General features: G+C 67.0%; 54 protein-coding genes. 30 read left to right on the plus strand and 24 right to left on the minus strand.

Annotated elements, in window-relative coordinates; all coding sequences use genetic code 11:
* From AC1DKN_RS16155 to AC1DKN_RS16175, 5 genes are all read right to left on the minus strand, one after another.
* A partial coding sequence (locus tag AC1DKN_RS16155; protein ID WP_476871863.1) for a DUF222 domain-containing protein occupies window positions 1–1,595 on the minus strand: 1,595 nt, incomplete at its 3' end.
* 108 nt (window positions 1,596–1,703) lie between these two features.
* Window positions 1,704–2,393: a YqjF family protein gene (locus AC1DKN_RS16160; protein WP_476871931.1), complete on the minus strand. Its 690-nt coding sequence runs from the start codon at window positions 2,391–2,393 to the stop codon at window positions 1,704–1,706.
* A 172-nt stretch (window positions 2,394–2,565) separates the two neighbouring features.
* Window positions 2,566–3,354 carry an isocitrate lyase/PEP mutase family protein gene (locus tag AC1DKN_RS16165; RefSeq protein ID WP_476871864.1) on the minus strand — a complete coding sequence of 263 codons (789 nt, stop codon included), beginning with the start codon at window positions 3,352–3,354 and terminating at the stop codon, window positions 2,566–2,568.
* Window positions 3,355–3,394: 40 nt separating this feature from the next.
* Window positions 3,395–3,784 (minus strand): DUF1622 domain-containing protein, encoded by a 390-nt coding sequence (locus tag AC1DKN_RS16170; RefSeq protein ID WP_476851652.1) that lies wholly within the window; start codon window positions 3,782–3,784, stop codon window positions 3,395–3,397.
* Between the two features lie 37 nt (window positions 3,785–3,821).
* On the minus strand, window positions 3,822–4,793 hold the full coding sequence (locus AC1DKN_RS16175) for an SDR family oxidoreductase (protein ID WP_476871865.1): 972 nt from the start codon (window positions 4,791–4,793) through the stop codon (window positions 3,822–3,824).
* 189 nt (window positions 4,794–4,982) lie between these two features.
* On the opposite strand from AC1DKN_RS16175, the gene AC1DKN_RS16180 reads away from it, so the two are divergent.
* The 3 genes from AC1DKN_RS16180 to AC1DKN_RS16190 all read left to right on the plus strand — a co-directional run bounded on the left by AC1DKN_RS16180 (window position 4,983) and on the right by AC1DKN_RS16190 (window position 6,809).
* Entirely contained in the window at window positions 4,983–5,609 is a 627-nt protein-coding gene (locus AC1DKN_RS16180; protein ID WP_476859725.1) for a TasA family protein, read from the plus strand.
* A 91-nt stretch (window positions 5,610–5,700) separates the two neighbouring features.
* The gene (locus AC1DKN_RS16185; protein ID WP_476871866.1) at window positions 5,701–6,456 is read left to right on the plus strand and encodes a signal peptidase I; all 756 of its coding nucleotides are present in this window, start codon (window positions 5,701–5,703) and stop codon (window positions 6,454–6,456) included.
* Window positions 6,453–6,809, plus strand: a complete 357-nt coding sequence (locus tag AC1DKN_RS16190) for a hypothetical protein (RefSeq protein ID WP_476871867.1) — start codon at window positions 6,453–6,455, stop codon at window positions 6,807–6,809. Before AC1DKN_RS16185 ends, AC1DKN_RS16190 begins: the two co-directional genes overlap by 4 nt.
* Window positions 6,810–6,877: 68 nt before the next feature.
* Here AC1DKN_RS16190 and AC1DKN_RS16195 read toward each other — a convergent pair whose 3' ends face one another.
* Window positions 6,878–8,089 carry a sensor histidine kinase gene (locus tag AC1DKN_RS16195; protein ID WP_476871868.1) on the minus strand — a complete coding sequence of 404 codons (1,212 nt, stop codon included), beginning with the start codon at window positions 8,087–8,089 and terminating at the stop codon, window positions 6,878–6,880.
* A 42-nt stretch (window positions 8,090–8,131) separates the two neighbouring features.
* Window positions 8,132–9,052 carry a response regulator transcription factor gene (locus AC1DKN_RS16200; RefSeq protein WP_476871869.1) on the minus strand — a complete coding sequence of 307 codons (921 nt, stop codon included), beginning with the start codon at window positions 9,050–9,052 and terminating at the stop codon, window positions 8,132–8,134.
* Between the two features lie 214 nt (window positions 9,053–9,266).
* On the opposite strand from AC1DKN_RS16200, the gene AC1DKN_RS16205 reads away from it, so the two are divergent.
* On the plus strand, window positions 9,267–9,719 hold the full coding sequence (locus AC1DKN_RS16205; protein ID WP_476871870.1) for a hypothetical protein: 453 nt from the start codon (window positions 9,267–9,269) through the stop codon (window positions 9,717–9,719).
* Window positions 9,720–9,730: 11 nt separating this feature from the next.
* On the opposite strand, the gene AC1DKN_RS16210 is transcribed toward AC1DKN_RS16205, so the two are convergent.
* Window positions 9,731–10,627, minus strand: coding sequence for an MSMEG_6728 family protein (locus AC1DKN_RS16210; protein ID WP_476871871.1), 897 nt, complete (start codon window positions 10,625–10,627; stop codon window positions 9,731–9,733).
* Between the two features lie 305 nt (window positions 10,628–10,932).
* Here AC1DKN_RS16210 and AC1DKN_RS16215 point away from each other — a divergent pair, with 305 nt between their 5' ends.
* Window positions 10,933–11,460, plus strand: coding sequence for a hypothetical protein (locus AC1DKN_RS16215; protein WP_084476203.1), 528 nt, complete (start codon window positions 10,933–10,935; stop codon window positions 11,458–11,460).
* A gap of 119 nt (window positions 11,461–11,579) precedes the next feature.
* Here the strand turns inward: AC1DKN_RS16215 and AC1DKN_RS16220 are convergent, their stop codons facing one another.
* On the minus strand, window positions 11,580–12,230 hold the full coding sequence (locus AC1DKN_RS16220; RefSeq protein WP_476857479.1) for a transglycosylase family protein: 651 nt from the start codon (window positions 12,228–12,230) through the stop codon (window positions 11,580–11,582).
* Between the two features lie 301 nt (window positions 12,231–12,531).
* Window positions 12,532–15,147 (minus strand): excinuclease ABC subunit UvrA, encoded by a 2,616-nt coding sequence (locus AC1DKN_RS16225; protein WP_476871872.1) that lies wholly within the window; start codon window positions 15,145–15,147, stop codon window positions 12,532–12,534.
* 48 nt (window positions 15,148–15,195) lie between these two features.
* On the opposite strand from AC1DKN_RS16225, the gene AC1DKN_RS16230 reads away from it, so the two are divergent.
* Window positions 15,196–16,257, plus strand: coding sequence for an adenosine deaminase (locus tag AC1DKN_RS16230; protein WP_476871873.1), 1,062 nt, complete (start codon window positions 15,196–15,198; stop codon window positions 16,255–16,257).
* An 89-nt stretch (window positions 16,258–16,346) separates the two neighbouring features.
* Here the strand turns inward: AC1DKN_RS16230 and AC1DKN_RS16235 are convergent, their stop codons facing one another.
* Complete coding sequence (locus AC1DKN_RS16235; RefSeq protein WP_476871874.1) at window positions 16,347–17,321, minus strand: aldo/keto reductase; 975 nt, start codon at window positions 17,319–17,321, stop codon at window positions 16,347–16,349.
* Between the two features lie 303 nt (window positions 17,322–17,624).
* Window positions 17,625–17,990, minus strand: coding sequence for a thioredoxin (trxA, locus tag AC1DKN_RS16240; RefSeq protein ID WP_230007315.1), 366 nt, complete (start codon window positions 17,988–17,990; stop codon window positions 17,625–17,627).
* Between the two features lie 235 nt (window positions 17,991–18,225).
* On the opposite strand from trxA, the gene AC1DKN_RS16245 reads away from it, so the two are divergent.
* The 4 genes from AC1DKN_RS16245 to AC1DKN_RS16260 all read left to right on the plus strand — a co-directional run bounded on the left by AC1DKN_RS16245 (window position 18,226) and on the right by AC1DKN_RS16260 (window position 21,037).
* A complete protein-coding gene (locus tag AC1DKN_RS16245; RefSeq protein WP_476851646.1) occupies window positions 18,226–18,528 on the plus strand; it encodes a rhodanese-like domain-containing protein in 303 nt (100 codons plus the stop codon).
* Window positions 18,529–18,684: 156 nt separating this feature from the next.
* Window positions 18,685–19,293, plus strand: a complete 609-nt coding sequence (locus AC1DKN_RS16250) for a rhodanese-like domain-containing protein (protein ID WP_476851645.1) — start codon at window positions 18,685–18,687, stop codon at window positions 19,291–19,293.
* Complete coding sequence (locus AC1DKN_RS16255; RefSeq protein ID WP_476871875.1) at window positions 19,290–20,054, plus strand: sulfite exporter TauE/SafE family protein; 765 nt, start codon at window positions 19,290–19,292, stop codon at window positions 20,052–20,054. Before AC1DKN_RS16250 ends, AC1DKN_RS16255 begins: the two co-directional genes overlap by 4 nt.
* A gap of 539 nt (window positions 20,055–20,593) precedes the next feature.
* Window positions 20,594–21,037, plus strand: coding sequence for a universal stress protein (locus AC1DKN_RS16260; protein WP_476871876.1), 444 nt, complete (start codon window positions 20,594–20,596; stop codon window positions 21,035–21,037).
* Here AC1DKN_RS16260 and AC1DKN_RS16265 read toward each other — a convergent pair.
* A complete protein-coding gene (locus AC1DKN_RS16265) occupies window positions 21,034–22,338 on the minus strand; it encodes an MFS transporter (protein WP_476871877.1) in 1,305 nt (434 codons plus the stop codon). The genes AC1DKN_RS16260 and AC1DKN_RS16265 overlap by 4 nt on opposite strands.
* Window positions 22,339–22,434: 96 nt before the next feature.
* Entirely contained in the window at window positions 22,435–23,844 is a 1,410-nt protein-coding gene (locus AC1DKN_RS16270; protein ID WP_476871878.1) for an MBL fold metallo-hydrolase, read from the minus strand.
* Between the two features lie 189 nt (window positions 23,845–24,033).
* Between AC1DKN_RS16270 and AC1DKN_RS16275 the strand changes: the two genes are divergently transcribed.
* The 3 genes from AC1DKN_RS16275 to AC1DKN_RS16285 all read left to right on the plus strand — a co-directional run bounded on the left by AC1DKN_RS16275 (window position 24,034) and on the right by AC1DKN_RS16285 (window position 26,703).
* Complete coding sequence (locus AC1DKN_RS16275; protein ID WP_476851641.1) at window positions 24,034–24,291, plus strand: metal-sensitive transcriptional regulator; 258 nt, start codon at window positions 24,034–24,036, stop codon at window positions 24,289–24,291.
* Between the two features lie 28 nt (window positions 24,292–24,319).
* A complete protein-coding gene (locus AC1DKN_RS16280; RefSeq protein ID WP_476871879.1) occupies window positions 24,320–24,745 on the plus strand; it encodes a DUF302 domain-containing protein in 426 nt (141 codons plus the stop codon).
* A 227-nt stretch (window positions 24,746–24,972) separates the two neighbouring features.
* Entirely contained in the window at window positions 24,973–26,703 is a 1,731-nt protein-coding gene (locus tag AC1DKN_RS16285; RefSeq protein WP_476871880.1) for a SulP family inorganic anion transporter, read from the plus strand.
* Window positions 26,704–26,730: 27 nt separating this feature from the next.
* Here AC1DKN_RS16285 and AC1DKN_RS16290 read toward each other — a convergent pair whose 3' ends face one another.
* Window positions 26,731–27,558: a CPBP family glutamic-type intramembrane protease gene (locus tag AC1DKN_RS16290; RefSeq protein WP_476871881.1), complete on the minus strand. Its 828-nt coding sequence runs from the start codon at window positions 27,556–27,558 to the stop codon at window positions 26,731–26,733.
* Window positions 27,559–27,903: 345 nt separating this feature from the next.
* On the opposite strand from AC1DKN_RS16290, the gene AC1DKN_RS16295 reads away from it, so the two are divergent.
* Window positions 27,904–28,821, plus strand: coding sequence for a pullulanase X25 domain-containing protein (locus AC1DKN_RS16295; protein WP_476871882.1), 918 nt, complete (start codon window positions 27,904–27,906; stop codon window positions 28,819–28,821).
* A 200-nt stretch (window positions 28,822–29,021) separates the two neighbouring features.
* Entirely contained in the window at window positions 29,022–29,819 is a 798-nt protein-coding gene (locus tag AC1DKN_RS16300; protein WP_476871883.1) for an alpha/beta fold hydrolase, read from the plus strand.
* A gap of 304 nt (window positions 29,820–30,123) precedes the next feature.
* On the opposite strand, the gene AC1DKN_RS16305 is transcribed toward AC1DKN_RS16300, so the two are convergent.
* Window positions 30,124–31,998 (minus strand): alpha-glucosidase, encoded by a 1,875-nt coding sequence (locus tag AC1DKN_RS16305; protein WP_476871884.1) that lies wholly within the window; start codon window positions 31,996–31,998, stop codon window positions 30,124–30,126.
* A gap of 147 nt (window positions 31,999–32,145) precedes the next feature.
* On the minus strand, window positions 32,146–33,393 hold the full coding sequence (locus tag AC1DKN_RS16310) for a mechanosensitive ion channel family protein (RefSeq protein ID WP_476871885.1): 1,248 nt from the start codon (window positions 33,391–33,393) through the stop codon (window positions 32,146–32,148).
* A gap of 218 nt (window positions 33,394–33,611) precedes the next feature.
* On the opposite strand from AC1DKN_RS16310, the gene AC1DKN_RS16315 reads away from it, so the two are divergent.
* Both AC1DKN_RS16315 and AC1DKN_RS16320 read left to right on the plus strand, forming a co-directional pair.
* Window positions 33,612–34,403, plus strand: coding sequence for a hypothetical protein (locus tag AC1DKN_RS16315; RefSeq protein WP_476871886.1), 792 nt, complete (start codon window positions 33,612–33,614; stop codon window positions 34,401–34,403).
* A gap of 15 nt (window positions 34,404–34,418) precedes the next feature.
* Window positions 34,419–35,357 carry a hypothetical protein gene (locus AC1DKN_RS16320; RefSeq protein WP_476871887.1) on the plus strand — a complete coding sequence of 313 codons (939 nt, stop codon included), beginning with the start codon at window positions 34,419–34,421 and terminating at the stop codon, window positions 35,355–35,357.
* Window positions 35,358–35,377: 20 nt separating this feature from the next.
* On the opposite strand, the gene AC1DKN_RS16325 is transcribed toward AC1DKN_RS16320, so the two are convergent.
* Window positions 35,378–35,653 carry a YegP family protein gene (locus AC1DKN_RS16325; protein ID WP_476851631.1) on the minus strand — a complete coding sequence of 92 codons (276 nt, stop codon included), beginning with the start codon at window positions 35,651–35,653 and terminating at the stop codon, window positions 35,378–35,380.
* A gap of 230 nt (window positions 35,654–35,883) precedes the next feature.
* On the opposite strand from AC1DKN_RS16325, the gene AC1DKN_RS16330 reads away from it, so the two are divergent.
* From AC1DKN_RS16330 to AC1DKN_RS16340, 3 genes are all read left to right on the plus strand, one after another.
* On the plus strand, window positions 35,884–36,201 hold the full coding sequence (locus AC1DKN_RS16330) for an acylphosphatase (RefSeq protein ID WP_043436330.1): 318 nt from the start codon (window positions 35,884–35,886) through the stop codon (window positions 36,199–36,201).
* Window positions 36,202–36,299: 98 nt separating this feature from the next.
* Entirely contained in the window at window positions 36,300–36,635 is a 336-nt protein-coding gene (locus AC1DKN_RS16335) for a cupin domain-containing protein (RefSeq protein ID WP_026538519.1), read from the plus strand.
* A gap of 69 nt (window positions 36,636–36,704) precedes the next feature.
* Window positions 36,705–38,081 (plus strand): diacylglycerol/lipid kinase family protein, encoded by a 1,377-nt coding sequence (locus AC1DKN_RS16340; protein ID WP_230009345.1) that lies wholly within the window; start codon window positions 36,705–36,707, stop codon window positions 38,079–38,081.
* A gap of 37 nt (window positions 38,082–38,118) precedes the next feature.
* On the opposite strand, the gene AC1DKN_RS16345 is transcribed toward AC1DKN_RS16340, so the two are convergent.
* Window positions 38,119–39,747, minus strand: a complete 1,629-nt coding sequence (locus AC1DKN_RS16345) for a PucR family transcriptional regulator (RefSeq protein WP_476871888.1) — start codon at window positions 39,745–39,747, stop codon at window positions 38,119–38,121.
* 134 nt (window positions 39,748–39,881) lie between these two features.
* On the opposite strand from AC1DKN_RS16345, the gene AC1DKN_RS16350 reads away from it, so the two are divergent.
* The 7 genes from AC1DKN_RS16350 (at window position 39,882) to AC1DKN_RS16380 (ending at window position 46,956) form a co-directional block, all read left to right on the plus strand.
* Window positions 39,882–41,156, plus strand: a complete 1,275-nt coding sequence (locus AC1DKN_RS16350; protein WP_476851628.1) for an alpha-hydroxy acid oxidase — start codon at window positions 39,882–39,884, stop codon at window positions 41,154–41,156.
* 78 nt (window positions 41,157–41,234) lie between these two features.
* Window positions 41,235–42,137 carry an ABC transporter substrate-binding protein gene (locus tag AC1DKN_RS16355; protein WP_028277463.1) on the plus strand — a complete coding sequence of 301 codons (903 nt, stop codon included), beginning with the start codon at window positions 41,235–41,237 and terminating at the stop codon, window positions 42,135–42,137.
* A gap of 6 nt (window positions 42,138–42,143) precedes the next feature.
* Entirely contained in the window at window positions 42,144–43,169 is a 1,026-nt protein-coding gene (locus AC1DKN_RS16360) for an amino acid ABC transporter permease (protein ID WP_476871889.1), read from the plus strand.
* Window positions 43,166–43,933, plus strand: a complete 768-nt coding sequence (locus AC1DKN_RS16365) for an amino acid ABC transporter ATP-binding protein (RefSeq protein ID WP_275959779.1) — start codon at window positions 43,166–43,168, stop codon at window positions 43,931–43,933. The genes AC1DKN_RS16360 and AC1DKN_RS16365 overlap by 4 nt, the downstream gene beginning before the upstream one ends.
* A gap of 83 nt (window positions 43,934–44,016) precedes the next feature.
* Window positions 44,017–44,619: a class I SAM-dependent methyltransferase gene (locus tag AC1DKN_RS16370; protein ID WP_476871890.1), complete on the plus strand. Its 603-nt coding sequence runs from the start codon at window positions 44,017–44,019 to the stop codon at window positions 44,617–44,619.
* Window positions 44,620–44,698: 79 nt separating this feature from the next.
* Window positions 44,699–45,508, plus strand: a complete 810-nt coding sequence (locus AC1DKN_RS16375; protein WP_476871891.1) for an alpha/beta fold hydrolase — start codon at window positions 44,699–44,701, stop codon at window positions 45,506–45,508.
* Window positions 45,509–45,594: 86 nt separating this feature from the next.
* On the plus strand, window positions 45,595–46,956 hold the full coding sequence (locus tag AC1DKN_RS16380) for an MFS transporter (RefSeq protein WP_476871892.1): 1,362 nt from the start codon (window positions 45,595–45,597) through the stop codon (window positions 46,954–46,956).
* A gap of 25 nt (window positions 46,957–46,981) precedes the next feature.
* On the opposite strand, the gene AC1DKN_RS16385 is transcribed toward AC1DKN_RS16380, so the two are convergent.
* Window positions 46,982–48,046, minus strand: a complete 1,065-nt coding sequence (locus AC1DKN_RS16385; protein WP_476871893.1) for a sigma-70 family RNA polymerase sigma factor — start codon at window positions 48,044–48,046, stop codon at window positions 46,982–46,984.
* A 266-nt stretch (window positions 48,047–48,312) separates the two neighbouring features.
* Between AC1DKN_RS16385 and AC1DKN_RS16390 the strand changes: the two genes are divergently transcribed.
* Entirely contained in the window at window positions 48,313–48,723 is a 411-nt protein-coding gene (locus tag AC1DKN_RS16390; RefSeq protein ID WP_476851623.1) for an ester cyclase, read from the plus strand.
* 479 nt (window positions 48,724–49,202) lie between these two features.
* Window positions 49,203–49,622, plus strand: coding sequence for an ester cyclase (locus AC1DKN_RS16395; RefSeq protein ID WP_476871894.1), 420 nt, complete (start codon window positions 49,203–49,205; stop codon window positions 49,620–49,622).
* Between the two features lie 113 nt (window positions 49,623–49,735).
* On the opposite strand, the gene AC1DKN_RS16400 is transcribed toward AC1DKN_RS16395, so the two are convergent.
* The 3 genes from AC1DKN_RS16400 to AC1DKN_RS16410 all read right to left on the minus strand — a co-directional run bounded on the left by AC1DKN_RS16400 (window position 49,736) and on the right by AC1DKN_RS16410 (window position 52,921).
* Entirely contained in the window at window positions 49,736–50,980 is a 1,245-nt protein-coding gene (locus AC1DKN_RS16400) for a flavin-containing monooxygenase (protein WP_476871895.1), read from the minus strand.
* A gap of 170 nt (window positions 50,981–51,150) precedes the next feature.
* Window positions 51,151–52,230: a glycerophosphodiester phosphodiesterase family protein gene (locus tag AC1DKN_RS16405; RefSeq protein WP_476871896.1), complete on the minus strand. Its 1,080-nt coding sequence runs from the start codon at window positions 52,228–52,230 to the stop codon at window positions 51,151–51,153.
* A 208-nt stretch (window positions 52,231–52,438) separates the two neighbouring features.
* Window positions 52,439–52,921 (minus strand): SRPBCC family protein, encoded by a 483-nt coding sequence (locus AC1DKN_RS16410; protein WP_476871897.1) that lies wholly within the window; start codon window positions 52,919–52,921, stop codon window positions 52,439–52,441.
* Window positions 52,922–53,225: 304 nt separating this feature from the next.
* On the opposite strand from AC1DKN_RS16410, the gene AC1DKN_RS16415 reads away from it, so the two are divergent.
* On the plus strand, window positions 53,226–53,606 hold the full coding sequence (locus tag AC1DKN_RS16415; protein ID WP_476871898.1) for a VOC family protein: 381 nt from the start codon (window positions 53,226–53,228) through the stop codon (window positions 53,604–53,606).
* A 194-nt stretch (window positions 53,607–53,800) separates the two neighbouring features.
* Here the strand turns inward: AC1DKN_RS16415 and AC1DKN_RS16420 are convergent, their stop codons facing one another.
* A complete protein-coding gene (locus AC1DKN_RS16420; protein WP_476871899.1) occupies window positions 53,801–54,694 on the minus strand; it encodes a potassium channel family protein in 894 nt (297 codons plus the stop codon).
* Between the last annotated feature and the right edge of the window lie 92 nt (window positions 54,695–54,786).

Below are 54,786 nucleotides of genomic sequence, written 5' to 3' on the forward strand. Positions count from 1 at the left end.
TCGCAGGCGAGCTTGCGGATGGTGCCTGTGGTGACGGGGCCGGTGAACAGCAGCGTCCCGGTGCCGTGCCTGGTTCCGGTGCCGTGCTGTGCGGTGTTGGCAGGGGTGCCTGCTTCGGCGGGAGTCGTCCCGAGCCGGGTGAGCAGGTCCCGGTAGTCGATGGTGGCCATGACCTGGGGCCGGAGCCCGCCCGCGGCGGGTAGCCCTCCGGTGGCGAGGGCTGCTTTGCACGCGCCGACCAGGCCGTCGAGCAGCTTCTGCGGCCGGGAGCGGAGGTCCAGGGACGGCAGCGCGGGGTCCTCTCGCGAGGCGTCCTCTTCGGCCGTGGCGGAATCGTCAGCCGCGCAGGGCGCATCCGCCGGGCCGGTATTGGCCCGGACGGCCCCGGGAGCGCCAACGCCGGCAGCACTCGTGCCGCCGGCGGATTCAATGACGTCAGGGCTGTACCCGGCGGCTTCCCCCTCCGCCGCCGCCCCACCCTCGCCCGCCCCGCCCTCGCCCGGTCGGGCCTGCGCCGTGTTGCCGGTGGGGGTGCCCTGGCCGGTGTCGGGGCCGGTGCGGGGGTTGGTGGCGGTGTTCATCACGGTGATCAGGTGTTCGAACTGGTCCGTGGTGGCGAAGATTTCCAGGTGCTGCAGGCCGTGCCGGGGTTTGCGGAGGAAGGCGCCCTGGAGCTGGCGGAGCAGTTCCTCGGAGGGTTCGGCGCCGTCCTGGTCCAGTGCCTCGGCCCAGCTGCGGCTGACCCGGGCCAGGAAGTCGGCGTCGTTCCCGGCCGCGGTGCGGGTCAGGGCGTGCTCCATCGCCGCGACGGCCTCCGGGAGGCAGCTGTGCCGGACCCGGTCCAGGGCGAGCGTGATGACGGTCGCGGCGCGGGAGGCGACCTCGCCGGCCGCGACGGCGGCTCCGAGCTCCGGGTGCACGGGCGGGATGGGCCGGCCGGCGAGTCCCTGCCGGGGCAGCAGCGAGTCGGCCAGCGCCAGCCGGCGCCTGGCCTCCGCGGCGCTGATCCGCAGCCGCGCCCGCAAAAAATCTGTGGCGTTCCGGTAACCGTCATCCAGCACCGATTCGGGCACCGCCGGCTCGCCCTCCGGCACGTCCGTTCCGGCGGGAGCCGCCGCAACGGACCTGCCGGCGGGCGCCGAGGACAAGGAGGTGCCGGAGGGAACCGCCCCAACAGGCCTGCCGGCGGGAGCCGAGGCCAGGGAGGCGCCGGCGGGTTCCGCGGTTCCGGGTGCGCCGGTCTGCCACCCGGCGGGGCTCTCACGCCAGCCGGTGGTCCACCCGGTGACCGCCCCCGTTACAGCCCCCGTGGCCGTGGCGGCGGACTGCTTCCTGGTCCGGTCCACGGCGGCGGCCGCGACGAGCTGCAGATACTCCACCGCGCGGGAGACTTCCTCCACGCTGCCGGCGAAGTCCGACGCGGCCCTGAAGCCCCACGACCCCGCATCCTCCACCGCCGTCGAACCCACCGCCCGGAGCGCGGCCAGGGCGGCGTCCATACCGGATTGACGGACCGGGGTTGCGCCCCGGTCCGTGCCCTGCGCCTCGTCCCCGCAGGCGGTGAAATCCCTGATGAAATCCCTGACGGCTTCCATGGCTCGAGTCTATTTGAGGGCTCCGATAATTTTAGGAGGGCACCGTGCGTGATCACTCTGAGACCGCGGCGCCACCTGCCCACGGATCGACGGGCGATCAGGCAGGTTTCACATCGTGCTGTGCAGGACCCGTGGGCGGCCAAACTGCGTGTGAACTCCGGGCGAGAAAAGTACGGATTCGGGTGGCCCGGCCACTTCGATTCCCGCGGCGCGCACGAGTTGGTCCTCAAGGCCGAACAGCTGCGCGCGGTACAGCGGCCATGCACTGTGCGTGTTGGGCACATAGATGGTCCTGCCCCTGAACTGTGAATGCAGACCGAACCGCGCCGTGAGGTGGATCGACAGCGCGTCGGTGGCTGCGACGTCGGGCTCTGGGACGACCGAGAAATCGCTCCGGGTGCCGCCTCGAAAGCGTCGCACGGAATACCCAGCCGACGCCGATCCGGTAAATCCATCGGCACCCACGTAGCTCGCCCGCGACCACACATAAGGTATCCCGGCCGCCCGCGCGGCCAGCACCACCGCCAAGCGTGAAGCATCCAGGCTCCGGAAGACGACACCACGGGTGCCGTCCGGCTCGCGGGAGTAGAGGCGCACGTTGATCTCGTTGAAGCTTCCGAAATAGGGGATGCCGGGACCGCGACCAACTCCGGCACCCTGCATACGAAAGCCGATTAGCCCCACCCAGGCGGACCCGTCGAACACATCCGGCGCGACGCCCGGTGGCATGAATCGCGCCGCCACTGCCTCAGGAATGCGCCAGTGCAGGAAGACGGCATCCAACCACCGCTGGTCCATGATGATTGGCGCCGGAAGCTCGGGTGCAGCCGGCCAAGGATCAACGCCCAATCGGAACAGCTCCCTTCGGTCGGCAGGGTCGTAGGTCGGCAGGACACGAGCCGGTCGGCATCATGAGAATCGGACGGCAGCCGGGGTCACTTGGCATCGGCCAAGGTCCGCGGAAGCAGGGTCAGTTCAATGCCCGGGTGCCTTCCGGAAGGGCTCCACCGGCCAATACTGCCGCCGTCGCATCGGCCAACGCTGTCAGCGCCACGCGCTGGGTCCACGGGCCGTAGGAAATGCGCGCCACGCCAAGTTCCTGCAATTTGGCCGGTGCCAGGGATCCGGGCACATTGATGACCGAGATCTTGTTCCACCCAATGCCTTCCACCAACGCGGTGACAGTCGGCTCGTCCAGCAGGCCCGGCACGAACACCGCGGTCGCACCGACGTCGAGGAAGGCCCGGCCGCGCTCAATGGCGTCCGCAAGCACCGCAGAAGGGTCCCGGTCCTTGCCCTTCAAGAAGGCGTCGGTGCGGGCGTTGAGGACGAAGTCGATGCCCTCGGCCTCGGCGGCGCGGATTACAGCGCTCATCTGTTCAACGGCGTCGGCGAGCGGGCGCATCTGGTCCTCGATGTTGGCTCCGACAGCGCCGACGCCAATCGCCTTGCGAACAGTTTCGCCGGGATTGCCGTAGCCCGCTTCGAGATCAGCACTGACGGGCAGCGACGTGGCGGCGGCAATCACCCCGACGGCGGCGATCATTTCGTCCACCGGAATGTTCTCGCCGTCTTCGTACCCGCGCGACGCAGCGATGGAGTGACTGGCCGTGGCCAATGCCTTGGTCCCCGGAACGCCGGCAACCACCTTCGCGGTGATCGCGTCCCAGACGTTGACGAGTTGGAGAATTTCCGGTGCGTGGTGGAGACGGAGCAGCTCGGTGGCTTTGGAGGCACGGGAACGCGCGTGGTCTGTCATGCCGCGAGCCTAGCGGGGCACCGTGCCAGCCGGAAGGGTTTCAGCCTGCCGCGGAAGAGTCAGGTGATCCCTCGCGCTGAGTCTGCCAGGGCCAGCGTCCGGTGATTTCCAGCTCGAGCGAGAAGCTCAGGAAGGTCCGGATGAGCACAATTATGGCCAGCACGCCGACGCCCTCGAAGGTCGGCGCGACGGCGACCGAACGGATGATGTCGGCCGCGACGAGCAGCTCGAGCCCGAGGAGGATGGAGCGGCCCAGCAGTTGCCGGTAGGAGCGGTACACGGAGAGCGGTGCGGAGCCCGCCGGCTGGCGTTCCGGCTGGAATCCGCGCAGCGCCAAGGGGATAGAGACGAGGGCGCCGACCACCATGACGGCCACACCGGCGAAGTCCATGAAGCCCCCGACCGACTCGATAATGTGCTGAAAATCCATGGTTCCCCTCAGAGAAGTGGGCGGTGAGATTCAAACTTTAGGGGTGCCGGGCGCCGATACCGGCGAGAACGGCTCGGTAGCCTTCTCGGAAACTGGGGTATTGAAACTCGAAACCGGTGCTGCGTAGCAGCCCGTTGCTGGCCCGCTTATTTCCGCCCCGGGAGGGTTCGCCGCCCGTCGCTTTGCCGCCCGACGCCGATGTGCCGGTGGTGCCGCCCGCCGCTTTGCCGCCCGACGCCGAAGCGTCGGTGGTGCCGCCCGCCGCCGCACCCGCGGTACCAGTGGACTCTGCCGCCGGCGCAGGGAGTCCCAGTTCCGCGGCCAGGAATTCCAGCACGTCGCCGAGTTCGGCCGGTTGATTATCCACGCCCAGATAGACCGCCGCCGGAACCGTGCCCATGGTGCACAGATGGACGATCGCGGCGGCGGCGTCGTCGCGGTGGATCCGGTTGGTGAAACGCGACGCGGCAGGAATGACCGCGGTTCCGCCGCGCACCTGGTCGATCAATCGCGTCCGGCCGGGGCCGTAGATTCCGCCGAGCCGCAGCACTACGGGGGTGATGCCGGTGCCGCGCAGGCGGCTGTGGAGGAGTTCCTCCGCTTCGCGGATGATGCGGCCCGAGAACCCGCCGGGTTCCGGCGTCGTGCCTTCATCAATCCAGCCGCCGCCGGCATCTCCGTAGACGGCGGTCGAGGACACAAACAGGACCCTGCGGACGTTTGCCCCGGAGGCGAGGACCGCGTCCAGGACGTTCGACAGCCCGTCCACGTAGGCGGCACGGTACGCCTCCTCAGTCGGGGAATCCGCGGCAATCGCGACGACGACGGCGGTGGTGTCCGCCGGGATGGGCGGCAGCTCAGCGGAGCCCAGGTCGGCGGCGACTCCCTCGATGGCGGCCGGGAGTTTCTCCGGCGAGCGACGCCACCCCACCACGCGGTGGCCAGCCGCCGCGAAACGCAGCCCGGCCTCGGTGCCAAGATCGCCGCAACCGGCCAGCAGAACAGTCATGAAGCCAGTCTGCCAGCCTTCGGGAAGCGCCGCGGACAGGCTTGAGGAAAACTTGAACTGATCTTGTCGCCCGCTGAAGCCTTGCCTTGAGCTGGGCCGGGCATTGTTGTAAAGGTCAGCCAGGGGGCTGGCGGATGCTACATACGTCGCCCGGCCCGCCACGGCCGGCTCCACGAAACGGAATCTCCAATGGGTCTCAACCTCAACTCCACGTCCAGCAAGGTCCTGGCTTCCGCCGCCCTCCTCGCCGCAGCTGCCGGCGTGGCCGGGATGGGCACCTACGGTGGCTTCACGACCAGCACCTCGGCCTCCGCCGCTGTCAGTTCAGGCACGGTAAAGTTTGAGGTCGGAACCGCCGGCGCAGCCAACAACCGACTCACCATTCCGGCCTCAGGTGCGATTCCGGGTGACACCATCCAGCGTGCAGTGACATTGACCAACAGCGGTGACCAGGACCTGGCCGCAATTACTCTCACCACCACCGCCACACCGTCCTCTAAGCTGGACTCCGACACCACCAACGGCTTGCAGATCAAGGTTGATGCCTGCAAAGTGCCGTGGGCTGAAACCGGCACTTCGCCCTCGTTCACCTACACTTGCGCCCCCGCCAACACCACGGTTGTCATGTCGTCCCGGGCCGTGGTCGGGGCGAATATGCCGATGCTTGGCCTCGCCTCCCTGACTGCCAAGCAGGCCGACAACCTCCGCGTCACGCTCTCCGTTCCCAATGGTGCTGATAACACGTTCCAGGGACTGACCAGCACCATCAACTTCGTCTTCGACGCCGCACAGCGCGCCGGCGGCGCCAGCAAGTAGCGATTCTCGGGTGCTCAGTCCGGCCAGGTCTCGGCCCGACTGAGCACCCGGCTTTGCCCGCACTATCCACACCGGCAGGAGGAAAGGTCCCGTGAGTACAGCAATCACCGCAAATTCCAGGGATTCCGTCGACCACCTGGTGGCGGACGGCACCGTTCCGGATGCTGCCGTCCAAGACCCTGCGCCTCAGAGCCGCGGACGACGCCGGGCCGAACCGGCCCCCGCCCGCACCCGACGGCCGGCGTCCAAGGCTGGTGCCGTGGCCGGACGAGCTTTCTTTACGATCCTCCTCGTCGTCGCCGCATTGGTTTTCCTCTTTCTCGCCGTCGGGCCGCGCTTCCTGAGCTACCAGACGTCCACCATGCTGACCGGGAGCATGTCGCCGGGGATCAACCCGGGGGACGTCGTTGTCAGCGTGAAGACGCCGGTCTCCGAGTTAAAGGTTGGCGACGTCATCACCTACAGCATCCCCATTGACGATCACCGGATTGAGACCCACCGGGTGGCCAGCATCAAACGCGACGCCGGCGCGACGTCCGTGACCACCAAGGGAGACGCGAACTCCGGAGCCGACCCGTGGGTTGCCGTGCTGTCCGAGGACTACGTCTACACGGAGGCGGGCGTCGTGCCCTACCTTGGTGACGTCATCAGGGCCTTGCGTCAGCCCCTAGTCCAGTCCGTGCTCCTCTACGGCGCGTCTGCCCTGCTCGTTGTCGTCGTGCTGACGGCGATCTGGAAGAAGCCCGCTGCGGTGGCCACCGAAACAGTGGCCACCGAAACACTGGCCGCCGATGCCCAAGCCACAGATGATGCCACCGCCGCCGGTACTGAAGAGAGCAGGGGATGACCGGCTCCGGCGTCATCCTTGATACCCGGCGGATCGACAGGCTGGCTCTTGAACTGAATTCACGTTCCACCGCGGTCGGCTTCGTCGGCCGCTTCGTCCAACGCCTGCCAGACAGCCTGGCATGCATCCACCGCAGCCTTCTCGAGGGCAAGAGCGAGGGTGCCTTAGCGGCGGTCCTTAGTGTGGCGACGTCGGCGGCGATGGCCGGGGCGGTTCAGCTTGAAGGACACAGCAGGACTGTGGAACAGAGCATCCGGGCCGGCGACTTGGGCGCGGCCCGGGCCGCCGCCGGGGTCCTCGACGCCAACGCAGCGGACTTCGCGCAGCATGCCAGCAAACTCCTGAGTTGTTGAAGGCCCAGTTGCGGGAGGACTCGATGCCCCTCACCCGGCATTGTGACCAGACGGAGCGACCCACCCCGTCACCCGGCAGGGTCCTCCGGGGCTGAAGCTCGGAGCAGGACGGACACCGTGGTTCCGCCGTCGGGACCTGAACTGATGGTCAGCCGTCCGCCATGGGCCTTCGCGATCCGGGCGCAGGTTGCCAGCCCCAATCCGGAACCGGGCGGGTCGTCGTCGCGGTGCAAACGGGCCAGTGGCTCTGTCACATGACCCCGCTTTTCCGGGGGAATGCCCTTGCCGTTGTCTGTCACCCGCACGGCTACACCGTCGGCAACAGCCTTGGCGCTGACCAGGATTCTCGGCGGGATGCCCGGGCGGCGGTAGGCCACGGAGTTGTGTATCAGGTTTTGCAGCAGAGCTCGCAACTGCCCGGCGTCGGCTTCCAGGACCGCGTCCGAAACCTCGACGTCCGCCCCGGCTTCCGACAGGTCGGCGGCAAGGTCTTCTTCGACGTCGTGGACTACAGCCAAGAGGGACACCGGGCGCCGTTGGAGCGCTCCACCGAGTCTGGAGAAGGACAGCAGATCGTCCACCATGGCCAGCATCCGGCGTGAGGTCCTGCCGATAATGCGGAACTCGTCTGCGTCTTCAGGCCTCTGCAGTTCGCCAAGTTCCGTGAAGCCGATGACGCTGGTCAGCGGGTTGCGCAGGTCGTGGCTGATGCGGGCAGCAAATGATTCGAGCAGCTCGTTGCTCTTGCGGGCGTCCTCCAGGCTCCGGGCGAGCATCCGCGCATGGTGGTGCAGTTCGAGTACTTCCACCACTTGCGAGGCGATGATTTCCAGCGCCGTCTGCTGACCGGGAGTAAGCTCCGCGGGAGACGGCGAAAAGAGGCACAACGACCCCAGCACGACCCCCCCTGCCGTGACGAGAGGGACTGAAGCATAAAACCGGACTGCGGCTGCCTGGCCCGTGACAAAGGGGTGGTGTTGGAAGCGAGGGTCCCGCGAAGCGTCGGGCACCACGGTGGTCCGGCCGCTGAGGAAGACCCGGCTGCACATCGAATCGTCGCGGGAACACACGCCTGGGTCAATCCCCACCGCGGCGATGTGGTGCTGCTGATCTGCAGTGATGATGTTGACCGCGCCGAACGGTATACCGGTAATTGTGGTCGCCAGGACCAACAGTTTCTGGAGTTGACCCTGCGTATCCGGAGTGCGGGTGCCCGTTGTGGCAGGGAGCGGCTCGAGGCGGGGCAGGCCATACTCCGCGAGTACCGATTGCCGGGCCATCCCGGACTCTGCGGCGATACGGGCTGACGGTGACGGGACCAGTTACGCCACCCCTTCTGCGGGCGCCATCCGGTAGCCCACGCCGCGTACCGTGCGGATGAACCGCGGGTCGCGGCCCTTGTCGCCGAGCTTCTTGCGCAGGTTGCCGATATGCACTTCCACGAGGTGCTCGTCCATGGGCCATTCGGTTCCCCACACTTTGGTCAGGAGGGCCTTCCTGGTCCAGACTCGCCGCGGCGCCCCCGCCAGGGCTTCCAGCAGGTCAAATTCCGTGCGCGTCAATTCCAGTTCGACGCCGTCAACGGAGGCCGCCCGGCTTTCGGCCTCCACAACCAGCGGGCCGTGCCGGACGACGCCGTCGTCGTAACGACGGTCTTGTCCTGCTGCCACGGCTGGATAGTCGAAAGGGCTGCCGGGCGCTGCGTCGCCTGCCCGGCGGCGCGGTGGAGTGTGCGGGGCGGACACGGCATCGGTGACAGGCGCAACGTCGCTCGCCCGGCGGCGGGGTCCGTCGTGGGTCCCGGCCGTCGATGCGTCGGTTGCGCGAGGCATGAAGTCTGTAGCCCGACGCTGCGGGGTGGGGCGTTGCGGGGTTGGCCGGTGCCGGCGCAATACCGCTGTCACCCGGGCCTGGACGGTGCGGGGGCTGAAGGGCTTGCTGATAAAGTCGTCGGCGCCGGTTTCCAGGCCCATCAATTCGTCTATCTCGTCCGCCCGGGCCGTGATCATGACGACGTAGGCCTCGGAGAATTTGCGCATCCGGCGGCAAACTTCGACGCCGTCGAGATCGGGAAGATTGAGGTCAAGAGTCACCAGGTCCGGGCCGTTTTCCTGGATGCTCACCAGCGCGTCGGACCCGCAGGCGGCCTCAAAAACGGCAAACCCCTGCATCTCGAGCGTTCGGCGCAGCAGCAGTCGAACGTCGGCGTCGTCATCAACAACCACAACTCGTAGTTGAGTCACGGAACCACCCAAACCCCAGTTTCTAGGACAATGAGACCTCTGTGCGGCACTGACCTCATGCGTCACAGTGTGTGACACCAACCCCAAGGGTCACAGTGGATTCAGGCTAACAGGTTTTCTTGAGCAAACGTTGAAGTTTTTCGTGGCGTTGGGTTGAAGCTGCACTGCCAGAGTAGGAGCTATTGGATCGCCAGCTCTAAAAGGAAGCGCAACTGTGAACGCCCCTCAGTCCGCACCGGAAGCCTCCCGGGTCAAGGCCGCCTGGCTGGTGCGTCTGCGCAGACTGCTGGCCGTCCCGGTAGCCGCGGCTCTGGTGCTGGGCGCTCCCGGGCTGGCATACGCGACCTTCACGGCCCGAGCCACCGCAGCCTTGAACGTGGGGACCTACAAGATCCCGGCCCCGGCATCCGTCAACGGCACACTGCAGTGTACGAAGGCTGGAAAGGGCGCGACCATCACTTTCACGGGATTTGGTCTGGTGGACCGCGCCACGGGCTACGTGGCAACACTAACGCTGCCCCGCGAAACGCCGACTTTGACGCAGGTTACCGCCGGTCGCGAAGAGTCCCTGACCAACTGGGGCGGCAAAGGGAACTACACCTTTACTCTGTCCGCGCAGGTTGGCTCATGGACCGGAGCACCGCTGGAACGAACCATCACCTGCTGACCAGTGTGCTGCTACCTCGCCGGGATCGGGAAGAAGGCCCGCGGATCCTGCATCAGGGCAGGGTAATCGAAGGCGGAGCGGTCCACGATCTCGTCGACCTGGAAGTTGCGTGCGAATTGGCCATCAACCGTGATCGGGCGGCCCAGGACCTTGCCGACGGCGAAGGCGGCGCCGTCGTTGACCGGGATGGCAACCACGGAGTTGCCGGGCAGGGTGGTGAACGCCTCCTCCTGCTGCTGGCGCTTGCGGGTGGGCTTCTTGACGAGCTGCTTCGGGGGCAGCTTGCGCACCTTGCTGGGACGGCGCGAGCCTGAGTCGGCGTAAACGAACTGGTAGTCGTCGTCCGCGGGGACCTTGCTGCGGCCAACAGGCGGCAGGCTGACAGTCTTCAGCTGTGCGGGCTCGGTATCGCCGAGGGACAGGCGCAGGACCCACATGCGGTCCCCGGCTGGATCCTCGGGCACCAGCTCGTGCTTCGGTTCGGGCCAGATGTACTCCAGGTCCGGGTCCGTGCCGGGGAATACCTCTGTGTAGAACCGCGGATCCTTGGCGATCAACCTGGACCGGTGGCTGAGGTGGAAATCCGCATTGCCAAGCCATGGCGGCATCGGGATCTTGGCGGCGTAGTCGGGGTGGGCCGCCTGCGGGGCGAACTCCATGATTTTCTCGCGCATGGTGTCCTCGCCGCCGCGGGCCGTCCATTCATCCACCATCGCCAGGCCGTACATGGTCAGCGCGGGAACGTACCCCATCCACATCCTGATCGCCGGGTGCGACTGCCAGCCGTACTCCGGGATCACCAGCGCACGCAGGATCTGCAGCGCTTCGACGCGCTGCTTGCCGAGCCGCACACGGTCCAAAACCGCGGCGCTCTGCTGGAAATCAGGGAAGGGGAGGAAAGTCTGCATCTCTCCAGTTTGAGGCCACGGACCAAATGCGCCAATTGCTGGCGCGCGGCGGTGAGGGTGCTCACATGACGGAACAGGGCAGACAGGCGTGCTGGAGAGCGGCTAAAATAACATGAACCACTCCCGCCGCCACGGAAGACACGCCCATGCCTTATCAAGCAGAGCCTTATCAAGCAGAGCCCTATTCAGCAGAACCATTTCTAGCAGAGCCTAAGTCAGCGGTGCCCATTACTGCGTTGCCATTTCAAGCAGAGCCACCAACAGTAAGTGTTGCCCCGGCGCCGTTCGTGCCTAAGTACGGACAAATGCTCAGCCCCGACGCCCACGGGATAGTGGTGCTGGAGGAATTCACGCTGGATCCGGTTGCCGCCCGCGACGAGCAGCGCGGATTCCGCGCGGCTATGGCCGGCGTGGCCCTCACCATGCGGCGCCTGGTGGCCCTCCGCCTCTTCATCGCCGCGGTGGCGATCGCCAACCTGCCCCTGTTCCTGCTCTCGAGTGGCTGGGAGATCTACGTCATCTCACTGACCCTGGTGGTAGCCGTCCACGCCGCGGTGTCCTGGCTGAACCGCCACGAGCCCAGGATCAAGCAGCGCCGGATGCTGGAGTTGCACCTTCACCGGGAGCGGAGCGCCAACTACCGCAAAGTCCGCGACGCCGTGAAGTACGTCATTGACGCCCCGGCCCGGATGAACGAAAGCCTTTACCTTGAGCTCCTCGCCGCGAAACGGGTAGCGCTGCATCTGGCCATGGGCACGGTGGCCCTGCTGGACACGAGCGACGACGCCGCCTGGAAAGTGCGGATTATCCGCGAAATCCCACAGGCCGCCTGAGCCCGCACGGCTGAGCCAGCACGGCTCACTGAAGCACCACGACGCCGGAGCGTCCCCTTTGCGGGATCGCTCCGGCGTCGTGCTGTGTGTCGTGCTGTTCGCCAAGTGCTGTAACCGCCCTATGCGGGCAGCTGCAGCACTTGGCCCGGGAACACCAGATGGGGGTTGCTGATGGTCGCCGTGTTGGCGTCGGCCAGCGCGTGCCAGCCTCCGGCGATGTTGAGCTTCCCGGCGATCGTGCTCAGGGTTTCGCCGCTCCGGATGGTGTAGGTCTGGCCGCTTACGGCTACCGGTGCAACGTGGCGGGGTGCCGGCACGGCTGCCTTGGGGGCGTATCTGGCGGGGGCCTTGGCTGCGACGGGAGTCGCGGCGGGCCGCTGCGCTGTGGCTGCACTCTGCGGAGCCGCGGCGCCGCCGCGCAGTCCCAGCTTGGCCGCGCAGGCTGGCCACGCGCCCCAGCCCTGGCTGGCCTGCACTTTCTCGGCGACGGCGATCTGTTGCGCACGGCTGGCATTGGCCGGAGATCCCGTGCCGCCATGGGCCGCCCACGTGCTGGCGCTGAATTGCAGCCCGCCCGCGTATCCGTTTCCTGTGTTGGTGGCCCAATTCCCGCCACTTTCGCATTGGGCCAGCGAGTCCCACGTGGAGGCAGGGGCTGTGGCCGGTACGGCCGCGTTCGCGGCCGAGGCGGACAGGGCGACGCCTGCAATTGAGACGGCCGCAAAAGTGACGCCGCGGCGCGCGGCAGTGCCATAGATTGATTTCTTCATGGTTTAGATGCTCCTGAGGCCCACCAGCGCTCGGTCCGTCCCCGGACGTTTTTACGCCACTGCCCGCCCCTGACAATAGAGGTCATAGCGGTGTCTACCGGTCGGGCAGTATCTGGTGGTGGTAGCACCGGGCATGCAATACCCGGTTGCCGGGCATGGACACTAGGCTAAGTCAGCCCCGCGCCGTTATCAAGACGTTACTTTCCCTGCTCCTGCCGTTATCATCCGGCCCGCAGTGGCGCCGACGTCCGTGACCCGCGTTGACGCCGGCCCCGCCGCCGACGCCCGCGCCCCGCGTGGATCAGCTTCCGAGCATTGCGGCCAGGTACGGAGCCGTCCGGCTCGCCGTGGAGCCCGCGACGGCGGTCGGGGTCCCGATCGCCACGATCTCGCCGCCCGCGTCGCCACCGGCCGGGCCGAGGTCGATCACCCAGTCCGCTGCGGCCACCACATCCATGTCGTGTTCCACCACGATGACGGTGTTGCCGGCGTCCACGAGCCGGTGCAGTTGGGCCATGAGGAGCTGGACATCGGCCGGGTGCAGGCCGGTGGTGGGCTCGTCCAGCAGGTAGAGGGAGTGGCCGCGCTGGGCACGCTGCAGTTCGGTGGCGAGTTTGATGCGCTGGGCCTCGCCGCCGGAGAGCTCGGTTGCCGGCTGGCCGAGGCGGAGATAGCCCAGGCCCACCTCGCGCAGTGTTTGCAGGCTGCGCGCCGCTGCGGGTACCCCTTCGAGGAACTCTGCGGCGGCATTGACCGTCAGGCCCAGCACCTCCGCCACGTTTTTGCCCTTGTACGTCACTTCAAGGGTTTCCGGGTTATAGCGCGAGCCATGGCACTCGGGGCAGGGGCCGTAGCTGCCGGGCAGGAACAGCAGTTCGACGGCGACGAAGCCCTCGCCCTGGCAGGTCTCGCAGCGGCCGCCTGCAACGTTGAAGGAGAAGCGGCCGGCACCAAAGCCCCGCGCCCTGGCCTCGTCCGTGGCCGCGAACTCCTTGCGGACCGCATCGAAGAGGCCGGTGTAAGTGGCGAGGTTGGAGCGCGGAGTGCGGCCGATCGGTTTCTGGTCCACCTTGACGAGCCGGTCCAGCTGGTCCAGGCCTGAGACCGGTCCGACACTGAGCGGCCCGGTGGACTCACCGGCGTCGGCCTCCAGGTCCTCGGGGGCCTTGGCAGCGTCTGGCTCCGGGTGCAGCCTGGCGCCGACCACCTCGGCCAGGACCTGGCTGACCAGCGTGGACTTGCCGGAGCCGGAGACGCCCGTGACCGCGGTCAGCACGCCGAGCGGGAAGTCGGCGTCGAGTTCGCGCAGGTTGTGGCGGCTGATGTCGCGCAGTTCCAACCAGCCGGCCGCCTCCCGCCGGGTACCGCTGGCGGGGGACCCGCCGCCGTCGTCCGCGCTGTGGCGGACGCCGCCGTCGTCCGAACCAGCCGAACCGTCCGGGAACAGGAACGGCCGGGTCACGGACGCGTCCACCTCGGCGAGGCCGGCCACGGGGCCGCTGTAGAGCACCTCGCCGCCGCCTTCACCGGCGCGGGGACCGACATCCACCAGCCAGTCGGCGCGGCGGACGATGTCCATGTTGTGCTCCACCACGAACACAGAGTTGCCGGAGGACTTGAGCTGGTCCAGGACTGCGAGGAGGGGCTCGGCGTCGGCGGGGTGCAGCCCGGCGGAGGGCTCGTCCAGCACGTAGATCACGCCGAACAGCCCGGAGCGGAGCTGGGTGGCGATCCGGAGCCGTTGCATTTCCCCGGGGGAGAGCGTGGGCGTGGACCGGCCCAGCGCCAGGTAGCCCAGGCCGAGGTCCAGCAGCACGGTGACGCGCTGCAGGAGGTCGCGGGTGATGGCGACGGCCACCTCGTTGCCCTCGCCGGATGACTGCTTCCGGGAGGCGGTGCCGGCCTCAGTGAGTTCGGTGGTGGGGCGGATGATGTCCGCCAGTTCGGTCATGGGGACGGCGTTGAGCTCGGCGATGGTGTGCCCGGCGAAGGTGACGGCGAGCGCGGTCGGGGTCAGGCCGCTGCCGCTGCAGACCGGGCACGGGCCGGTCTCCATGAAGCGCAGCACCTTCTCGCGCATTGTGGTGCTCTTGGAATCGGCGAGCGTATGCAGCACATAGCTCCTGGCGCTCCAGAACCGGCCCTTGTACGGCTTGGCCACGCGGTCGCGCTGGGGCGTCACCTCCACCACGGGTTGTTCCTCGGTGAACAGGATCCAGTCGCGGTCCTTTTTGGGCAGCCCCCGCCAGGGGGTGTCGACGTCGTGGCCCAGGTGGGTGAGGATGTCGCGCAGGTTCTTGCCCTGCCAGGCCCCGGGCCAGGCGGCGATGGCGCCGTCGCGGATGCTCAGCGAAGTGTCCGGGACCAGGGAGGACTCGGTGACGGTGTGCGCGATCCCCAGGCCGTGGCACTCCGGGCACGCGCCGGCGGCCGTGTTCGGCGAAAAAGCGTCCGAGTCCAGCGGGCCGGCGCCGTCCGGATAGCTGCCGGCGCGGGAGAAGAGCATGCGCAAAGAGTTGGACAGCGTGGTGAGGGTGCCCACCGTGGAGCGCGAACTCGGCGTCCCGCGGCGCTGCTGGAGCGCGACGGCGGGCGGCAGCCCGGTGATCATTTCCACCTTGGGGTTGTGGCCCTGCTGGATGAGCCGGCGGGCGTAGGGGGCCACGGATTCGAAGTAGCGGCGCTGCGCCTCGGCATAGATGGTGCCGAACGCGAGGGAGGACTTGCCCGAGCCGGAGACGCCGGTGAAGGCGACAATTGCGTCGCGGGGCACGTCCACGTCCACGTTGCGCAGGTTGTTCTCACGGGCGCCGCGCACCCGGACAAAACCGTCCGTCGGATTGCCTGGAGCGAGATCAGGAATGAGGTCCCGGCCGGCCGGGCGCGGCAAATGGGAAGCATGCTGTTTACTTTGCATTGGTTCGACTCTATCCGCTCCGGGGAGCACCGGGCATATCCTTACCGGATGGAAACACACGACGGCGATGCCCAGTTGACAGCGGAACAGCCGGAAGAACCGGACGAGCCGGAGGCGGGCGAACCCCTCCCGCTCCCGGTCGCCGAGCTGCACCTGCACATCGAGGGAACGCTGGAACCGGAGCTGATCTTCGCGCTGGCGGAACGCAACGGGATCGCGCTGCCCTATGCGGACCTGGACGAGTTGCGCTCGCGCTACGAGTTCACTGACCTGCAATCCTTTTTGGACCTGTACTACGCCAACATGGCCGTGCTGCAGACGGAGCAGGACTTCGCCGACATGACCCGCGCCTACCTGACCCGGGCGGCGCTCGCCGGGGTCCGGCACGCCGAGATCATGCTGGACCCGCAGGCCCACCTGTCCCGCGGGACACCGCTGGAGACGTGCGTCAACGGCGTGGCCTCGGTGCTGGCCGGATCCCGCGAAGAGTTCGGCATCTCCACCCTCCTGATCGCGGCCTTCCTGCGCGACCTCACCGAGGACTCCGCCCTCGAGGTGCTGGAGCAGCTGCTCGCCATGGGCGCCCCGATCGCCGGCATCGGGCTCGATTCCGCCGAGGTGGGCAACCCGCCGGCCAAATTCGAGCGGCTCTTCGCCCGGGCCAAGGACGCCGGGCTGCACCGGATCGCGCACGCCGGCGAGGAGGGCCCGCCGTCGTACATCATCGACGCGCTGGACCTCCTCGACGTGGAGCGGATCGATCACGGCATCCGCTGCATGGAGGACCCGGAGCTCGTGGAACGGCTGGTGGACGAGCTCATGCCGCTGACCGTGTGCCCGCTGTCCAACGTCAGGCTCCGCGCGGTGGACGCCCTGGCCGGGCACCCGCTGCCGGCGATGCTCGCAGCGGGGCTGAACGTCTGCGTGAACTCGGACGACCCGGCGTATTTCGGCGGGTACGTGGACGACAACTTCGCGCAGCTGAAATCGGTGATCGGCCTGTCCGAGTTCGACTGCGTCCGGATGGCCGCGAACTCGATCCGGTCCTCCTTCGCGAGCGAGGAACGCAAGGCCGAGCTGCTGGCCGAGCTCGCCGCGTCCGGACACTAACCACCCAAGCAACGCGGGGTCACTACGCGCCCATCCGGAGGCCCCGGACGGGCCGTAAGTGACCCCGCGTTGGCTGTCGAACGGCCGGTTTAGACGTCGATCGAGTCCATGTGCGGGTAGCGCGCCCCGGCTGCCACCCCGGCGGGAGCCAGTTCGTCCAGGCGGGCCAGGTCCTCGGCGGAGAGTTCGACGTCGGCGGCGCCCAGGTTTTCCCGCAGCCGGTTGACCTTCTTGGTGCCGGGGATGGGAACGATGTGCTCGCCCTGGGCCAGCAGCCAGGCCAGTGCCAGTTGCCCCGGGGTGCAGCCCTTCGCGTCCGCCAACTCCTTGACCCGGTCCACGAGTTGCAGGTTGCGGTCAAAGTTCTCGCCCTGGAAACGCGGGGAGTGCCGGCGGAAATCGTCTGCGGCAAAGTCCTCGGGGCTGCGGAACTGGCCGGTCAGGAATCCACGGCCCAGCGGGCTGTAGGGCACAAAGCCAATGCCGAGCTCGGCGAGGACCGGGAAGACCTTGGTCTCCGGCTCGCGCTCCCACAGCGAGTATTCGGTCTGCAGGGCGGTGATGGGGTGCACCGCGTGGGCCCGGCGCACGGTGTCGGCGCTGGCCTCGGACAGGCCAAGGTGCCGGACCTTGCCGGTCTGGACCAGCTCCGCCATGGCCCCGACGGTTTCCTCGATCGGGACGGTCTTGTCCACCCGGTGCTGGTAGTACAGGTCGAGGTGGTCCACGCCCAGCCGCTGCAGGCTGGCATCGCAAGCGGCGCGCACGTAGTCGGGGGAGCCGTTGATGCCCACCCAGGATCCGTCGGGCCGCCGTTCGTTGCCGAATTTGGTGGCCAGGACGACGTCGTCGCGCCGCCCTGCGATGGCCCGGCCCACCAGCTCCTCATTGGTGAAGGGGCCGTACATGTCAGCGGTGTCGAGCAGGCTTCCGCCGGCGTCGAGAAACGCCTGGATGGTGGCGACGGACTCGTTGTCCTCGCCGTGGCCGTAGAACTCGCTCATGCCCATGCAGCCCAATCCCAGGGCTGAGACGGTGAGTGAACCGAGTGTGCGGGTTTCCATAGATATCTCCTCAACGGGAACGGTGGGACGCCCTGTCCGGCACCTGGTCCGGCGCATGTTCAGCGGCGGGCCGGCGCGCAGTGGGCAGACCGCAACTTTAGGCCCATCGGCCCGGGGACACAACGGGAGGTCTGCTTTGGCTCGGTGCTCCCTGGCTCGCGTAATGCCGGTCCGGCCCGGGAGCGAAAACGGCGTATGCCATCGGACCCAGCCAGAACGGCTGCAGACCTCCAGACCCGCGGAGCGTCAGTATGAGCATGCGACGGCGATCGCCCAGGCAATGGCTGGGGGGCCGCTTGATCCCTACGACGCCGGGGCGGCTGCCATTTTCGCCCGGACCTCGTCCATGTCCAGGTCCTTGATGGCGGTGATGAGCTGTTCCAGCCCGGCCGCGTTCATTGCCCCGGGCTGCGAGAAGACGAGGATCCCGTCCCTAAAGGCCATCAGGGTGGGGATGGAGGTGATGCGGGCGGCGGCGGAGAGGCCGGGCTCGGCCTCCGTGTCCACCTTCGCGAAGACGACGTCCGTGTGGTTGTCGGACGCCTTGCTGAACGTGGGGGCGAACATCCGGCACGGGCCGCACCAGGCTGCCCAAAAGTCCACCAGCACGATGCCGTTGCCGGTGATGGTGTCGTTGAAGGTTTTCTCGGAAATGTCGATGGTTGCCATGGCAAAATACTATACCCCCGGGGGTATATCAGCAAGCGCGGCACCGGGTTTGCATTTATACCCCAGGGGGTATCATGATGGAGAGGGAAAGATGGCCGCCCGGGAGGATATCCGCACACTTTTCCTGCGCCTGACCTACGCCGGCGCTGGTCTTTCCCGGGCAACCCCTGGTCCCGCATTCTGCCGCTCAACATTTTTCCGCTCAACAGGCCAGTCCTACCGAAAGGTCCAGCACATGGAAATCACCCCGCAGCAGCTCGCGGAACAGCTCAAGACCGGCAGCGATGCCCAGATCGTGGATGTGCGCGAACCCGCTGAAATCGCCGAAGGCATGATCCCCGGTGCCACGCACATTGCCCTGGGCGAACTGGCCGGCCGCCTCAGCGACCTGGACAAGTCCCGTCCGGTCATCGCCGTGTGCCGCAGCGGACGCCGCAGTGCGGCAGCGGCTGACCAGCTGGCGGCCGCAGGCTACACGGCTTACACCGTGCCCGGCGGAATGCTTGATTGGACTGCCGCGGGATTCCCGACCGCCTGACCCCACCAGACTGCCCGGGCGGCACGCCCCCAAGCGCCGCCCGGGCTTCCATTTGCCCGGACCGTGTCCCTGACGTGGCGAACCGGGCGGTGGAGGGCGGCTTTGCGTAGTAGCGGGCCGCCACAAGAAATGCTCCAAGAAATACCGAAAGAGATCATGAATTCCTTGAATACGACCACCCCTGTTCTTAGCGCTCCCAAGTCAATCGATGCCTCGACCCTGAAGGCCTGGGAAGATAACCACGACGATCTCATGGTCATTGATGTGCGCAGCGGCGCAGAGTTCGATGCCATGCACATCAATGGCTCGTACCATGTGCCGCTGTCCATGCTCAGCGAACACGCGGAAGAATTCGCGGCAAAAATGGGTACCCGCGTGGTCCTCGTCTGCCAATCCGGTAACCGGGCCGAGCAGGCCCGCAAGCACCTGGACGCCGTAGGCCTGGCCAGTGCCAGCGTTCTGTCTGGCGGGGTCCCCGCCTACGCGGCCGCCGGCGGGAACGTCGTCCGCGGCCGTGGCACCTGGGCCCTGGAACGCCAGGTCCGGATGACCGCCGGCTCCCTTGTCCTTGCCGGCATGCTCGGCAGCAAGTTCATCTCGCCCAAACTAGGCCTAATTGCCGGCGGCATCGGTGCCGGCCTGACGTTCTCCGCGGCCACTAACAGCTGTGCCATGGGTCAGATGCTCTCCAAGATGCCGTGGAACCGCTCCGCGAACGAGCCCACCGCGCACCAGGCCCTGAAGAGCCTGGACGCGAAGGCATGATCATTTCCGCGGCGGCGTTCGGGCTGATCGTCGGTGGCCTGCTGGGCCTGGTCGGAGGCGGCGGATCCATCCTCGCCGTGCCCGCCCTGGTCTATGGCGTGGGGCTGCCGCTTGCGGCGGCGATCCCGACGTCGCTGGTCGTCGTCGGCGCATCCTCCGCCGTCGCGGTGCTGCCCCGGCTGCGGAACGGGGTGAACTGGAGACTGGCGCTGATCATCGGCGCCGCAGGCACCGTGACGGCCTACCTCGGCGCGATGGTCAACAGGTTGCTGGACCCGAAGGTCCTGCTGCTGGCTTTTGCCGCGATCATGGTCTTCGCCGGCATCCGGATGCTGATGCCGTCGACATCCGTCGGCGGCGCCTGCGCGCTGCCCGGCGGCGGCGTCAACTGGCGCAGCTGCCTGCCCAAGGCGATCGCCACCGGCGCCGTCGTCGGGTTCCTGACCGGTCTACTCGGCGTCGGGGGCGGCTTCCTGATCGTCCCGGCACTCACCCTGGCTCTCGGACTCCCGATGGCGCTGACTGTTGGAACTTCCCTCGTGATCATCGTGATCAACTCGGCCGCCGGCTTCGCCGCCCACGTGGGTGATCTGCAGATCGACTGGGCCGTCACGGCGGCCTTCGCCGTCACTGCGATGGCCGCCTCACTCGCGGCAGGGCGGATCGGCACCGGCATCCCGGACAGGGTCCTCAAGCGTGGCTTTGGAATCCTGGTGCTGGTGATCGCCGCCTACGTCGCTGTGCAGGCGCTCCTGTCCTGAGGGGCGCCAGGGAACGTGAAAAAAGGCGCCGGAGGACATGTCCTCCGGCGCTTTCCCTTCCTCAACGCCTGTGCTTGGGCGCCGGCAGGGTCCACCTACCGCCCGAACAGCTTCGCGAAGAAGCCCTTGCCCGTCGACTTTTCCTGCTCGTGCCCGCGGCAACGCTGGGAGCTCGGAACCCCGCGCATGACCTGGTCGACGTGCTGGCCGCAGCCTGCCCATGTGGTCTTCTGGCATTTCTTACATGTCACCGCACGGCACATCTGGTTGCTCCCTTGCATAAGTGGATAGTCTCATCAGTATACCCCCTAGGGTATTTTTGCGGATGAAGACTTCACCGCGAGATAGAGCGGCAGCCCCGCGGGCCGGCGCCAAGGCAGCCTTCGAGGGAGTGTTTTGAGGCCGCCAACGGTCTGGGCGCAGCATCGCCACCGCGTCCGGCTCCAGCCGGGTTATCCCCTTGATTCCACTGCGCAGCGGGAGGATCGTGGGCCGTGCGGCACGACGTTGTGCCAGGCAGACGCGTGGCGGGAGGCTCGATGGCGGCAGAGGCGGTCTTCCGGGTTGTTGTTGGGGTCGACGGGTCGGACTCGTCACTGGCAGCTCTGGAATGGGCCCTTCAGGAAGCCCGGCTGAGAGCCGGGCAGGTTCACGTTGTCACAGCATGGCACTACCCCCTCCTCGGGGATGCCGCTGGCAAGGCTGAGGACCATGAAGCCTTCGGCGACAACGCCCGGAATGTGCACGCTGATGCGCTGCGGCGGGCACCCGGGTCCGGTGTTGCGGTCACCGGTGAAGTGAAGGAGGGGCATACCGCGGAGGTGCTCCTGAAGGCTGCGGCCGGGGCCGATCTCCTGGTGGTCGGATCGCGGGGTCGTGGCGGCTTCGCCGAAATGCGACTGGGGTCGGTATCGAGCCATGCGGTGCACCATGCCCATTGTCCTGTGCTGGTGGTCCGTACCGGTGCCAGGGCGGTTCCTTAGATTGCAGGTTTGTGGTCGGTGCCGCGCATCCGGACGGCCACGAGGATTCCCGACAACGCGGTGAGGGCCGCGACGACGGCGACGGCAGCGGGGATGCCGTAGGCGTCCGCGAGAATGCCGGAGAGCAGGGCGCCGACGGCGAAGCCGCCGTCGCGCCAGAGCCGGTAGATTCCCACCGAGCGTGCGCGCCACTGCGGATGGGCGACGTCGCCGATGGCGGCGAGCAGGGTGGGGTAGACCATGGCTGTTCCGAGACCGAGGAGAGCGGCGGCGGCGAACCAGACCCCGAAGCCGGTGCCGAGGGCAACGATGCCGAGCGCTACGGCCTGGACTAGCATGCCCCCGACGATCAGCCATTTACGGCCGTATTTGTCCGACATGGCTCCGGTGACGAGCTGCGCGGCGCCCCAGACGGCAGGGTAGACCGCGGCCAGGATGCCGATCTTCTCGATGCTCAGCCCGGCGGCGGCAAAAAGGAGCGGAAACAGGCCCCAGGCGAGGCCGTCGTTGAGGTTGTTGACCATGCCGGCCTGGCTGACCGAGGACAGGGACTTGTCCCGGAAACTGGTGAGGGTAAAGATCTCCCGGTTGCTTAGTTCCCCGTGGGCGGCCGCGTGGGCGGCCGTGTGGTTGGCGGCCTCCACTCTGGCGTAGCCCTGGGTTTCCTTCACGGCCAGAACGGACAGGCCCAGTCCCAGGGCGATGTAGGCGGCGCCGAGCAGGAACGGCCCAGGGCGGAGCCCGTAGTTGGTGGCGATGTAGCCGGTGGCCAGGGCGGTCCCGGCGACGCCGAGGTAGCCGGCAGCCTCGTTCAGGCCCATCGCCAGGCCGCGGCGTGACGGGCCGACGAGGTCCATCTTCATGACCACAGTCGTGGACCAGGTGAGGCCCTGGCTGATGCCGAGGATCACGTTGGCGGCAACGATCCAGCCCCAGGAGGTTCCGAAGATCAGCAGTAGCGGCACGGGGATGGCGATGAGCCAGCCGGTCACAAGGACGGGTTTTCGGCCGTAACGGTCCGAGAGCGTGCCGGCGAAGTAATTGGTGCCGGCCTTGGCGAGTCCGAAGGCCACGATATAGGTCAGGGCGGACGTGTAGAGGTCAAGGTGGAAGACCTGGTCCGCCAGCAGCGGCAGCACGGTGCGTTCCTGGCCGAGGGTGCCGCCAACGAGGGCATTGACGGCGACCAGGAGTATGAACTGGGCCAGGTTCTGACGCAGGCCCAGGGTGATGCCGGTGCGCTGTGGGCGTTCCCGCCGGACTGCGCGGCCCTGCGGTGACGGGGTGTTGCCGGGCGTCATCTCTGAACTCCAGTTGTCCGGGACATGCGTCGACGGCGGCCGGGTGTCCCGGCCGCCGCCAACGCTGTCAATTAATTACTTCGGGTCGTGCCGCGATCAGTTGCTGGAAACAGATTCCCGAGCCTGCTGCCAGGCGGCCCATCCGGCGTAGCTGCCGTCGAGCTCGACGACGTCGTAGCCGGCCCGGCGCAGGGCGCTGGCCGCGACGGAGTTCCGGACCCCGCTCTGGCAGTAGGACACGATGGTGCCTTCGGAGGGGAGCTGGTCCAGGTTCCACATCACGCGGCCGCCGCTGAGCTGGTGGGAGCCGGGGATGTGTCCTGCGGCGTGTTCGGTGCGGTTGCGGACGTCCAGGACCATCGCGGCCTCAAAGCCACCCAGTTCTTCAGGCTGGATGAGCTTGGGGGTGCTGGCGGGCAGGCCTTCGAGGCCTGTGACGTAGCCGGCGACGTCGTCGATGCCGACGCGGACCAGGTGGTCCCACATTTCCTGCGCGGCGGCCTGGCTGGGGGCCAGGAGTACGAGCGGGTTCTTGTCGGTTTCGGGGTTGACCACCCAGGCGCCGAAACTGGCGGTGGACTTGCCGGAGGGGATGTTCAGGGCACCGGTGACGGTGCCTTCGTGGACTTCGGCGTTCGAGCGGGTGTCCACGAACGTCATGGCGTCGGCGGCGAGGCCCTGGGCAACAGTTTCGGTGGCGAGTTCGCTCAGGGGGGCGCGTTCGCCCATCACTGCCGGGCCCTCCCGGTTCTCGCGCTTCATCCGGCCGAAGTAGGCATGCGCATCGGGCTGGCCGTCGAGGAGCTCGGCGATGAAGCCCTCCTCGTCGTTGGCGGCCAGGTAGGGTCCCCACCAGGCGCAGAGCCGTTCGTAGCCGACCGTGCTGGAGGGGATGGCGCCGAGGGCCTTGCCGCAGGCGCTGCCGGCCCCGTGGCCGGGGTGCACCTGGACGTGGTCGGGCAGGGTCAGGAACTTATCGCGCAGGCTGGCGAACAGCTGCTTGGCGCCGGCGAAGCGGGTGTCGATGCCGCCCGCGGCCTCGTCCAGCAGGTCCGGGCGCCCCAGGTCCCCGGAGAAGACAAAGTCACCGGAGAGCAGATAGCCGGGGGTGTCGGCGAACGCGCCGTCGGTGATCAGAAAGGACAGGTGTTCCGGGGTGTGGCCCGGGGTGTGCAGGGCCTTGACGGTGATGTTGCCCAGGGTGATCACGTCGTCGTCGTTGAGGCGTTCGGCCTGGAAGCCGTACTGCCAGTCGTCCCCGCCCTCGCCGGAGACGTAGGCGGTGGCGCCGGTCGCGGCGGCGAGCTCGCGGGTGCCGGAGAGGAAGTCCGCGTGGATGTGGGTCTCGGTGACGGCCACGATCTTCATCCCGTTGGCCGCGGCCAGGGAGCGGTACACGGCGATGTCGCGGCGCGGGTCAACAACGACCGCCTCACCCTTGGCCTGGCAGCCAATGAAATAGCTGGCCTGGGCGAGGTCTTCGTCGTAAATACGCTCGATAAGCATGGGGCTCTCTTTCGCTGGGCGGGGGAGTTTCCGGGAGGGGATTCTCCGTCGGTCTACCCACAACGATAATACCCCTGGGGGTATCTTGCAACCGGCATGCGGCAGGCTGGCTGCCGGCTTCCCACTGCTGGCCGTTATACCCGCCGGGGTATACAATTGGCAAAGTACCGCCCACCTTTGGAGCCCGCCATGGAACTTGATTCGACCGAACTCACCCCGATCATCAACCGGCTCAAGCGCGCCCAGGGACAGCTCGCCGGCGTCACGCGCATGCTCGAGGAAGGGAAGGACTGCAAGGACATCGTCACCCAGCTCGCCGCTGTCTCGAAGGCTTTGGACCGGGCAGGCTTCGCCATCATCGCGACCGGCCTCGAGCAGTGCCTTCTCCGCGGGGACACGAGCATGGATACCAAGGATCTGGAAAAGCTCTTCCTGTCCCTTGCCTGATGCCGCCACTATTACCGCAGGAGCAGCCATGAGCTATACGCATACCGTCACGGTCCCGCTGACCTGGGAAGAGGCTGTACAGCGCACCCGCGAGGCCCTCGCCGGACAAGGCTTCGGCATTCTCTCGGAGATCGACGTCCGAGCCACGTTTGAGGCCAAACTCGGCGCCGGTGCCGCCGAGGAGCTCGGCGACTACATGATCCTGGGCGCCTGCAACCCGGCCCTGGCCAGTCGGGCACTCTCCGCAGAACCGGACATGGGCGCGCTGCTGCCCTGCAACGTCGTCGTCCGCCGGGGCAAGGACGCCGCCGAGACCACCATCCAGGCCATCGACCCGCAAACCATGGTCAAGCTCAGCAACAGCCCGGCCGTCCGCGACGTCGCCAACGACGCCGACACCCGGCTCCGCGCCGCCCTGCACACACTCAGCGGCGCAGAAATCCCGGGGAACTGAAGCACCCGACGCCTCGACGGCATCAAGATGCCCGACCGGGCCGCCGGCCGGTGCTGAGGCATCAACACTACCGTTTGGATGTCAGCCTCTGGAGTTGTTCCGGGGGGACCCGAGGGTAGATGAGTTGTGCGTGCACGCCCGCGTTGTCAGTAGACGCCGCCACGGCTGGCCCCGGCTCACCCTTGCCGGGGGATGCGCGGGGCGGGGGCGGGCGGCAGAGTGCAGATATGACGAAGACCCGCGAGCGCAAGGGCTGGCTGCGCCAGGCGGCGCCCGGACTCAATGCCGTGGCTACGTACCATAAGGACTGGTTCGGCAAGGACATCGTTGCCGGGGTCGTCCTGACGACGTTGCTCGTTCCGCAGGGCATGGCCTATGCCGAGCTGGCGGGGCTGCCGCCGATCACCGGGCTGTACACCAGCATCCTCTGCCTGCTCGCCTACGCGGTCTTTGGCCCGTCCCGCATCCTGGTCCTGGGGCCCGACTCTGCCCTCGGGCCCATGATCGCCGCGACGGTCCTGCCCCTTGTCGCGTCCGACGGCGACCCGCAGAAGGCGATCGCGCTCGCGTCGATGCTTGCCCTCATGGTCGGCGCCATCATGGTCTTGGCGTCCGTGGCCAAGCTCGGCTTCATCGCCGACCTCATCTCCAAGCCGACGATGATCGGCTACATGAATGGTCTCGCGATCACCATCCTGGTGGGCCAGCTCCCGAAGCTCTTCGGGTTCAAGATCGAAAGCGAAAACTTCATTGGTGACCTGGTCGGATTCGTCGAGGGCGTGGCCAATGGCGAGACGGTGGTCGCCGCGGCGGCGGTCGGCATCGGCGGGATTGTGCTGATACTGGTTCTGCAGCGGTGGCTGCCCAAGGTCCCGGCGGTACTCGTCATGGTGGTCGCCGCGATCGCGGCCACGGCGGTCTTCGATCTGGCCGCAAAGGGCGTCTCGCTGGTCGGGGAACTCCCGCGGGGATTCCCGCCGTTCACCATTCCCCAGGTGGACTTCGCGGACCTCGGGCTGATGTTCGCCGGGGCCCTCGGTATTGCGCTGGTGTCCTTGACGGACACGATCTCGACGTCGACGGCGTTCGCCGCACGCACCGGGCAGGAAATCCGCGGCAACCAGGAGATGATCGGGATCGGTGCCGCGAACCTGGCCGCGGGCCTCTTCCAGGGCTTCCCGGTCAGCACCAGCGGATCCCGGACCGCCGTCGCTGAACGTTCCGGCTCGAAGTCGCAGCTCACGGGCGTGACGGGCGCCGTGCTGATTCTCCTCATGCTGGTGTTTTTGCCGGGGCTGTTCCGGAACCTGCCACAGCCGGCACTGGCGGCCGTGGTGATGACGGCGTCGATCTCCCTCGCCGACATTCCCGGAACGGTTCGGCTCTGGCACCAGAGGCGCACCGAGTTCTACCTGTGCATGGCCGCCTTCCTTGGGGTCGCGTTCCTGGGCGTCCTGCCCGGCATCGGCATTGCGGTGGGGCTGTCCATCCTGAACATCTTCCGCCGGGCGTGGTGGCCGTACGAGACCGTGATCGGGCGGGTGCCCGGCTATGAGGGGTTTCACGACATCCGCGTCCACCCGGATGCGAAGCACCTGCCCGGCCTGGTGATCTACCGGTGGGACGCCCCGTTGTTCTTCGCCAACGTCCGGCCGTTCCGCGACAACATCCGGCACCTGGCACGAATGGAACCCAAACCGCGGTGGATCGTCATCGCGGCCGAGCCGATCACGGACGTTGACACCACCGCCGCGGACGTCTTGCTCGATCTGGATGTCGAACTGAACGCGCAGGGTATCTCCCTGGTGTTCGCCGAGGTCAAGCACAGGACCCGGGAGAAGATCGAAAAGTACGGATTGACCCGCGAAATCGAGCCGGAGCATTTCTATCCCACCACCGAAGCAGCGGTTGCCGCCTACATGGCCCAGACCGGCGCCCAATGGAGCGCCGAAGAGTAACGGCAGGGGAGCAGACGTGGTTCCTCCTTAGCGGTGAATACGATCTGACCCGGAAGTGAGCAGCACGGAGTCGACGGCGGAGGCAGGCGCCGCACGCCAGGCACCCCGGTCCAGGACCACTGTGGTCAGGACTGCCAGGACCACGACGGCGAAGTAGATCAGTTCCGCCCGACCAGCCTCGGCGCCGGAGAAACCGAAGGAACCCACCGTAAACGTGCCCTGGGCGTCGTGGAAGAGGTATGTGAGCAGTACGCTTCCGCCAGTGCGGTTGAACAGCCACACGTAGAGGAAAGTGATGGCGAAGGTGGTGGGCAGCCCGATCAGGCTGAGCTGCCCGAACACGACCAGTGGAACGTGCCAGAGGGCCACCACAACGCCCAGGAGTGCCGCGGACCGCAGCGGCGCCCACCTCGCCTGGAGCAGCGGCAGGGCATACCCGCGGAAACCGGGTTCCTCTCCCAGAGGTCCGTCCAGCGGATTGACCAGGCGCACGGCAAAAACGGCCAGGAGCCCGGACCACGTCACCTGGGCCAGCCCCGGTGCAGGGGCGCCGAGTGCCATGTTCGCGAATCCGGTGACCAAAGCCATCAACGGCGGGAGGAAGAGGGCCACGGCGTACCAGACCCAGCCCACCCCCCACCGGATGAGCCGCCGGCCCCACGCCCGGAAGCCGGCCCTGCCCTCGGCGAGCCCAATGACCATCAGGGCCGCAGCCAGCGGACCGATCGGCAGGAATTCGAACTGCGGCATCAGCCCGGCCGCATAGAGCGGCCAGGAGCACCAGGAGATCGCGAACGCCAGGACAAAGAACGCCGGGAGGCGGTGACGCTGCAGCCAGACCTTGAAACGCGGCATGACGGCTCCTGGGGAGCAGGGACGGATACGGCTCATTGTCCGCCCGCGGGCGCCCCCGAATCCAGCAATGCCGAAACGGGCACCCTCCGCGGACCGCAGCCGGCGTTCCGCTGGCATCACGAGAACAACGCGGGGTCACTTACGGCCGGTCCGAGGCGCTTTGATGGGCCATAAGTGACCCCGCGTTGTTTTTCTACTCGCGGGTAGGGCCGAGTTGGTCCCTCGCGACCCCCGCCCGGCCCTGTCATAGTGGGTCACGACACACAGAGTTAACCGGATCCGCTCGCAAAAACTAACATTTCCTTGGCAAAATGCAGGTGGATCAATTGCTTCTAAAGGAGACCCATGGGCGCGAACACCGCGGAAAACACCAACCTTCGGCTAAAGGCCGTGCTGGATGTCCTGGCAGAGGAGGTATGGACCGGCGAGAAGCCGAACGCCGGAGCCGTACTGGGCGAGGCAATCGCACGGGTGCCCCTCAACGACCACGAACGCGAACTCCTCAGTGGCGGCATTCCCCGCGGCCACAAGACCCTGACCACCGCCACGGCCAAGCTGGTCAAGGCCGGCTGGCTGGTCAAGGGCCGCTCCGGCTGGTCCATCACCGATGACGGCCAGCGCGCCACGGTGGCTTTCGCCGAGCCTGCCGCCTTCGCTGCAGCGCTCGACGCCGGCACTCCCGTTCCGGCGGGCACGCCGCTTCCGACTGCTCCCGCGGCAAAGCCGGCGAAGCCGGAGAAGGCAGCAAAGGCAGAAGCGGCGCCGACCGCCGCGGCCGGGGAAGCGCCGTCGACCACTTCCAAGGTTGCCGGCAAGGCTGCCAAGCTCATCGAGGAGGCCGTGGCCCCCGTGGCCAAGGCGGTGCGCAAGCGCAAGCCCGCAGCGAAGGCCGCACAGCCTGCGGCAGCAGCGTCGGCAGAAGCGCCGGCGGCGGCGGCCTCTGCTGTCAGCGTCGACACCATCGAACAGCCGGACGCCGTCGCGGTTGCCGGCGACTTCAGCATTCTGCTGGGCGCGCCCGCCAACTGGGCGCCGCAGTACGACGAAGTCCAGATGGAACTGGACCAGGTGGATCAGCTCTGGAAGATTGCCGCGGACATTCCTGCCGGCTTCTACTCCTTCAAGATCGCCCTCAACCGGTCCTGGGACGAAAACTACGGTGCATTTGGCGTCTTCGACGGACCCAACCACGAAGTCCACCACGGCGGCGGCCTCCTGGTCATCCAGTACGATCACCGCACCCGGGACATCGTCCAGCCGTAGCACCGACGCGCAACCGTCCTGCCGACGAGCAAATGACCCTGCGACACCCGAAATCGGGTGTTCGCAGGGTCATTTGCGCGCCGCGGGCGGGTTTGGCATCCTGAGCCTGCCCCGCCTGACCCTGCCCCCTGAGTCCGCCAAGCCTGGGTCTGCCCTGCCTGACCCTGCCGAGCGGCGGCGGCCCGGCCTAGCATTGCCTCATGGAGACCGTCGAGGTTGCGGGCCTGCGCATCCGGTACCGGCGTGCGGGCCAGGGTCCGCCGCTGGTCCTGCTGCACGGCGCCTACGAAGACAGCCGCATCTGGCGGCGGCAGCTCGAGGATTTGTCGGCTGACTTCACGGTTTTCGCCTGGGATGCACCGGGGTGCGGCGGCTCGGACGATCCGCCGCCGGACTTCACCGGACAGGACCTGGGCGGCGCCCTGGCAGGTTTTCTGCGGGAAGCGGTTCCTGGCCGGCCGCACGTCCTCGGGCTGTCCATGGGCTCCGGCATTGCACTGGAGCTCTACCGGGCACACCCGTCAGTGCCCGCGTCGCTGCTGCTGGTCTCGGCGTACGCCGGTTGGGCCGGATCTTTGCCGCCCGAGGAAGTCGAGCGCCGCTATGCGCAGGTGCTCGCCGAACTCGATCAGCCGGCGGAACAATTCATCCCCGTATGGCTGCCCACGCTGTTCACGGACCACGCTGATCCGGCGGCGGTGCAGGAAACCAGCGCCATCATGGCCGACTTCCACCCGGGCGGCATGCGGGCACTGCTGAACGCGAACGCCCACGCCGACTACCGCGACGTGCTGCCCACCATCGCGGTGCCCAGCCTGCTGCTGTACGGCACGGACGACGTCCGCTCGCCGCAGAGCGTGGCCCGCGAGATGAACCGGCGGATCCCTGGCTCGACGCTGGTGATGATTCCCGACGTCGGGCACATGGCGGCCGTCGAAGCGCCGGCTGCCTTCAACGCGGAGGTGCGCCGGTTCCTGCACGGACTCTCCGCGCGGTGACGCCCGCTAGAACCGGGTCGGGTCCGGCCGCGGCGGCACCGGGCCAGGATCCGGAATCGGGAGGGGGCCGGGCGGCGTCGGGAACGGCCCCGGTTCCGGTGACGGCGTGGGCGCGGGGCCGGGTACCGGCTCGGGCCCCGGAACAGGCGGCGGCGTGACCGGACCGGGTTCCGGCGGAAACGGGTCTCCGGGCTCCGGCGGCGGCGTCGTGGGGCCGGGTTCTGGCGGAAACGGATCGGGCCCGGGAGTTGGTGGAATAGTCATGAGTGGCTTCCTTTCGTGGGCTGGCGTTCAGGATCGTCGATCAGGCGCCGCGGCGCCGGCGCAACACCTGCAGTTCCCAGGGCCGCAGGCGCACCGCGCCCGCGGAAAGGCCCTCCCGCCCCGCACCCGCGGCGGAACCCGCGGCAGAGCCGCCGTCGGACGCGTCGGCGTCGGCCGGATAGTTGCCCAGGACCAGCTCCGCGTCACCCCAGGCCTCGTCCCCGAGGTCCGCGTCGCGCACCTCGCCGGAGAAGTTGCCCAGCACCAGCAGCTCCGGAATCCCGGCGCCGTCCGACTGACTGTCTGAGGGACTGCCGGAGGAAACATCTGAACCGGTCAGGGCCCGGGTGAACGCATAGACGTGCGGGTCATCCGGCAGCAGCATGGTGAAGTTCCCGTGCGAGACCACCGGTTCCGCATGCCGCAGCGCTATCACCTGGCGGTAGAAGCTGTAGACCGACTCCGGATCATCCACCTGGGCGGCGGCGTTGATGTGGTTGGCATTCGGGTTCACCGCGATCCAGGGTGCCCCGGTGGTGAAGCCGGCATGCCGGGAGGCGTCCCACTGGACCGGGGTCCGCGCGTTGTCCCGGTTCAGCGGCGCGAGGGCGGCGAGGACCTCTGCGTCGGTGTGGCCCAGGTGCGTGGTGGCTTCGCGGTGGTGGTTGAGGACCTCGATGTCGCGGTAATCGCTGATCGCGCCGAACGTCATGTTGGTCATGCCCAGTTCTTCACCCTGGTAGACGTAGGGCGTGCCGCGGTGCAGGTGCAGGACGCCGGCCAGCATTTTGGCGGAGAGCTCGCGGTATCGGGGGCTGTCGTCGCCGAAGCGGGACACGGCCCGGGCCTGGTCGTGGTTGCCCCAGTACAGGCTGTTCCAGCCCGTCTCGGCCAGCCCGTCCTGCCAGCGGCCCAGGGTCCGCTTCAGCTCGGTGAGCAGGAGCTTCTTGGGCCGCCACTTGTCGCCGTCCTCCTGGTCCAGCGCCACGTGCTCGAACTGGAACACCATGTCCACCTCGGCCCGGGCTGGGTCGGTGTACAGGATGGCGTCGTCCACGGTCACGCCGGGCATTTCGCCGACGGTGAGCAGTTCACCGGTGCGCTTCGCGAAGACTTCCCGGTGCATCTCCTGCAGGAACTCGTGCATGCGGGGGCCGTCGATGTAGAACGGGGAGCCGTCACCAAAGAGCTTGCCGTCGGCCACCGGGCCGTCCGGGAGCGAGGTGTCCTTGGAGATGAAGTTGATGACGTCCATCCGGAACCCGTCCACGCCCCGGTCCAGCCACCAGTTCATCATCTCGTAGACCGCCGCGCGGACCTCCGGATTCTCCCAATTCAGGTCCGGCTGCTTCTTCGAAAAGATGTGCAGGTAGTACTCCCCGGTGGCCTGGTCGAACTCCCACGCGGGCCCGGAGAACGCCGAGCCCCAGTTGGTCGGCTCCGCCGCCTTGCGCCGCGGGGAGGCGCCGGCGTCGACGTCCCGCGGCGGCCGCCACCAGTACCAGTCGCGCTTCGGGTTCTCCTTCGAGGACCGGGATTCCACGAACCACGGGTGCTCGTCCGAGGTGTGGTTGACCACCAGGTCCATCACCAGCTTCATGCCGCGCGCGTGCAGCCCGTCGGTCAGTTCCCGGAGCTCCTCGAGGGTACCGAACAGCGGGTCCACGTTCCGGTAGTCGCTGATGTCATAGCCGTTGTCGTCCTGCGGGGAGGTGTAGATCGGGGAGAGCCAGACGACGTCGACCCCCAGCCGCTGGAGGTAGTCCAGCCTGCCGATGATTCCGCGGAGGTCGCCGATGCCGTCGCCGTTGGAGTCGGCAAAGCTGCGCGGATAGATCTGATAGACGACGGCGCGTTGGAACCAGTCGCCGGCAGTCGCCTTGGGTGTTTCCGTGGGGGCTTCTTCGACCGTCATGGGGACTCCTCAGCTGGTCCGGCAGACAAGGGGGCAGCGCGTTGCTGACCCGCCAACGTCTGATTATTGACCAGTTGGCGGGGGCTGGGAAGACCTGCCCGGTCCGGCTGTGCTGTCGTGCTGTCCAGGCGCGGCCGCCCGGCCCGGCTAGTTCTGCGAGGCGATGGCGTTGTCGCGGTCCTCGAAGACGTCCTCGCCCGGTCCGGAGAAGGCCTTGGAGCGCTGGATCGCCTCGATGGATCCGGTGAACAGCTGGGAGTCGTGGGGATCCGGGTGCCGGTGGTGCTCGGCCGTAGCCTTGCCGGGGCGCTTGGAGCCCGTGACGGCGTCGGACGCGTTGCCCGAAGTGGACGCCACCAGCGCCGACGGCAGCGATTCGAGGCGGACGTGGGGGAGCGCCGTCGGGTGGTCCTGCTGCAGGAACAGCACCAGTTCCTCGCGGATCAGGCAGCGGAGGTCGAACAGGGAGGCGCTGTCCGCGGCGCTGACCAGGATGCGCACGCGGACAAAGCCGGCGGTGGCGTCCGTGATCTGCAGGATCCCCACACGCTTGTCCCACAACGGCGTATCGGCCAGGACCTTCTTCAGCTCGCCGCGCATTGCCTCGACGGGAGCGCGCCAGTCGAGGTCGAACTCCACGGTGCCCATCACCTCGGACTGCCGCCGGGTCCAGTTCTCGAAGGGGGTGGTGGTGAAGTACGTCGAGGGCAGGATCAGCCGGCGGTCGTCCCAGATGTGGACCACCACGTAGGTCAGGGTGATCTCCTCGATCCGGCCCCATTCCTTCTGGACCACCACCACGTCGTCCACCCGGATCGCGTCCGTGAAGGCGAGTTGGATGCCGGCGAAGACGTTGACCAGCGAGGTCTGCGCGGCGAGGCCCGCGACAATCGAGATCACGCCTGCGGAAGCCAGGAGCCCGGCGCCGAGCGCCTGGATCGCGGGGAACGTCAGCATCATGCTGCCCAGGGCCACCACCGCAATCAGTGCGACGCCGATCCGCCGGGCCAGGATCACCTGGGTGCGCAGCCGCCGGGCGCGCCGGTTGTCCGCGACATCCACCCGGTACCGGGTCAGCACCATGGCCTCGATGATGAGCAGCATGGCGATGGCCAGCCAGGCCAGCGAACCGATGAGCGCAATCAGCAGCAAATGGTCCAGGCCGTGGCGCCATTCAAGATCCCCGCCGCTCGTGGCGAGCGCGATCCGGACGGCGATCAGGCACAGCGACAAGCGCAACGGCAGCCGGGCCACGCGGGAGGTCTCGCGCAGTTCGGGCTTGCTGCGGTTGAGCCGGAGCACAATCTTGCGCACCAGCCAGGACAGGACGAGCCCGGCAACCACGGCGAGGGCCATGGCCAGGAACGGCATTGCTTGGGTGAGGAACTCTTGCATTACTTAAGCTCTAGCAAGCATCCACGGGCAACTGAAATCGCCGGGATGTCAACGTGGGTCTCCTCACGCCGCTGCAGGAGCCGGCGGGCACGGCAAGTCTTCGGCAGGTTCCGGCGCGGACCATCGCAGTCCAGCGCAGTCCGGCCGCGGGCCCGGACAGAGTTCGGCCCGCCACTCCGGGACTTTTGCCTCTTGATTTTGCCGACGGACGCTCCACAATGGTCGAACCACTTGAATCCCAGGGGGAGGGTGACATGCGTCGACTCGCGGCGTTCGGCACGGCAGCGTCGGCCGGTTTCTTGGTTGCGGCGCTGCTGGGCGCCTGCGGTGCGCCCGCGGGCCCGGGGCCGACGTCGCCGTCGATGCCCACCGTGCCGCCGCTGACGTCCGCGCCGGCCAGCAGCGGCGCCGTCGATGTCCCGCCGACCGAGCCGCCGTCGGCGCCGGGCACTCCGGCGCCGACGGCGGCGGATTGGCAGAGCCTCAAGACCCCGGACGGGAAGCTCGAGTTCGATCACCCCGCCGAGTGGACCGTCAAGGACCGCGGCGCCGAGGCGGCACCCGGCGGCGTGTTCCTGGAGGTCCTGAACGCGGGCGGCAAGTCGCTGGCCACCTTGAAGACCAACGTCGCCCCGGGTGCGGAATGCACGCAGCGGATCCCCTACCAGGTGCTCGATCTGGTGCAGGTTCCGGCCCTGGCCCAGCAGGGCGTCACGCCGCACTTCATCTTTGAGTTGCGGCTGTATCCGGCCGAGAAGGACCCCACGAAGGCCAACGTCATGGCCTACGGCATCAGTTCCGCGCCCAAGCCGTCCGGGCCCGATGCCTGTCCGATTTTCCAGTTCTTCACCTGGCCGCCCAGCGGAGCGTCGTTCGGGGGCGTCTATAACCCCTTCGACACCACCCCGGGCAACGAGCCCTTTGTCGACACCCCGGAGGCCTATCTGGAGACCTCCGAATACCAGGACATCAGGAAGATGATCACCTCGCTGCGCCCGGCGGGGCAGTAGGGCCGGCCCGGGCTCATGGCGAGGCGACGGCTCACAGCGGCTGCGGTTCCGGCTCCGTTTGTTTCGGCGCTGGTGTTCGCGGCCCTGCTGCTGGCCGGCTGCGGCTCACCGGCGGCGCCCCCTGTGACATCCGGCGCTGCGCCGGAGGCAACGTCCGCAGGTCCGCCTGCCGGAGGCACCCAGCCGGGAAATGACCAGCCGGGAAACACCCAGTCGGGAGACTCTTCGCAGGGGACACAGGGAACCACGCCGTCGGAGTCAGCCACGGACACAGCATCGGGAACGGCTCCGGGGAGCACCGCGGCGGCAACCCCGACGACGTCGGCCCTCCCGCCGTCGTCGTCCGGCTGGAAGACGTTCACGACGTCAGACGGGACGCTGAGTTTCGACTACCCCGCCGCGTGGGAGATCCGGGACCCTGCGGGGGAGGCGCCGCTGGGCGGTGAGTTCGTGGACGTCGTGAACGCCGCCGGGAAGCAGATGGCCGCGCTGCGCACGAACATCGTCACGGGCGCCGAATGCGGCGATCAACAGCCCTACTTGCTCATCGACTCTCAGCCGATGCAGTCGCTCGCCGAACCCGGTGCGGCGGACCAGAGCCCGCCGCGCTACGTCTTCGAGGCCCGGGGCGACTTCGGGGCGGCGGAGGCTTCGCCGCCCACCTACGCGTCGTACGGCATCACCATGATGCCGGAGGAGACCGGGCCCACGTCGTGTCCGATGTTTCAGCTCTTCCTCTGGCCGCCCAGCGGCGCGCTGTTCGGGCAGGCGTATGACCCCGGGAAAAACACGACGCCGGGGGACCCCGGGCTGCCGTACCTGGAGAAGGCGAAGCTCTACGCCAGCACGGCGGAGTACCAGGACGTCCGGAAGATGATCACGTCATTGCGTCCGGCGGGCAACGGCGCGGCCACGGGCACGGGGACTGGCGCCGTGACGGAACCGGCGAAGTAGCTGCGTTAGACGACGCTGGGTTAGACAGCGGGCAGGTGCCGGTGGCGGTGACGGTGTTCGCGGACCGCAGGTGTCGGCGAGGCGTTCCTGCCGCCGCGCTGCCCGGTCCACGGGTTGCTGCCGACCTCCCGGATCAGCCCGGTGCCGGCGCACTCGCGCACGGCCATGATGCCGTCCGCCGCCTGGCGCTTGTCGTCGAATGCTGTGGAAATCGCCAACACGGTCCCGTCGGCGGCAAGGAGCCGGAACCGTACATTGGATTCCGCGTCGGTGAAGATTTCGAACTGTCCAGCCATTGTCTTGTCCTTGTCTAGCGGTGGTGACCGCCGGTGGAGGGTAAGAGCACTTCTTTGTGCTGTTGCCGGGTCTTCGACAAATCGCTGCAGTGCCGGTAGCCACCCTTTCGTGGACGGCGCCCCCGGGAAAGAGGCAAAGGTCCCTTGGTGTCTGGCGGATGAGACTGGGGCGGCAGCACCAAGTCCTGTGTGCCGAAACCGGGCGACCGGATGGGCGCTACATTGGGAACATGGCGGGCAAACATCCTGTGCAGTTTCCGGCGGATTCCGGCGAGCCGGTGCGGCTGAACGCGCGGGTGTCCGGTGTGGTCCAGGCGGTCGGCTTCCGCTACTGGACGGTCCGGAAGGCCGAGGAACTGGGGCTCAGCGGCACGGTCCGGAACAACACCGACGGCTCCGTGGGCATCGTGGCCGAGGGGCCGCAGTCCGTGGTGCTGGAACTGCGGCGCTGGCTGCGCTCGCCGGAGGCGCCCGGCCGGGTGGAGGACGTCGAAGAATCGGTCTCGGCCGCGACGGGGGAGTTCGGCGGATTCGACGTGGCCTACTAGGGCTGCAGCTTTCCGGTGGCCGGTATCGTGGCCGGTCCGTGGCCGGTCCGGGGCGAAGGACCCTCGGCAGGGGCCCGGTTTCTGAGTAGGGTGGCCCCATGCAGAAGATATCGCTCGATGCCCTTGCCCGGCAGCAGCTGGCTGCCGCGGTTGCGGCACCCAGCGGACGGGCTGCGGACACTGCGTTTGGCGGGCATGAGAAAGTCCTGCGCCAGACCGTTATGGCGTTCAGGGCGGGGACGCAGCTGAGCGAGCACCAGAACCCCGGCGAGGCGACCGTGTTTGTGCTCCGCGGCTGTGTGCGCCTGCGGGCCGGCAACGAATCGTGGCAGGGCAAGACCGGCGATCTGCTGATCGTGCCCGAGGGGCTGCACAGCCTGGAGGCCGAGGAAGATTCGGCGATCCTCATGACCGTGGCGAAAATCAAGACCTGACGGCCCAGCCGCAGGCGGCGAGACCGGTCGAAGCCACTCCAGGGGCCGGATTACCGCAAGGAGCAGGACATGACTGTCATCCCTTTCGACGAGGTCCCAAAGACCCGGCGGTGGTGGGCCAGGGGGGCCTTCGCCGCAGTTGTCCTCGCGGTGGCTGTCCCGTTGGTGGCGGCGGGTTTGGCAGGCACTATTGCGCTGGTCACGACCGGCCTGGGCGCCGTGTTGGTGGCCGTGGCAGCGATCTACTGGTTCCTCATCAGCCGCGGTCTTCTGCGCTGGTTTGCGCTGGCGCTGGCGGTACTCGCACCCCTTGTGGTCGTGGCCCTCTACATCCAGGGGAGCCTGCTCCGGGAGGTGGCGATTGCCGCTGCGCTGGCATTCGTTGCCCTGGTCTGTGCCCGCGCCGCGCTCCGGGAAAGGAGTGAGGGCAAAGCCATGCCCGAGCACCCCGCCCCTGCCTGGCAGCATGCTTTCCTGGTGATGAATCCGCGTTCCGGCGGGGGCAAGGTGGTGAAGTTCGACCTCCAGCGGAAGGCGGAAGAACTCGGCGCCGAGGTGGCGCTTCTTGAGGGACCGGGACCGGTCGACGTCGACGCGTTGGCCCGGCAGGCCGTGGAACGCGGGGCCGATCTGCTCGGCGTCGCCGGTGGGGACGGAACCCAGGCGCTGGTGGCCGGCATTGCGGCCGAGCACAACCTTCCGTTCCTGGTGATCAGCGCCGGCACGCGCAACCATTTCGCCCTGGATCTCGGGCTGGACCGCGAGGACCCGACAGGCTGCCTCGATGCCCTCCGGGACGGGGTGGAGCTTCACGTCGACCTCGGCAAGATCAACGGCCGCACCTTCGTCAACAACGCATCCTTCGGGGTGTACGCCGAGGTGGTGCAGAGCCCTGCGTACCGGGACGACAAGGCCGGTACCGTGCTGGAGATGCTTCCGGACCTGATCAGGGGCGATAAGGGTGCGCGGCTGCGGGCGCAGGCTGACGGGGAGACGGTGGACGGCCCGCAGGCGGTGCTGGTGAGCAACGGTCCGTACGGCAGCAATGACCTCGCCGGCCTGGGCCGCCGAACCCGGCTGGACCGCGGCGTGCTCGGCGCGGTGGCGATTTCCGCCGCCAACACCCGGGAAGCGGTCGGCCTGCTGCGCCGTGCCACGAAGCGCGGCCTGATCCAACGCACCGCGGCGGAGGTGGTGGTCGACGCCGACGTGCCCGATATCCCCGTCGGAGTGGACGGTGAGGCTCTGCTGATGAGCACACCGGTACGGTGCACCATCGAACCCCGCGCACTGCGGGTACTGGTTCCGCGGAACCGTCCGGGCGTCCCGCCGGCCCAACCGGCGCTGGATCTGGTCCGGCTCCGCGAGCTGGCGTGGGGCCGGCACGTGTCTGCGCCGTCTGCGCCGTCGTCCGCCGTTCCTCCGCACGCCGGCGGGGGATCGTAGCCTCGGCAGATCTGGCCTGAACCGTGTATGACGGCGACTAGTTGTGCCGTGCCCACAACTGCAGCCACACGAGCAGGCGCGTTTCGGCGTCGTCGAGGTCTATGCCGAAGAGCGGCTCCACCCGGGACAATCGGTACCGGACCGTGTTGACGTGCACATCCAGCGACTTGGCGGCGTCGATCGCGTTTCCGCCGCAGCTGAGGTAGGCGTAGATGGTCTCCTCGAAGGACTTCCTGTGCTGTTCGTCGTACGCCTCGATATTCAGCGCGTGCGCCCCGGGCAGTTGGCCGGCGGCCGTCAGCGCCGAGACGAACTGGCGCAGCAGCAGACGCGAGCCGAGGGAGTCGTCGTCGGCCACGATGTCATCCGAATCGGCGGCGATGCGCCCCTCCGCGACGTTGCGCACAAGTTCGGACAAGACCAGTTCCGCGTTGACCCTGGAGTCCTCCAGCCGGTCGATCGTCGCCGCGGCGCCGAGTGCGGCCAGGACCGGGCGTGCGAGCAGCCGCCGCGCATTCTGCACAATTTTCAGAAGCGCGGTGCGCTGGAACTGGCGTGAGGTTTCGGTGGTTTGCGGCAGGACGATGTACACGATGTTGTCCGAGAGCCCGCAGACGGCCGAGGGCAGCCGGATGGCGCAGGCGGTCCGGATGGTGTCGAAGAGCCGGAGGCGGGACTGCAGCGTTTCGGCCGCGATGGCCTCGGACGGCCAGACGCCCAGGGCCGCAACCCGGATCGACGGCGCCGATATCCCGAGCCTGATGGCGGCCAGTTCGGCGCGTTTCGGATCGAACAGCAGCGGCTGGACCAGATCGATCTGGCGGGTCAGGTTCGAGACGTAGGTGGTCCGTTTGTGCAGGATGTGGAGCGCGGCCACGTTGGCGGCTTCGCGCAGGATCCGGTTGGCGTCCTCGTTGTGGTGGTCCGCCAGTTCAAGGAGCCAGAGCGAGCCCAGAACGGAGTCGCCGGCCCGGATCGCTATGGCCGTGCGCCGGAGCGAGGGATCCTGCGTGGCCACATCCAGCGCATCGGTGGCGGCATGGACACGGCGGTAATCGTTGTCCGTTTCCAACGAATGCGGCACCTGCAGGCTCAGGATGGAGCTCCGGCGCGTCTCGTCAATGGGCTGGTCCGGGAGGGTGGAATACGCCAGGATCGTCTGCTCGGGATCGGCGATCGCGATGGCACCGCCGGCCTGGGCCGCCACCGTGTTGGCGAGGTCGAACAGGTCTCCGGGCCGGATGTCCACGAGGGTCCGGCCCGATTGCCGGTGCGGGACCACTGCCGCGTCCATGATCTCCGCGAGCTGGTTCCAGGGCACCGAGTCGGAGGCCCGGAACAGCGCCATCCCGTTGTCCCGGGCGGCTGCCCGCAGGACTTCGTCCGAGGTGCCGTTGGATTTGTAGACGATCGCCACGTACCCGGCGTCGCTGAGTTCCCGCACTTTCGCGCCCAGACGCTTCCCGGAAAGTGACAAACCAATGGCCAGGGCAACGGCACCCGGGAACTTGGCGGGCCGCGCCGTCGAGTCGTAGAGAACCGAGCCGGCGACAATCTGCCGGTCATCTGACGGCATTTCCACGAGGCTGAGAATTTCCGAGCCCGCCGAGCGGGCGACGTCGGCCAGGGTAGGCAGCGCGTGCGTCTTCACCTCCGATGCCGTCACCGGGACACCCAAGAAGCTGTTTGGTATTCGCTACTAATGATTGGCCCTTCAATTTGTCGATAACTCCATGGTGATGCGGAGCTTCATTTCCTACGCTGAACCATAACGCAGCACAGTTCAACGGAAGGCCGTCATTGAAAATCAGCGAAGCCAGGCAACTCGTCCAGGTGAAGGCCCCCGTCCTGTCCCGCCAACGGCGCGTGCTGGCGGGCGCCTACAACGTCGAGGAATTCCGGAAAGCGGCACGCAAGGTCCTGCCTGCCGGGATTTTCGACTATCTCGACGGCGGATCCGAAGACGAAGTGACGCTCCGCCGCAACCGGGCCGTCTTCGACGCCTGGGCCCTCATGCCCAGCTGGGGCCCGGTGTCCGGACCCGACACGACGACGACCCTGCTCGGAGAAGAAAGCGCGCTGCCGCTGACCTTGACCCCCACCGGGGCGACCCGGCTGTTCCATCCCGAGGGCGAACTTGCCGTCGCGGCCGCCGCGGACCGGGCCCGCATCCCCTATGGGCTGGCCGGGCTGAGCACCGTGCCCATGGAAACCATCGCAGAGCACCACCCGTCCCTTGACCGCTGGTTCAACTTTGGCCTCACCTCCGACGCCCAGGCGATGAAGAACAAACTGGCCCGCTGCAAGGCAGCCGGATTCAACACCCTGATTGTCGGCGTCGACACGCGGGCACTGGGTTCCAGGGAACGGGACCTCCACAACGGATTCACCGCCCCTCCCGCGCTCACGCTGTCAACCATCGCGGACATCGCCCGGCGCCCTTCCTGGTGGGTCAACTTTTTGAAGTCGGACGGCATCAGCTTCCCGAACCTGGATCCGCAGAGCCCCGCCGCCTCCTCCGTGGTGACCCCGACCATGTGGCAGCACATCCTGGGCCACTCGGATGCCAGCAGCGGCTGGAAGGAACTTGAGGCCCTGCGGCAGGCCTGGCACGGCAAAATCGTACTCAAGGGCTGCGTCAACCCGGCCGACGTCGCGAAGGCCTCCCGGATTGGCCTGGACGCCGTCCAGTTGAGTAATCATGGCGGCCGCCAGCTCGATCACATGCTGAGCCCCATGGACGTCCTCCAGGAATCGCGGCAACGGGTGGGCGATTCGATCGAGATCTACGTGGACTCCGGCATCCGCCGGGGGAGCGACATCCTCAAGGCGCTGGCGCTGGGGGCCGATGCCTGTTCGATCGGCCGGGCCTACCTGTACGGATTGGTAGCGGCCGGCTCACCGGGCGTCGGACGCATCATCGACATCTTCGGGGATGAACTGCGGCGTACGATGACGTTAGTGGGCGTCTCCAGTATTTCCGAGTTGAAGGCCCGGGGCGGGGAAATTCTTCGGGATATTCGTCATTCCGGAGAACTTCTTGAGACAAGAGCGTCGGAAAACACAAATTCTTGAGTTTTGAATAAGCAGTCATGCAGTGCCCTCCCGCAGCGTTGCGGGAGCCTAGAGAATCCCTGAACAGCTAAGGAAGCCATGCGCACCCGATACCTTCTTCCCGTTCTCACCATAGCCACGGCGCTCTCGCTCTCGGGCTGTGTCAACAACAGCGAACCCGCCGCCACCGGCTCGGCATCCGGTACCGCTGACGCCATCGACGTGCAAAAGAATGACTCCATTGCCGCCTCGCTCCCGGAAAAAATGAAGAGCTCCGGCGTGCTCAACGTCGGCATGGCCAACAACTACCCGCCCAACGAGTTCAAGGACGATAACGGCGAACCGGCAGGCTGGTCCGTGGACCTCACCAACGCCTTGGGCAAGGTTATGGGGTTGAAGGTCAACTTCGACATCGGCACCTTCGATAACATTCTGCCGGCGGTGAAGGCAGGGAAGGATGACATGGGAATGTCGTCGTTCTCCGACACGCTGGAACGCGAAAAGCAGGTGGATTTCGTGAACTACTACTCAGCCGGCATCCAGTGGGCGTCGCCCAAGGGCAAGAATGTGGACCCGAACAACGCCTGCGGGCTTAAAGTCGCCGTCCAGGCCACCACCTATGAGGACACGCATGAGGTGCCGGCCAAGTCGAAGGCCTGCACGGATGCAGGCAAGCCGGCGATCACCATTTTCAAGTACGACGCGCAGGACCAGGCAACCAACGCCCTCGTGGTGGGGCAGGTCGATGCTATGAGCGCCGATTCGCCCGTGACTCTGTATGCGATCTCCAAGACCAAGGACAAGCTGCAGACCGCCGGCGACGCCTTTGAGGTGGCGCCGTACGGGATGCCCGTGGCCAAGGGCAGCGAATTTACCCCGGTCCTGCAGAAGGCGTTGCAGGCACTGATCGACGACGGTACGTACAACAAGATCCTGTCCAAGTGGGGCGTCGAGTCCGGTGGCGTCAAGACAGCAACTCTCAACGTGGCAGCCAAAGGGTGATAGCAAATGAGCGAGCCGGAATCCGACAGGATGATTGAGTCGGAGCCTGACAGGAAGCTGCGGGCCCGGACCCGGAGCGGACCGGACACGGACACCGCGCCGGCGGAGGCGATCGTCGCGATCCCGCTGCGGCACCCGTGGCGGATCGTGATTGCCGTGGTTCTGCTGCTGGGGTTGGCGGTATTTGTCCTGGACGCCGCCCAGCGCTCGGACTATGGCTGGCCGGATGTGGGCAAGTACATTTTTGACCGCCGGATCAGCCAGGCCGCGTGGGTGACGTTGTGGCTGACCATCTACTCGATGATCGGCGCGATCGTCATCGGCCTGCTGCTGGCCATCATGCGGCTCTCACCAAACCCGGTGCTCAAGAGCATTGCCTGGCTGTACATCTGGATCTTCCGCGGAACCCCTGTCTACGTGCAGTTGGTGTTCTGGGGCATCGTGGCCCTGATCTACCCGGTGTTCACGCTGGGGATTCCGTTCACGACGCCGTGGGTCACCGTCCCGAACGAGATCTTCACGAACCTGTTCATTACCGCCGTGATCGGTCTGGCCTTGAACGAGGCCGCCTACATGTCTGAAATCGTGCGTGCCGGCCTGCTGTCCGTGGACGAGGGCCAGGCGGAGGCTTCCACGGCCCTGGCCATGTCCTGGGGCCAGACCATGCGGTATGTCGTGGTTCCGCAGGCCATGAAAATCATCATTCCGCCGACCGGCAACGAAGTGATTTCAATGCTCAAGACTACCTCCCTGGTGGCCGCGATCCCATTGAGCATCGACCTCTACGGGGTGTCCCGCGGCATTTCAGCCGTGACGTTCACCCCCGTCCCGCTGCTGATTGTTGCTTCGCTCTGGTACCTGCTCTTCACCTCCGTACTCATGGTCGGGCAACACTTCATCGAAAAGCGGTTCTCCCGCGGAACCGGACGGATCAAGACAGGCAAGGCACCCGCCGCGCCCGAACCGGCGCCGACGGCCGGACCTGGCGCGCCGGGTGCACCGCTCGGCACAGACTTTGGAGGTAAGGGATGACGGGCGTGCCAATGGTTCTTGCGGAGAAGGTTTCCAAGAATTTCGGATCCAACAGAGTCCTGCGTGGGATCAGCCTGGAGGTCGACCCCGGGGAAGTCCTCTGCATCGTGGGGCCCAGCGGTTCCGGTAAGTCGACCTTCCTGCGGTGTATCAACCACTTGGAAGTGGTTGACGGCGGCCGGCTTTCGGTCGACGGACAGCTGGTCGGCTACCGCCAAAAAGGCGAGAAACTCTACGAACTCAAGCTCAAGGAAGCTGCTTTCCAGCGCCAGGAAATCGGAATGGTCTTCCAGCGGTTCAACCTGTTCCCGCACCTGACCGCGGTGGAGAACATCATTCTTGCTCCCATGCGGGTGAAGAAGATTTCCAAGGCCGCTGCCACGGCAAGGGCCATGGAATTGCTGGAGCGCGTGGGGCTGGGGGACAAGGGCGATGCCTATCCGGCGCACCTTTCGGGCGGCCAGCAGCAGCGGGTGGCCATTGCCCGTGCCTTGGCCATGGACCCCAAGCTGATGCTCTTCGACGAACCGACCAGTGCCTTGGACCCGGAGTTGGTGGGCGAGGTCCTCGATGTCATGAAGGGACTGGCCAAGAGCGGCATGACCATGATTGTGGTGACCCATGAGATGGGGTTCGCCCGCGAGGTGGCCGACACCCTGGTCTTCATGGACGACGGCGTGGTGGTGGAGGCCGGGGCTCCCCGCCAGATCCTGAGCGATCCCCAGCACGACCGGACCAAGGCGTTCCTCTCCAAGGTGCTGTGACGTCGAAGGTTGACGGCGCGGCGGTGAGCCCTGGCCTCACTGGCGCAGTGGCTTCGCCGCCGCGCCAGTGCAACACTGAATCCGTGGACAGCCTCGCGGACAGCAAGATCTGGGCGGACTACAACGCCGCCCAGGCAACCCGTGGGGTGCGCACGCTGTGCCTCAACGCCATGGCCTTCGCCGGCCCGGGGAACGGCCGCCGCGCCATAGATCTGGGCTGCGGCGCGGGCAAGGAAACACTGGCGATGCTCGACGGCGGCTGGCGGGTCCTCGCCGTCGATTCACAGCCGGACACCCGGGACCAGCTGCTCGCAACTGTGCCCGCGGCGCTCGCCGAACAGCTGGACGTCGAGCTAAGCCCGTTCGAGGACCTTCCGCCGCTCCCGGAGGCGGGGCTCATCCTGGCCAGCTATTCGCTGCCCTTCGTCCACCCCGAAAACTTCGCCCGCCTTTGGCGGATGCTGCTGGGGGCGCTGGGCCCTTCCGGCGTCATTGCCGTGAATTTGTTCGGCGAGCGGGATTCCTGGGCCGCCATTCCCGAATGGAACTTCCACACCGAAGCTGAGGCCAGGGGCTTGTTCGAGGGACTGGATATCCTCGCGTTCGAGAGCTACGACGCCGACGGCCAATCCTTCCGCGGTCCCAAGCACTGGCACATTTTCGACGTCATCGCCCGGAAACCCTGACGCCGGGCAAGACCCTTATCCGGCAGGACTTCCGCCCGACCTGATCGACCGAAGAGGTCTCCGAGAGGAGCAGTACGTTATGGGTGATGCCTTCAACGCCGTGGATGGTGTCCGAATTTCCTTTCAGGAGCAGGGCGCCGGCCCCACTATCGTTCTGGTGCACGGTTCCGGGCTCTCCCGTGCCATTTGGCGGGGACTGGGCTACACGAAGGCCTTGCAGGAGCGCTTTCACGTGGTGACTCTGGATCTGCGGGGACACGGCCGCAGCGACAAGCCGCAGCACGAAGATGCCTACAGCATGGACCTGCTCGTCGGGGATGTTGTGGCAGTCCTGGACGCCGCCGGCGCGCAGGCAGCCCACTACGTGGGGTATTCTGCCGGCTCGAGAGTCGGATTCTCACTGCTGGCCAGCAGCCCCGAGCGTGTCAAGACATTTACGGCTGCGGGCGGCACGTACCGCTCCCCGGCCGGGCAAATCGAATCGATCTTCTTCCCCGGATATGACCAGGCCCTGGACCGGGGCGGCATGCCGGAATTTCTGCGCCAATGGAGTATCGCCACGGGCCGTGACCTGGATCCGCAGACGGCCGCCGCGCTGCTGGCCAACGACCCCGCGGCCTTGCGCGCCTACTTCCGGCGGAGTGAGGACGAACCCGGAATCCCGGAGGCCGTTCTTCGGACAATGGACACCCCCACCTTGCTGCTCGCCGGCACGGACGACCCGCTTCGGTATGGGGACTCGGAACGGGCGGCCCAGCTCATGCCCAGGGCCCAATTCCAGGCCCTGCCTGGCCGCAACCACGGGCAGACCTTGGTTCCCGCCGGCCCGGTCCTCAGCATGGTCACGTCATTCATCACCTCGGCGGTCAGGGCGGGGAACAACGGCTAGGCAGGGAGTTGACGCCAGGGCGACGACGACGGCGGCACGCGTCGTCCGGTTCGATTTCGGCCGGCGTCGTAGGACAGACTGTTGCCGTGAGCAACTCTCCCCGTGCAGGCCTGGCCGTCGCCGGACTCAGCCTCGGCACGTCGCTGAACCCGTTGAATTCGTCGATGATCGCTGTCGCCCTGGTGGTGCTGCGCGAGGACTTCGGGCTCGACGTCGCCACGGTCACCTGGGTGATCACGGCGTTCTACCTCACCTCCGCGGCCGGCCAGCCGCTGATGGGCCGGCTGGCGGACCGCTTCGGCCCGCGGCGGCTGTTCCTGCTGGGCATGGCCCTGGTAGCCGTGACCTGCGCGCTCGCGCCTTTTGCGCCCAACTTCGCGCTGCTCTGCGTAGCGCGAGCGTTCATGGCCCTCGGCACCGCGACGGCGTACCCGAGCGCCGTCGTCATGGTCGCCGCGCTGGCGCGGGAGGCGAACGTGAAGTCCACCCGGCCGCTGGGCCGGATCCAGATGGCGAACACGTCGGCGGCCGCCGTCGGTCCCGTGGTGGGCGGCCTGCTGGTGAGCCTGGTGGGCTGGCAGGCGTTGTTCCTGATCAACGTTCCGCTCTCGCTGCTGGCGATCCTTGTGGTCCGGCGCTTTGCCCCGGCCGACGGTGCCCGGGAACGCGGCCGGGTGTCGGAACTGGTGCGCGACTCTGACCTGCCCGGGATTGGGGCCTTCATCGGTGCCCTGGTGCTGGTGATGATGGCGATGCTGAATGTGCTGCCCGACCACCGGTGGTGGCTGCTGGGCGGCGGGCTGGCCCTTGCGGCGCTCTTCGCGTGGCGGGAGCTGCGGTTCAGCCCGCCCTTCCTAGACCTGCGGCTGCTGGGCCGCAACCGGCCGCTGCTGCTGGTCTACCTGGGTTTTGCGCTGTTCAACGGCGTCTACTACTTCGCGTTCTTCGGGCTGCCGCAGCTGCTGCAGACCGCGGGCGGCTACAATCCCGGCGTCGTGGGCCTGCTGATGCTGCCGCTCGCCGCGATCTCCGTGGTCGGGACGCCGTTCGCGGTCCGCGCGATCGACCGGTTCGGCGTGCGGCGGGTGCTGATCGCCGGCGTCGTGCTGCTCCTCGTCGCGTCTGCGGCGATGTGGCTGCTGACGGTGTCCCTCGCAGCCCCGCTGGTGCTCGCGCTGACCGCCCTGCTGGGTGTGCCGTACTGCGTGGTCGCCATTTCCTCGAGCCAGGGCATGTACGTGTCCACCCGGCCGGAGGAGCGGGGGGTGGCCGCCGGGATCTTCCAGACCTGCCGCTACCTCGGCGCCATCACGGCCACCGTGCTGATCGGCATCTTCTATGGGAGCGGCGTGACGCAGGCGAACTGGGGGCTGATGGTGTTCGTGATGCTGGGGCTGGGCGCGGTGGTGCTTGTCGTGTCGCTGCAGTGGCGGGAGCGGCGGGCCTGAGGTCCGGCGCTGCGCGAGCCAACGTCTACTCCCTGCCGGATATGCCCTGACTCTCAATCCGATACTGCCGCAGGGCGTCTGACCGGGACGGGTGCCTGAGCTTCTCCATCGCGGTGACCTCGATCTGGCGGATGCGTTCTCGGGTCATGCCGTAGGTTTCCGCTACCGCGGCTAAGGTTTTCGCTCCGCCGCCCGTGATGCCGAAGCGCATCGCAATGACCTGGGCTTCCCGGACCTCGAGCGTGCTGAGTACGGCATGTACCTGTGTATTCATCTGTTGATGGAAGAGCGCATCGGTTGCGTCGTGGTCGGAGGAAACCAACAGCTGTTCGGCGAGGGCTTCGGTCCCGCCCCGGCCGTCGGGCACCCACGAGTCCAAGGAACAGGCCGGCCGGTCCACGGAAAGCAGACACTCAACCTTTCCGATTGGAATTCCGGTCAGTTGGCTGAGATCTTCCTTGTTGCAGACGGTCCCTGTCATGGCGGCCGTCCGTTGCGCTGACCGTATCTTCTGCAGCTGGTCGACGACGTTGCCCGGCAGCCGGATCAGGCGTGCCTGTTCAGTCAGCGCCTTGAGGATGCCGCCGCGGATGCAGAATGTGGCGTGGGTGGAGAATCTGAAACCCTTGGTGAAGTCGAACTTGCAGACAGCCGTGTGGAGTCCCAGGTTTCCTTCCTGGATCAAGTCCTCAAAGTCGAGGCCCCGGTGGGTGTAGCGCTTGGCGATCGACACGACGAGCCGGAGGTTGGCGTGGAACAACGTGTCGGCGGCACGCTGGCCCAGAAGGATGATGGTCCGAAGGTCGGCTGTATCCTGGCCGGGCCGCGATGTGCCATCCGCCAAGAGCCGTTCCGCGAATAGCCCCGCCTCGATTTCTTGCGCCAGTTCCACTTCCTGCTCGGCGGTGAGCAAATCGTATTGGCCCAGGCGGCGCAGGTAGTCAGCGACGGCGTCATCGGTCAACCCGCCACCGGCTTGCGGATGTTGCGCCCGGCCAGCGTCATCCGAATCGAACGCTTCAGGGACCCAAGCACCTGCCGCGGGCAGGGACGGTGCCCTGCCGATTGCCCCGTGGATTGGGTCAGCCATGTCATCCCCTGCCGGACGGTTCATGCTCGTGAAGGCAGACTACGTGGCCGGTGTGACAATATTCGGCGGGGCAGGGGCGGGCACAACAAACGGGGGTAATCAGCGCATCTTGACACCCTTGAAGCCTCGGAATATCTTCTGCCTTAACGAGGCAATTCGCCCCGTTTCCCATCAATTTCAGCGCTCAGCCCGGGCGCATCTGCCGGGGCCCATGGATAGTGCCGGCGGACAGCCACAACGGTCTCTTGCACCTGAAGGAGCCCACAATGTCCAGCACGTTGATCAATCGCTTCTACTCGGAAGTTCTCGCCGGCGGCAACCTCGCCCTCGTCGATGAAATGATCACGGACGACTTCATCGACCATGAACCGGCGTTTCCCGGACAGCCGCCCGGCAAAGAGGGCGCACGGTTCTTCGCCAGTGCCATCCGAAACGCATTCCCCGACATCTCGGTCAAGGAAGCCGAACCGACTCTCTCCGATGGAAACCTTGAGGCTGCCCATGTTGTGATGACCGGCACCCACAAGGGCGACCTGATGGGTATTGCGGCGACCGGCAAAACGGTCGAATTCGGCGGGACCGACATCGTCCGCGTCCAGGACGGTAAGATCGCCGAGCACTGGGGTAGCACGGACACCATGAGCCTCATGCAGCAGATCGGAGCCCTGCCGGAATAACAGCCGGCGCCATGTTTTCGCTGGCCCGGGACGATTAGGCGCCGAGTATTTTCCGGGCGCGCGCATACAACGGGAAGGTGCAACGGATGGTTGGAACGTGACGTGCGGCGCCTGCTGCCTTCCAACAGCAACACGGGGTCACTTACGGCCCATCCCGGCAGCTGGGATGGGCGCAAAGTGACCCCGCGTTGCTCTTGGGTGACGGCGTCGGCAGGGCTGGGAGCGGCGGCAGCCCAGGCATCTTGACACCCTCGAAGCACCGGAATATGTTCTGCCTTAACGAGGCGTTTCGCCCGTTCCTCACTCGAATTTTCACACTGTTGCTCGGCGCTCTACGCGGATCGCTGATGCCTGCCTGCGGAGCCAAACCTGCCTGCTGAGTCAATACGCGGGGTCCCTCCGGGGTGGTCTGCGCGTGCTGCCGGGGCACTGCGCTGGGGGGATCTAAAATTCGGTCTCGCGCCCACAAGGAATCGGAAATGTCTGAAGGTGTTGGATTGATTGAGCGGTTTTACAGGGACGTCATTGAGAGCGGAAACCTCGCCCTCGTTGATGAGTTGGCCGCGGACAGCTATGTGGATCACGAAGAGGCCCTGCCCGGGCAATCGCCGGGCAAGGACGGCGTCAAGTTCTTCGTGAACACGATGCGGTCGGCTTTCCCGGACATCAAGGTCAAAGAGATCGAGCCCAAGGTGATGGCTGGAAACCTGGAGGCATGCCATGTGATTCTCACGGGTACGCATCGCGGGGAACTGGCCGGCATCCCGGCAACGGGCAAGAGCGTCGAGTTCGATTGCACTGACATCATCCGTGTCGAGGACGGAAAAGTGGCCGAGCACTGGGGCACGACGGACAACCTGGGCCTCATGCAGCAGATTGGTGCCGTGGCCGTTGCCTGAACCAGGCGACAAACAACAGGGCCGGCGCGCGCAACAAAAGTGGCTGTCCACGTTCCCCACAGGGAAACGCGGACAGCCGTTCGACGTCGACGGCGGTTCGATCAGAGGTGCTGTCAGCGCCCGGCGATGTGCCCGGCAATGTACTCGGCATCGCGTCCCACACCGGCCACGACCGCCGAGCTGTGCCCGGTGAGCCACGGCAGGCCCACGGCGTAGAGGCCCGGGTAGTCCGTGACGCCGCGGCTGTGGCGCGGGTAGTTCCATTCGTCCAGTACGGGGATGTCGAGGAAGCCGAAGTCGAGCCGGTATCCGGTGGCCCACAGGACGGACGTAACGCCCTCCGCTGCCAGGTTCAACCGTGCCGGCTCTGAGGGAAGCCAGTCGTCCGCCGGCCGGAGTTCGGCCTCCGGCGCTTCGATCCCAGCAGCGGCAATGTACGCATCGAGCATCGGTCGGAGGCGCTGGCTGAAGCCGGCCTCAATGGTGGCGAGGCGTTCGGCGAGGTCATCGCTGAAGACGAGGTCGCCGTCGTCGGCTGCGTCCAGGTGGCCGTGCAGCCGGATTCCGCGGCGGCCCAAATCCCGTAGGTGGATGTCATGGCCGCCGTCGGCGCCGGACAACAGCGGGTTGCAGGCAAACCGAGCCGCGGGTGAGGGCAGCCGCTCCACGGAAAGTCCGTTCAGCCCGTGCTCGGGGCCGTGCAGTCCGAGCTGCATCATCCAGTAGAAGGTGTCCCTGCCGCGGTACCGGCGCGGGGCCTCCGGGCAGGTGGACACCGCCAGATGGACGTCGCGGCCAGCCGCCAGCAGCTCCTCGGCGATCTGGCCGCCCGACTGGCCGGTGCCCACAATCAGCACAGCGCCGTCCGGCAGTTGGCCCGGGTTGCGGTATTCGTCGGTGTGAAGTTGCACGATGTGCCCCGGCAGCCGTGCGGACAACGCGGGGATTTTCGCTTTCTGGAAGCCGCCGGTGGCCAGCACCACGTTGCGCGCGCGCCAGCTGCCCTGGGTTGTTTCCACGTCGAAGGCATCGCCGTCCGCGGCGGCGATGCGCGTGACGTCCGTGCTGGTGCGGACCGGCGCGCCGATGGTCTCCGCGTAGTGCCGGAAATAGTCCACCACGGCATCGCGCGGCATAAAGGCGTCCGGGTCCGGACCGGAGAAGGGCATGCCCGGCAGCGACAGCGAGAAATTCGGGGTGTTCAGGTAGAACCCATCCCACCGGTCTTGCCAGGCACCGCCCAGGGCGGCGCGCCGCTCCAGTACCTGATGCGCGACGCCGGCCAAGTCGAGCCAGTAGCTCACGGCCAGACCCGCTTGGCCTCCGCCCACAACGAGCGTGTCCACTTCAGCGTCCATCTCCGCCCACCACCTCGATCAGTGCACCAAGCGCGAGGAGCGCGATCCCGGGAGAATGCTGGCCCGCGGAGGCCTCCATGCGAGGAGCTTACGCCGGGTCTGGGTCCAGGCGTAGGGGTTTCGACGACGGCGGGGCGGCCACTTCAGTGGCCGCCCCGTCTATCGAGGTGCTAGCTCGCAGCCGGGTAGGCCTTGGGGAGCTTCAGGCCGCGATCTTCCATGACGATGCGCAGGCGGGTGGGGTAGTCGCTGATGATGCCGTCCACGCCGAGGTCCATCAGCCGCGTCATGTCCGCCGTGGTGTTGACGGTCCAGGGGATGACCGGCAGGCCGAGCTCGTGGGCTTCCTTGATCATGCCCGGGGTCACGGAACTGAAGGTGGGGGAGATGACGTCGTAGCCCTGGGCTGCCGCGGCTTTGGCGAGCGAGCCGCCGTAGGTGTCGATGTCGATGCCGCCGAGGTTGGGGCTGGCGCCGGGCTTGCCGACCTCGAGCCAGGCGTCGCCGCTGGACAGGGCGACGAGCGGCAGCTGCGGGGCGATCTTCTTGGTCAGGTTCAGCGAGGACCAGTCGAATGACTGCACGGTGCTGCGCCCGGCCATGCCGGCGGTGTAGATCTCCGTGACGACGGCCTTGGTCAGGGCCACCATGCCCTCGCCGCCGGACTTCCCGTCCTCCACCTTGGTTTCGATGTTGAAGCGGACCTTCTTGGCGTCGGCGTCGCGGACCAGCTGGAAGACGTCCTTGAGCTCGGCGATCCGGTTGCCCTCGATCACGTCCTGCTCCGGGAACCCCTTCAACTGGGTGAATCCGCAGTCCAGGGTCTTGATCTGCGCGAGCGACAGGTCGGCGACCCGGTCACCGACGTAGGGGTACTGCGCATCGCCGGGAGTCGCCGGCGCGGTGTCGCGGCACTTGTCCGCCTGGATGGTGTCGTCATGCCAGACGATCACCTTGCCGTCGGTGGTCAGGTGGGTGTCCAGCTCCAGCGTGGACACGCCGAGCTTCAGCGAGTTGGCGAACGCGGCCAGCGATTCCTCGGTCCATTCGCCGCGGCCGCCGCGGTGCGCCTGCAGGTCAAAGGAGCCGTTGCTCTCGTTGGTCTTGATTGCCGTTGTTGCCTCTGCGGCCTTTGTTGTGGCGGCGTTCGACGACGGCGAGCCGGCTTCGGGGTTGGAAGCGGCGACGGCGGGGCTCGCCAGCGAGGCGATGAGCGCGGCGGTGGCCACGGCAGTCAGGGGTGTGCGCATGGTGATGGTTCCTCCCGGGTGACGTTACCGGCGTCGTGCCGGCGACCCGTCCACCGTAGGGAGGTGAGATGGACTGTTGTGTGCGGGGAGCTGGACCGGGGGTGAACACCAAGGGGCCGAGCCGGGTGGCGGGCCTGGAGATGCGAAAAATCGTTCGTGTTCCGGGCGGATCATCACCCTGCAGGAACTCCGCAGCGGGTCAGGCTCCTTAGGTGCCGCCACCCAGGACCCCCTGCAATTTCTCGAACGACTCGGTCCACCCGTTGCGGTGCAGTTCGAGGCGTTCGTCCGTCAGGAACGGTCCCTGGGCGAGCACCAGGCGCGTGCCTGTGCCGGTACTCCCGAGTGAGAGGTCGACGACGGTCTCCCGGTCGTCTGGCGCCGGTTCCTCCCAGCGGAAGGTGTACACCAGGCGCCAAGGAGGATCGATCTCCAGGAACTCGCCTGAGAGGTGGAACTGTTCACCGTCCGGTGGGGTCATGGCGAAGCGGTAGCGGCCGCCTTCGGCGAGGTTGACTTCGGCTGCAGGGATGATGAAGCCGTGCGGACCCCACCACTTCACCAGTTCGGCCGATTCCGTCAGCATCCTGAAGACTTCATCCGGGGGAGCGGCGAGCGTGCACTCCAGGTTCAGGACCAGCCCGCCAGTTTCCTGATTCCCGGTTCCCTCATTAACGGACTCCGCATTCATCCTTCAACTCTGGCATCGTGCGGCCACCGGCGGAAGTGCGCTTTGCAGCTCGCTGTCCGAAGAGCGTCCCTTCAGCCCAATGCCAGTCACCCCTGTTTCCGCAGGACCAGATCGGTCCATAATGGCCACATAACTTCGGGGACCCCTCACGCTGGTGATGAGTGGCGCGGCGTTGAAGAGTCCCAGGTGGCTGCCCCCGGCTCGGCGCAGGGGCGGTCACGGGCTCCGGACAGGTATTCCGGGGACCGAAACCGGGGGGAGCATCGCCATCGCTGCGGTCATCAACGCACTGAAGGGAATCATCATGCTCAAGGATTCAAACATCATCGCCGTCCTCCCCGCGAGGGACATCAACAGGGCGAAGGAGTACTACCGGGACAAGCTGGGAATCGAACCCTCCGAATCCATGGAGGAGGGCAGCGTCATGTACAGCTGCGGCCAGGGAACCCGCTTCCTTGTTTACCAGACGGAAAATGCCGGGACCGCGAAGAACACCCAGATCGGCTGGGAAACGGACAATCTCGAACGCGAGATGGAAGAACTGCGGGGCCGCGGCGTCGTCTTTGAAGATTACGATTTTCCCGGCCTGAAGACGGAGAACGGCGTTGCCACCGCATCCTGGGGGAAGGCAGCCTGGTTCCTGGACAGCGAGGGGAACATCTTCAACATTTCGCAGCGCGCGTAGGCCGGAGTCTGGCCCCGGTCAACGACGCAAAGCATCGCTGTCTCCGGCTACGAAGCCGGAGAGAACCGGCTCCCGCCACCAATGCGGGAGCCGGTTTCAGCGACGCCTGGCCGGCTTCGATCCAGGCGTCGCCGCTGGACAGGTTGAAGAGCGCGGTCAGAACGGCAGGGTACGCAGTAGCGGCTACCCGCACGCTAGTTCGTGTGCGGATCCCCCGGACGCCGGTGCCGGTGGTGCAGCTCGTAGCTGTCGAACACATCGGAAGAGGTGGCTCCGGAATGGCCGAATTTGCCTCGGAGGACCTCCGCGAGTCCGTCCAGCGCGGCGTGGAGCATCCGTCCGGCGAACTGCAGTTCAGGGTTCTCGCTGCGCTGGGCCTGGGATGCCAGCTCCTGGGCGTAGGCCACCGTGGCGGGGAGGGAGCCGCGCTGCTCAATTTCACGGAAGTAGTAGGTTTCGTGGAACGCAAGCAGGTCTATGCTCACCGTAGCCACGTTTCCGGCAATTGCCTCCAAAAGGCCGGCAGCGTGACTGGGATCCATGGCCGATACACCTGCCGGACCTGCAGCCTCCCTGAACAGGTTCAGCTGGTGGGCAAGGGCCCGGCGTCGGTTAAGGGCAGGGAAAGTCTGCAGGATCCAAGTCACCGTTGCTGTCAGCAGGCCGAATCCGGTGACGGCCTCAAGGGCGACAACCAGCCGGAGCAGTGGTTGCGTTGCCACGATATCGCCAAACCCCACGGTGGAAAGAGTGACCAGGGAGATGTAGAGGGCTTCGGCGAAGTCGGCCCGCAGGGGAACTCCGGCTCCGTAAACAAATCCGTCCGTCAGATGGGGCAGGTATAGCAGCGCCCAGCCGATGGCCGCCAAGCCTGCCCAGGCACCAATGACAGCGGCCATCGCCAAGGGTGCTGCGATGAAGGAGCCCCGGCCCCGCAGTTTTCTCGATACAAGCCAGAATCCCCGCATGATCGCCCGGCCCAGGGGACCGGAGCCGTGCGGATAAAGCAGCGTACGAAAGACGTCAACGAGCATCAGCAGAACCAGCCCGGCCCCCAAAACCGTCCAGAGCGTGTCCTCGAAGTCCATGCCTCATCTTAGAGGCGGCACTATTTGGGGAGCAGCCATACGGTCCGGGCAACGGGCCCGCAGGATTGCTCCTGACGGGCGGGTGCCCCAGT

It is taken from the genome of Arthrobacter sp. 01N444 (assembly GCF_056399305.1).

What these genes read in the sequence shown, in the direction of transcription:
- AC1DKN_RS16325 (WP_476851631.1), bottom strand. Translation starts at nt 35,653, where the DNA reads ATGGCTGGACAGTTCGAAATCTTCACCGACGCGGAATCCAATGTACGG.
- AC1DKN_RS16195 (WP_476871868.1), bottom strand. Translation starts at nt 8,089, where the DNA reads ATGGCCCGGCAATCGGTACTCGCGGAGTATGGCCTGCCCCGCCTCGAG.
- AC1DKN_RS16320 (WP_476871887.1), top strand. Translation starts at nt 34,419, where the DNA reads ATGGCGAGGCGACGGCTCACAGCGGCTGCGGTTCCGGCTCCGTTTGTT.
- AC1DKN_RS16280 (WP_476871879.1), top strand. Translation starts at nt 24,320, where the DNA reads ATGAGCTATACGCATACCGTCACGGTCCCGCTGACCTGGGAAGAGGCT.
- AC1DKN_RS16315 (WP_476871886.1), top strand. Translation starts at nt 33,612, where the DNA reads ATGGTCGAACCACTTGAATCCCAGGGGGAGGGTGACATGCGTCGACTC.
- AC1DKN_RS16330 (WP_043436330.1), top strand. Translation starts at nt 35,884, where the DNA reads ATGGCGGGCAAACATCCTGTGCAGTTTCCGGCGGATTCCGGCGAGCCG.
- AC1DKN_RS16160 (WP_476871931.1), bottom strand. Translation starts at nt 2,393, where the DNA reads ATGGACCAGCGGTGGTTGGATGCCGTCTTCCTGCACTGGCGCATTCCT.
- AC1DKN_RS16180 (WP_476859725.1), top strand. Translation starts at nt 4,983, where the DNA reads ATGGGTCTCAACCTCAACTCCACGTCCAGCAAGGTCCTGGCTTCCGCC.
- AC1DKN_RS16215 (WP_084476203.1), top strand. Translation starts at nt 10,933, where the DNA reads ATGCTCAGCCCCGACGCCCACGGGATAGTGGTGCTGGAGGAATTCACG.
- AC1DKN_RS16260 (WP_476871876.1), top strand. Translation starts at nt 20,594, where the DNA reads ATGGCGGCAGAGGCGGTCTTCCGGGTTGTTGTTGGGGTCGACGGGTCG.
- AC1DKN_RS16190 (WP_476871867.1), top strand. Translation starts at nt 6,453, where the DNA reads ATGACCGGCTCCGGCGTCATCCTTGATACCCGGCGGATCGACAGGCTG.
- AC1DKN_RS16170 (WP_476851652.1), bottom strand. Translation starts at nt 3,784, where the DNA reads ATGGATTTTCAGCACATTATCGAGTCGGTCGGGGGCTTCATGGACTTC.
- AC1DKN_RS16210 (WP_476871871.1), bottom strand. Translation starts at nt 10,627, where the DNA reads ATGCAGACTTTCCTCCCCTTCCCTGATTTCCAGCAGAGCGCCGCGGTT.
- AC1DKN_RS16390 (WP_476851623.1), top strand. Translation starts at nt 48,313, where the DNA reads ATGTCCAGCACGTTGATCAATCGCTTCTACTCGGAAGTTCTCGCCGGC.
- AC1DKN_RS16335 (WP_026538519.1), top strand. Translation starts at nt 36,300, where the DNA reads ATGCAGAAGATATCGCTCGATGCCCTTGCCCGGCAGCAGCTGGCTGCC.
- AC1DKN_RS16285 (WP_476871880.1), top strand. Translation starts at nt 24,973, where the DNA reads ATGACGAAGACCCGCGAGCGCAAGGGCTGGCTGCGCCAGGCGGCGCCC.
- AC1DKN_RS16245 (WP_476851646.1), top strand. Translation starts at nt 18,226, where the DNA reads ATGGAAATCACCCCGCAGCAGCTCGCGGAACAGCTCAAGACCGGCAGC.
- AC1DKN_RS16355 (WP_028277463.1), top strand. Translation starts at nt 41,235, where the DNA reads ATGCGCACCCGATACCTTCTTCCCGTTCTCACCATAGCCACGGCGCTC.
- AC1DKN_RS16400 (WP_476871895.1), bottom strand. Translation starts at nt 50,980, where the DNA reads ATGGACGCTGAAGTGGACACGCTCGTTGTGGGCGGAGGCCAAGCGGGT.
- AC1DKN_RS16375 (WP_476871891.1), top strand. Translation starts at nt 44,699, where the DNA reads ATGGGTGATGCCTTCAACGCCGTGGATGGTGTCCGAATTTCCTTTCAG.
- AC1DKN_RS16300 (WP_476871883.1), top strand. Translation starts at nt 29,022, where the DNA reads ATGGAGACCGTCGAGGTTGCGGGCCTGCGCATCCGGTACCGGCGTGCG.
- AC1DKN_RS16340 (WP_230009345.1), top strand. Translation starts at nt 36,705, where the DNA reads ATGACTGTCATCCCTTTCGACGAGGTCCCAAAGACCCGGCGGTGGTGG.
- AC1DKN_RS16405 (WP_476871896.1), bottom strand. Translation starts at nt 52,230, where the DNA reads ATGCGCACACCCCTGACTGCCGTGGCCACCGCCGCGCTCATCGCCTCG.
- AC1DKN_RS16275 (WP_476851641.1), top strand. Translation starts at nt 24,034, where the DNA reads ATGGAACTTGATTCGACCGAACTCACCCCGATCATCAACCGGCTCAAG.
- trxA (WP_230007315.1), bottom strand. Translation starts at nt 17,990, where the DNA reads ATGGCAACCATCGACATTTCCGAGAAAACCTTCAACGACACCATCACC.
- AC1DKN_RS16175 (WP_476871865.1), bottom strand. Translation starts at nt 4,793, where the DNA reads ATGACTGTTCTGCTGGCCGGTTGCGGCGATCTTGGCACCGAGGCCGGG.
- AC1DKN_RS16230 (WP_476871873.1), top strand. Translation starts at nt 15,196, where the DNA reads ATGGAAACACACGACGGCGATGCCCAGTTGACAGCGGAACAGCCGGAA.
- AC1DKN_RS16270 (WP_476871878.1), bottom strand. Translation starts at nt 23,844, where the DNA reads ATGCTTATCGAGCGTATTTACGACGAAGACCTCGCCCAGGCCAGCTAT.
- AC1DKN_RS16385 (WP_476871893.1), bottom strand. Translation starts at nt 48,046, where the DNA reads ATGGCTGACCCAATCCACGGGGCAATCGGCAGGGCACCGTCCCTGCCC.
- AC1DKN_RS16290 (WP_476871881.1), bottom strand. Translation starts at nt 27,558, where the DNA reads ATGCCGCGTTTCAAGGTCTGGCTGCAGCGTCACCGCCTCCCGGCGTTC.
- AC1DKN_RS16250 (WP_476851645.1), top strand. Translation starts at nt 18,685, where the DNA reads ATGAATTCCTTGAATACGACCACCCCTGTTCTTAGCGCTCCCAAGTCA.
- AC1DKN_RS16165 (WP_476871864.1), bottom strand. Translation starts at nt 3,354, where the DNA reads ATGACAGACCACGCGCGTTCCCGTGCCTCCAAAGCCACCGAGCTGCTC.
- AC1DKN_RS16265 (WP_476871877.1), bottom strand. Translation starts at nt 22,338, where the DNA reads ATGACGCCCGGCAACACCCCGTCACCGCAGGGCCGCGCAGTCCGGCGG.
- AC1DKN_RS16415 (WP_476871898.1), top strand. Translation starts at nt 53,226, where the DNA reads ATGCTCAAGGATTCAAACATCATCGCCGTCCTCCCCGCGAGGGACATC.
- AC1DKN_RS16310 (WP_476871885.1), bottom strand. Translation starts at nt 33,393, where the DNA reads ATGCAAGAGTTCCTCACCCAAGCAATGCCGTTCCTGGCCATGGCCCTC.
- AC1DKN_RS16305 (WP_476871884.1), bottom strand. Translation starts at nt 31,998, where the DNA reads ATGACGGTCGAAGAAGCCCCCACGGAAACACCCAAGGCGACTGCCGGC.
- AC1DKN_RS16410 (WP_476871897.1), bottom strand. Translation starts at nt 52,921, where the DNA reads ATGAATGCGGAGTCCGTTAATGAGGGAACCGGGAATCAGGAAACTGGC.
- AC1DKN_RS16255 (WP_476871875.1), top strand. Translation starts at nt 19,290, where the DNA reads ATGATCATTTCCGCGGCGGCGTTCGGGCTGATCGTCGGTGGCCTGCTG.
- AC1DKN_RS16220 (WP_476857479.1), bottom strand. Translation starts at nt 12,230, where the DNA reads ATGAAGAAATCAATCTATGGCACTGCCGCGCGCCGCGGCGTCACTTTT.
- AC1DKN_RS16225 (WP_476871872.1), bottom strand. Translation starts at nt 15,147, where the DNA reads ATGCAAAGTAAACAGCATGCTTCCCATTTGCCGCGCCCGGCCGGCCGG.
- AC1DKN_RS16395 (WP_476871894.1), top strand. Translation starts at nt 49,203, where the DNA reads ATGTCTGAAGGTGTTGGATTGATTGAGCGGTTTTACAGGGACGTCATT.
- AC1DKN_RS16235 (WP_476871874.1), bottom strand. Translation starts at nt 17,321, where the DNA reads ATGGAAACCCGCACACTCGGTTCACTCACCGTCTCAGCCCTGGGATTG.
- AC1DKN_RS16360 (WP_476871889.1), top strand. Translation starts at nt 42,144, where the DNA reads ATGAGCGAGCCGGAATCCGACAGGATGATTGAGTCGGAGCCTGACAGG.
- AC1DKN_RS16365 (WP_275959779.1), top strand. Translation starts at nt 43,166, where the DNA reads ATGACGGGCGTGCCAATGGTTCTTGCGGAGAAGGTTTCCAAGAATTTC.
- AC1DKN_RS16295 (WP_476871882.1), top strand. Translation starts at nt 27,904, where the DNA reads ATGGGCGCGAACACCGCGGAAAACACCAACCTTCGGCTAAAGGCCGTG.
- AC1DKN_RS16420 (WP_476871899.1), bottom strand. Translation starts at nt 54,694, where the DNA reads ATGGACTTCGAGGACACGCTCTGGACGGTTTTGGGGGCCGGGCTGGTT.